At 62.8% G+C, this 56982-nt stretch carries 56 protein-coding genes, 4 tRNA genes and 1 riboswitch (2 of these 61 cut by a window edge); of the genes, 35 read left to right on the top strand and 25 right to left on the bottom strand.

Annotation, left to right across the window (positions count from 1 at the left end; translation table 11 throughout):
• Positions 1–509, bottom strand: the 5' portion of a protein-coding gene (locus tag P0M12_RS06215; protein ID WP_228401286.1) for an MOSC domain-containing protein. Its footprint begins 151 nt before the window's first position; the window shows 509 of its 660 coding nt (coding positions 1–509); it begins with the start codon at positions 507–509; its stop codon lies off the left edge, out of view.
• Positions 510–514: 5 nt separating this feature from the next.
• Entirely contained in the window at positions 515–1636 is a 1122-nt protein-coding gene (locus tag P0M12_RS06210) for a folate-binding protein YgfZ (protein ID WP_277377526.1), read from the bottom strand.
• A gap of 79 nt (positions 1637–1715) precedes the next feature.
• Here P0M12_RS06210 and P0M12_RS06205 point away from each other — a divergent pair, with 79 nt between their 5' ends.
• From P0M12_RS06205 to cydC, 5 genes are all read left to right on the top strand, one after another.
• Complete coding sequence (locus P0M12_RS06205; protein WP_007733829.1) at positions 1716–2579, top strand: aminodeoxychorismate lyase; 864 nt, start codon at positions 1716–1718, stop codon at positions 2577–2579.
• Between the two features lie 154 nt (positions 2580–2733).
• Complete coding sequence (locus tag P0M12_RS06200) at positions 2734–4233, top strand: cytochrome ubiquinol oxidase subunit I (RefSeq protein WP_007733830.1); 1500 nt, start codon at positions 2734–2736, stop codon at positions 4231–4233.
• 9 nt (positions 4234–4242) lie between these two features.
• Complete coding sequence (gene cydB / locus P0M12_RS06195) at positions 4243–5286, top strand: cytochrome d ubiquinol oxidase subunit II (RefSeq protein WP_003939727.1); 1044 nt, start codon at positions 4243–4245, stop codon at positions 5284–5286.
• 58 nt (positions 5287–5344) lie between these two features.
• On the top strand, positions 5345–7033 hold the full coding sequence (gene cydD, locus P0M12_RS06190) for a thiol reductant ABC exporter subunit CydD (RefSeq protein ID WP_073512758.1): 1689 nt from the start codon (positions 5345–5347) through the stop codon (positions 7031–7033).
• Positions 7023–8711, top strand: a complete 1689-nt coding sequence (gene cydC / locus P0M12_RS06185; RefSeq protein WP_277377525.1) for a thiol reductant ABC exporter subunit CydC — start codon at positions 7023–7025, stop codon at positions 8709–8711. The genes cydD and cydC overlap by 11 nt, the downstream gene beginning before the upstream one ends.
• 233 nt (positions 8712–8944) lie before the next feature.
• Here the strand turns inward: cydC and P0M12_RS06180 are convergent, their stop codons facing one another.
• The 7 genes from P0M12_RS06180 to P0M12_RS06150 form a co-directional block, all read right to left on the bottom strand.
• The gene (locus P0M12_RS06180; protein ID WP_064443782.1) at positions 8945–9985 is read right to left on the bottom strand and encodes a type IV toxin-antitoxin system AbiEi family antitoxin domain-containing protein; all 1041 of its coding nucleotides are present in this window, start codon (positions 9983–9985) and stop codon (positions 8945–8947) included.
• A 144-nt stretch (positions 9986–10129) separates the two neighbouring features.
• Positions 10130–10735: an FABP family protein gene (locus P0M12_RS06175; protein WP_172827035.1), complete on the bottom strand. Its 606-nt coding sequence runs from the start codon at positions 10733–10735 to the stop codon at positions 10130–10132.
• 291 nt (positions 10736–11026) lie between these two features.
• Positions 11027–11332, bottom strand: a complete 306-nt coding sequence (locus P0M12_RS06170; protein ID WP_003939797.1) for a DUF1416 domain-containing protein — start codon at positions 11330–11332, stop codon at positions 11027–11029.
• Between the two features lie 2 nt (positions 11333–11334).
• A complete protein-coding gene (locus tag P0M12_RS06165; RefSeq protein WP_003939859.1) occupies positions 11335–12168 on the bottom strand; it encodes a sulfurtransferase in 834 nt (277 codons plus the stop codon).
• A gap of 74 nt (positions 12169–12242) precedes the next feature.
• Complete coding sequence (locus tag P0M12_RS06160) at positions 12243–12713, bottom strand: DUF4395 domain-containing protein (protein WP_003940408.1); 471 nt, start codon at positions 12711–12713, stop codon at positions 12243–12245.
• 228 nt (positions 12714–12941) lie between these two features.
• A complete protein-coding gene (locus P0M12_RS06155) occupies positions 12942–13418 on the bottom strand; it encodes a thioredoxin family protein (RefSeq protein ID WP_003939684.1) in 477 nt (158 codons plus the stop codon).
• Positions 13415–14194, bottom strand: a complete 780-nt coding sequence (locus P0M12_RS06150; protein WP_003939847.1) for an LmeA family phospholipid-binding protein — start codon at positions 14192–14194, stop codon at positions 13415–13417. Before P0M12_RS06150 ends, P0M12_RS06155 begins: the two co-directional genes overlap by 4 nt.
• A gap of 141 nt (positions 14195–14335) precedes the next feature.
• Here P0M12_RS06150 and P0M12_RS06145 point away from each other — a divergent pair, with 141 nt between their 5' ends.
• The 13 genes from P0M12_RS06145 to P0M12_RS06085 all read left to right on the top strand — a co-directional run bounded on the left by P0M12_RS06145 (position 14336) and on the right by P0M12_RS06085 (position 25962).
• Positions 14336–15088, top strand: coding sequence for a response regulator transcription factor (locus P0M12_RS06145; protein ID WP_003939728.1), 753 nt, complete (start codon positions 14336–14338; stop codon positions 15086–15088).
• Between the two features lies 1 nt (position 15089).
• Entirely contained in the window at positions 15090–15989 is a 900-nt protein-coding gene (gene mshD / locus P0M12_RS06140) for a mycothiol synthase (RefSeq protein WP_277377524.1), read from the top strand.
• Between the two features lie 193 nt (positions 15990–16182).
• Complete coding sequence (pstS, locus tag P0M12_RS06135; RefSeq protein ID WP_099697845.1) at positions 16183–17301, top strand: phosphate ABC transporter substrate-binding protein PstS; 1119 nt, start codon at positions 16183–16185, stop codon at positions 17299–17301.
• A gap of 62 nt (positions 17302–17363) precedes the next feature.
• Complete coding sequence (pstC, locus tag P0M12_RS06130) at positions 17364–18455, top strand: phosphate ABC transporter permease subunit PstC (RefSeq protein WP_007733846.1); 1092 nt, start codon at positions 17364–17366, stop codon at positions 18453–18455.
• A gap of 3 nt (positions 18456–18458) precedes the next feature.
• Positions 18459–19367, top strand: coding sequence for a phosphate ABC transporter permease PstA (gene pstA, locus P0M12_RS06125; protein WP_003940100.1), 909 nt, complete (start codon positions 18459–18461; stop codon positions 19365–19367).
• Positions 19368–19425: 58 nt separating this feature from the next.
• Complete coding sequence (gene pstB / locus P0M12_RS06120; protein WP_003939968.1) at positions 19426–20202, top strand: phosphate ABC transporter ATP-binding protein PstB; 777 nt, start codon at positions 19426–19428, stop codon at positions 20200–20202.
• Between the two features lie 280 nt (positions 20203–20482).
• On the top strand, positions 20483–20785 hold the full coding sequence (gene ureA / locus P0M12_RS06115) for an urease subunit gamma (protein WP_003939800.1): 303 nt from the start codon (positions 20483–20485) through the stop codon (positions 20783–20785).
• Positions 20782–21252 (top strand): urease subunit beta, encoded by a 471-nt coding sequence (gene ureB, locus P0M12_RS30415; protein ID WP_007733849.1) that lies wholly within the window; start codon positions 20782–20784, stop codon positions 21250–21252. The genes ureA and ureB overlap by 4 nt, the downstream gene beginning before the upstream one ends.
• Positions 21249–22958, top strand: a complete 1710-nt coding sequence (locus P0M12_RS06105) for an urease subunit alpha (protein WP_064443785.1) — start codon at positions 21249–21251, stop codon at positions 22956–22958. The genes ureB and P0M12_RS06105 overlap by 4 nt, the downstream gene beginning before the upstream one ends.
• A 4-nt stretch (positions 22959–22962) precedes the next feature.
• Entirely contained in the window at positions 22963–23652 is a 690-nt protein-coding gene (locus P0M12_RS06100) for an urease accessory UreF family protein (RefSeq protein ID WP_042451391.1), read from the top strand.
• On the top strand, positions 23645–24388 hold the full coding sequence (gene ureG, locus P0M12_RS06095) for an urease accessory protein UreG (protein ID WP_020908922.1): 744 nt from the start codon (positions 23645–23647) through the stop codon (positions 24386–24388). The genes P0M12_RS06100 and ureG overlap by 8 nt, the downstream gene beginning before the upstream one ends.
• Positions 24388–25125, top strand: coding sequence for an urease accessory protein UreD (locus P0M12_RS06090; RefSeq protein ID WP_064443787.1), 738 nt, complete (start codon positions 24388–24390; stop codon positions 25123–25125). Before ureG ends, P0M12_RS06090 begins: the two co-directional genes overlap by 1 nt.
• Positions 25126–25215: 90 nt before the next feature.
• Complete coding sequence (locus P0M12_RS06085; protein WP_064443788.1) at positions 25216–25962, top strand: SDR family oxidoreductase; 747 nt, start codon at positions 25216–25218, stop codon at positions 25960–25962.
• A 58-nt stretch (positions 25963–26020) separates the two neighbouring features.
• Here the strand turns inward: P0M12_RS06085 and phoU are convergent, their stop codons facing one another.
• The 5 genes from phoU to P0M12_RS06060 all read right to left on the bottom strand — a co-directional run bounded on the left by phoU (position 26021) and on the right by P0M12_RS06060 (position 32160).
• Entirely contained in the window at positions 26021–26716 is a 696-nt protein-coding gene (phoU, locus tag P0M12_RS06080) for a phosphate signaling complex protein PhoU (RefSeq protein WP_003940130.1), read from the bottom strand.
• A 72-nt stretch (positions 26717–26788) separates the two neighbouring features.
• Entirely contained in the window at positions 26789–28819 is a 2031-nt protein-coding gene (locus P0M12_RS06075; RefSeq protein WP_042451384.1) for an LCP family protein, read from the bottom strand.
• Positions 28820–28969: 150 nt separating this feature from the next.
• A complete protein-coding gene (dusB, locus tag P0M12_RS06070; RefSeq protein ID WP_003939756.1) occupies positions 28970–30112 on the bottom strand; it encodes a tRNA dihydrouridine synthase DusB in 1143 nt (380 codons plus the stop codon).
• Positions 30113–30193: 81 nt separating this feature from the next.
• A complete protein-coding gene (locus P0M12_RS06065; RefSeq protein ID WP_003940492.1) occupies positions 30194–31153 on the bottom strand; it encodes an acyl-ACP desaturase in 960 nt (319 codons plus the stop codon).
• A gap of 131 nt (positions 31154–31284) precedes the next feature.
• Positions 31285–32160 carry a LysR family transcriptional regulator gene (locus P0M12_RS06060; RefSeq protein WP_081377546.1) on the bottom strand — a complete coding sequence of 292 codons (876 nt, stop codon included), beginning with the start codon at positions 32158–32160 and terminating at the stop codon, positions 31285–31287.
• Positions 32161–32307: 147 nt separating this feature from the next.
• Between P0M12_RS06060 and P0M12_RS06055 the strand changes: the two genes are divergently transcribed.
• Positions 32308–33492, top strand: coding sequence for an MFS transporter (locus P0M12_RS06055; RefSeq protein ID WP_167349871.1), 1185 nt, complete (start codon positions 32308–32310; stop codon positions 33490–33492).
• 56 nt (positions 33493–33548) lie between these two features.
• Here the strand turns inward: P0M12_RS06055 and P0M12_RS06050 are convergent, their stop codons facing one another.
• Together P0M12_RS06050 and P0M12_RS06045 are read right to left on the bottom strand one after the other, a co-directional pair.
• Positions 33549–34139: a DUF937 domain-containing protein gene (locus P0M12_RS06050; protein ID WP_003940105.1), complete on the bottom strand. Its 591-nt coding sequence runs from the start codon at positions 34137–34139 to the stop codon at positions 33549–33551.
• Between the two features lie 99 nt (positions 34140–34238).
• Positions 34239–34685: a hypothetical protein gene (locus P0M12_RS06045; protein WP_003939955.1), complete on the bottom strand. Its 447-nt coding sequence runs from the start codon at positions 34683–34685 to the stop codon at positions 34239–34241.
• Positions 34686–34784: 99 nt separating this feature from the next.
• Here P0M12_RS06045 and P0M12_RS06040 point away from each other — a divergent pair, with 99 nt between their 5' ends.
• Positions 34785–35162 (top strand): MmcQ/YjbR family DNA-binding protein, encoded by a 378-nt coding sequence (locus P0M12_RS06040; RefSeq protein ID WP_020908916.1) that lies wholly within the window; start codon positions 34785–34787, stop codon positions 35160–35162.
• A 45-nt stretch (positions 35163–35207) separates the two neighbouring features.
• A complete protein-coding gene (locus P0M12_RS06035; RefSeq protein WP_003940111.1) occupies positions 35208–35792 on the top strand; it encodes a hypothetical protein in 585 nt (194 codons plus the stop codon).
• Between the two features lies 1 nt (position 35793).
• Here the strand turns inward: P0M12_RS06035 and P0M12_RS06030 are convergent, their stop codons facing one another.
• The 3 genes from P0M12_RS06030 to P0M12_RS06020 all read right to left on the bottom strand — a co-directional run bounded on the left by P0M12_RS06030 (position 35794) and on the right by P0M12_RS06020 (position 38669).
• Positions 35794–36993 carry a low temperature requirement protein A gene (locus P0M12_RS06030; protein WP_007733865.1) on the bottom strand — a complete coding sequence of 400 codons (1200 nt, stop codon included), beginning with the start codon at positions 36991–36993 and terminating at the stop codon, positions 35794–35796.
• 84 nt (positions 36994–37077) lie between these two features.
• Positions 37078–38166 carry an NAD(P)-dependent alcohol dehydrogenase gene (locus P0M12_RS06025; protein ID WP_277377911.1) on the bottom strand — a complete coding sequence of 363 codons (1089 nt, stop codon included), beginning with the start codon at positions 38164–38166 and terminating at the stop codon, positions 37078–37080.
• A 29-nt stretch (positions 38167–38195) separates the two neighbouring features.
• Positions 38196–38669: a DUF4334 domain-containing protein gene (locus P0M12_RS06020; protein WP_007733878.1), complete on the bottom strand. Its 474-nt coding sequence runs from the start codon at positions 38667–38669 to the stop codon at positions 38196–38198.
• A 121-nt stretch (positions 38670–38790) separates the two neighbouring features.
• Here P0M12_RS06020 and P0M12_RS06015 point away from each other — a divergent pair, with 121 nt between their 5' ends.
• The 3 genes from P0M12_RS06015 to P0M12_RS06005 all read left to right on the top strand — a co-directional run bounded on the left by P0M12_RS06015 (position 38791) and on the right by P0M12_RS06005 (position 40775).
• Complete coding sequence (locus tag P0M12_RS06015) at positions 38791–39333, top strand: TetR family transcriptional regulator (protein WP_030535258.1); 543 nt, start codon at positions 38791–38793, stop codon at positions 39331–39333.
• 219 nt (positions 39334–39552) lie between these two features.
• Complete coding sequence (locus P0M12_RS06010) at positions 39553–39861, top strand: hypothetical protein (RefSeq protein WP_136470805.1); 309 nt, start codon at positions 39553–39555, stop codon at positions 39859–39861.
• A gap of 62 nt (positions 39862–39923) precedes the next feature.
• Positions 39924–40775, top strand: coding sequence for an alpha/beta fold hydrolase (locus tag P0M12_RS06005; RefSeq protein WP_030535259.1), 852 nt, complete (start codon positions 39924–39926; stop codon positions 40773–40775).
• A gap of 88 nt (positions 40776–40863) precedes the next feature.
• Here P0M12_RS06005 and P0M12_RS06000 read toward each other — a convergent pair.
• From P0M12_RS06000 to P0M12_RS05990, 3 genes are all read right to left on the bottom strand, one after another.
• Positions 40864–40936: transfer RNA gene (locus tag P0M12_RS06000), tRNA-Lys, on the bottom strand.
• A gap of 12 nt (positions 40937–40948) precedes the next feature.
• Entirely contained in the window at positions 40949–42340 is a 1392-nt protein-coding gene (locus P0M12_RS05995; RefSeq protein WP_030535260.1) for an MFS transporter, read from the bottom strand.
• On the bottom strand, positions 42337–42828 hold the full coding sequence (locus P0M12_RS05990) for a MarR family transcriptional regulator (RefSeq protein ID WP_007733882.1): 492 nt from the start codon (positions 42826–42828) through the stop codon (positions 42337–42339). Before P0M12_RS05990 ends, P0M12_RS05995 begins: the two co-directional genes overlap by 4 nt.
• Positions 42829–43233: 405 nt before the next feature.
• On the opposite strand from P0M12_RS05990, the gene P0M12_RS05985 reads away from it, so the two are divergent.
• The 10 genes from P0M12_RS05985 (at position 43234) to P0M12_RS05940 (ending at position 52860) form a co-directional block, all read left to right on the top strand.
• Complete coding sequence (locus tag P0M12_RS05985) at positions 43234–43887, top strand: TetR/AcrR family transcriptional regulator (RefSeq protein ID WP_003940323.1); 654 nt, start codon at positions 43234–43236, stop codon at positions 43885–43887.
• 112 nt (positions 43888–43999) lie between these two features.
• A tRNA-Glu gene (locus P0M12_RS05980) sits at positions 44000–44072 on the top strand.
• Positions 44073–44207: 135 nt separating this feature from the next.
• Positions 44208–44281 (top strand) — tRNA-Asp (locus P0M12_RS05975).
• 70 nt (positions 44282–44351) lie between these two features.
• Positions 44352–44428, top strand: a tRNA-Phe gene (locus P0M12_RS05970).
• Between the two features lie 241 nt (positions 44429–44669).
• The gene (locus P0M12_RS05965; protein WP_277377523.1) at positions 44670–46298 is read left to right on the top strand and encodes an ABC transporter substrate-binding protein; all 1629 of its coding nucleotides are present in this window, start codon (positions 44670–44672) and stop codon (positions 46296–46298) included.
• Positions 46299–46477: 179 nt separating this feature from the next.
• Positions 46478–46573: riboswitch (SAM riboswitch) on the top strand.
• Positions 46574–46577: 4 nt separating this feature from the next.
• A complete protein-coding gene (locus P0M12_RS05960; RefSeq protein ID WP_277377522.1) occupies positions 46578–47657 on the top strand; it encodes an LLM class flavin-dependent oxidoreductase in 1080 nt (359 codons plus the stop codon).
• Positions 47658–47686: 29 nt separating this feature from the next.
• Positions 47687–49081, top strand: a complete 1395-nt coding sequence (locus P0M12_RS05955) for an NtaA/DmoA family FMN-dependent monooxygenase (protein ID WP_003939710.1) — start codon at positions 47687–47689, stop codon at positions 49079–49081.
• Positions 49082–49150: 69 nt separating this feature from the next.
• Positions 49151–50512, top strand: coding sequence for an MFS transporter (locus P0M12_RS05950; protein WP_277377910.1), 1362 nt, complete (start codon positions 49151–49153; stop codon positions 50510–50512).
• Positions 50513–50736: 224 nt separating this feature from the next.
• A complete protein-coding gene (ftsW, locus tag P0M12_RS05945) occupies positions 50737–52113 on the top strand; it encodes a putative lipid II flippase FtsW (RefSeq protein WP_007733895.1) in 1377 nt (458 codons plus the stop codon).
• A gap of 114 nt (positions 52114–52227) precedes the next feature.
• Entirely contained in the window at positions 52228–52860 is a 633-nt protein-coding gene (locus tag P0M12_RS05940) for a TetR family transcriptional regulator (protein WP_007733896.1), read from the top strand.
• A gap of 3 nt (positions 52861–52863) precedes the next feature.
• On the opposite strand, the gene P0M12_RS05935 is transcribed toward P0M12_RS05940, so the two are convergent.
• Positions 52864–53622 carry an SDR family oxidoreductase gene (locus P0M12_RS05935; RefSeq protein WP_042922254.1) on the bottom strand — a complete coding sequence of 253 codons (759 nt, stop codon included), beginning with the start codon at positions 53620–53622 and terminating at the stop codon, positions 52864–52866.
• Between the two features lie 131 nt (positions 53623–53753).
• On the opposite strand from P0M12_RS05935, the gene P0M12_RS05930 reads away from it, so the two are divergent.
• The gene (locus P0M12_RS05930; protein WP_007733901.1) at positions 53754–54494 is read left to right on the top strand and encodes a VIT family protein; all 741 of its coding nucleotides are present in this window, start codon (positions 53754–53756) and stop codon (positions 54492–54494) included.
• A gap of 54 nt (positions 54495–54548) precedes the next feature.
• On the opposite strand, the gene P0M12_RS05925 is transcribed toward P0M12_RS05930, so the two are convergent.
• Together P0M12_RS05925 and P0M12_RS05920 are read right to left on the bottom strand one after the other, a co-directional pair.
• Entirely contained in the window at positions 54549–55439 is an 891-nt protein-coding gene (locus P0M12_RS05925; RefSeq protein WP_047271050.1) for a universal stress protein, read from the bottom strand.
• A 49-nt stretch (positions 55440–55488) separates the two neighbouring features.
• Positions 55489–56982, bottom strand: the 3' portion of a protein-coding gene (locus P0M12_RS05920) for a CYTH and CHAD domain-containing protein (protein ID WP_007733905.1). The gene runs 42 nt beyond the window's last position; 1494 of the gene's 1536 nt are visible here — the last part of the coding sequence; its start codon lies beyond the right edge, outside the window — the gene reads right to left on this strand; the stop codon is at positions 55489–55491.

Below are 56982 nucleotides of genomic sequence, written 5' to 3'. Positions count from 1 at the left end.
GGTACGTGGACTCGGGTGACCGAATCGCCCGCGGCGATCGTGCCGGTCCGGTTGACGCGAAGGTAGGCGCCGACGTCGGTCCGCTCGGTGAATCTTTTGACCCAGCCCTTTTCCGCGGCCCAGATGCCGAAGGTGCCGCACGGGACGCGGGGAGCAGTCACCTCGAGTTCGAGAACGTCCGACGCCTCGGCTCCGGTGATGTGCCAACGCTCGCCGATCACGGCGTCCGTGACGAGCATCCCGCTGATGTGAAGATTCTCGCCGAACCATCCGGGGCCGAGAGGTCGGCCCAATTCGTCCGACCAGCGCTGCGCTTCGTCGCGCTGATACGCGTAGACAGCTTGGAAGGCGCCGCCGTGGAACTCGGTGTCGCAGACGTAGTCGCCACCCAGACCGAGTCGGCCGACCGCGACGCGGCCGTCGACGGGACGCTTGTCGATCGCGGTACGGGGGACTCGCCTGACGCCACTGTCACGTTCGGTGTGGACGACGCAGACCGCGTCGACCATGCCCGTCACTTTCCGCGCAATCGGTTGACAGCCTCACGTCCGGCCTGGGGTGCGTCGTCCGCCACGATCGAATCCGGATCGATGGACGCAGCGCTGGGGCCGGCCATCAGTTCGGTGTCGACCGGGATGTTGCGCTTGATCAGAGCGAGTGCGATGGGGCCGAGCTCGTGATGATTGACGACGGTCCCGACGCGTCCGACGGCCCGTCCGCCCGCCGTGATCGGGTCACCCGGTTCCGGGACGGCTTCGGCGCTGCCGTCGAGGTGCAACATGACGAGATGGCGCGGGGGCTTGCCGAGATTGTGAACTCGGGCGACGGTTTCCTGACCGCGGTAGCACCCCTTGTCGAGGTGGACGGCGCCGTGCTCGGCCGGCCCACCGATCCAGTGGACCTCGTGCGGGATGGTCCGTTCGTCGGTGTCCAGTCCGAGGCGAGGCCTCGTCGCTTCGACGCGCAGTGCCTCGAAGGCCCAACTGCCGGCGGGCTTGGCGCCGGCATCGGTCAGCCTGGTCCACCACGCTGCCAGTTGCTCACGTGGGACGAGAAGGTCGAAAGAGTTCTCGGTAGGCCACGGCATGCGGCGGACAAATCCGCCGTCGGCCAAGGCGTGAGCGTCGTAGGCCTCGGTGGGTGTCTGAACCTCGAGTGCGGCGAGGACAGTTGACGCTTCGGGTCCGATCAGGCTCAGGACCGCGAGTTCGTTGCCGTCTCGAGGTTCGGCCTTGGACCAGAACACCATCTTCTTCAAGAAGGAGAGAAGGTCGGGTCCGCGGTTCGCCTCGGTGTCGATCCAGGTGACACCTGCCAGGTCCGTCTGCACGAAGTGGTGCTCGACGCGTCCGTTGACGTCCAGGCTCAAGTTCTCGGCGCTCCTGCCGTCGGGGAGCGCGGCGATGTGCTGGCTCGAGATCGTGTGCAACCAGGTGAGGCGTTCGTCGCCGGGAATGGCGATCACGAATCTGTGACTGCGGTCGACCACCACTGCTGCGCGCTGCGCGGTTCGCTGTTCACCGAGGGGATCGCCGTAGTGCCACGCGACACCGATGTCGGCCGAACCGTCCGGTGCGGTGACCGCGCCGGGGGAAGTCAGAAGTGGGCTGTTGGGCACAAGAGCGTTGTCGACCACGAGACCAGTCTAGGAGTGTGGGCGGGATCGCGGTTACAGGGCGGCCCCGGCGGCTTGGCGGATCGTTAGGGTTGATGGCATGCCTGATCGCGTATTGGTGACTCTCGACCATGAGGTGCTCGATGCTGACGCACCGTTTCTGCACGCCGACGACCTGGCGGTGGTGCGCGGCGACGGAGTCTTCGAGACGCTGTTGGTACGCGACGGCCGCGCCCGGGTGGTCGAGGGACACCTGAGTCGACTGGTTCTGAGCGCGCGGGCACTCGGTCTGCCCGCTCCCGTTCTCGATGATTGGCGTCTGGCGATCGAGATGGCTGCCGAGGAGTGGGGGACCGAGAAGGAAGGCGCTCTTCGTCTTGTTCTGACCCGCGGCCGTGAGAGCGGTGACAAGCCGACAGCCTTCGTGATGGTCGGTCCGGTGGCCGATCGGGTCAGACAGGTCCGCGAATCGGGGTTGTCGGTGATGACTCTCGAGCGAGGTTTCTCTGTCGATCTCTCTGCCCGGGCACCCTGGCAGCTACTGGGCGCGAAGACGTTGTCGTACGCAACCAACATGGCAGCGCTTCGATATGCGGCGAATTTGGGTGCTGACGATGTGATCTTCGTCAGTTCCGAGGGCAATGTGTTGGAGGGGCCACGCTCGACGGTGGTGATCGTTCGGGACAGGACTTTGATCACACCGCCTCCCGCACAGGGCATTTTGATGGGCACTACGCAGCGCGCCCTGTTCGACGTTGCCGGCAGTGCTCGCTTCGATTGCCGATACGAAACCCTCCGACCTGCGGATTTGATTGCGGCCGACGGAGTGTGGATGGTTTCGAGCGTCACGCTGGCCGCACGCGTCCATACACTCGACGGGCTCACATTGCCAGAGCCGAAGGTCTCCGGGGAATTCGCGGAATTGGTTGAACGTGCAATTGATTCGGATTCAGCAGGGCGATAGGCGAATAGGAATCGCGACAGGTCTCTACTACATTTGGTAGTAGCAAAGTCCTGCGGTCCAAACCGGACAGCAGTACCGTGTCCGCAGGGGCCGAGCGACTGCCCGCGTCTCGAACCCCGAAGCCTGTCCCAGGGCCCTACTCTCGGAGTAGCCAATGGATACTTTGGACGTCTCCAGGTGGCAGTTCGGTATCACTACCGTCTACCACTTCATCCTTGTTCCGCTGACCATCGGACTTGCGCCGATGATCGCGATCATGCAGACGATGTGGGTGGTCACCAAAAAGGACCACTGGTATCGGCTCACCAAGTTCTTCGGCAAGCTTTTCCTCATCAACTTCGCACTCGGTGTAGCCACCGGCATCGTGCAGGAGTTCCAGTTCGGCATGAACTGGAGCGAGTACTCGCGATTCGTCGGTGACGTCTTCGGAGCTCCGCTCGCATTGGAAGGCCTCGTCGCCTTCTTCATGGAGTCCGTCTTCATCGGACTCTGGATCTTCGGTTGGGGCAGGCTGCCCAAACTTGTACACCTGGCGTGCATTTGGCTCGTGGCGATCGGCGTCAACGCGTCGGCATTCTTCATCATCGCGGCCAACTCGTTCATGCAGCATCCGGTCGGTGCGACGTACAACCCTGAAACGGGTCGTGCCGAGCTCACCAGTATCTGGGAGCTGCTGACCAACAACACCGCTCTCGCTGCCTTCCCGCACGCGGTTGCCGGCGCCTTCCTGACAGCGGCGACGTTCGTCGCCGGCATCAGTGGTTGGTGGATGGTGCGGAACATGCGCCGCGCCAAGCAGGCTGAGGCCGCCGAAGCCGAGCGCCTCGAAGCCGACGCACGGACGATGTACCGCCCGGCAACACGATTCGCGTTGCTCGTCATGATCGTGGCCGGAATCGGCATCATCTATACCGGTGACGTCCAAGGCAAGCTCATGTTCCAGCAGCAACCCATGAAGATGGCGTCGGCGGAATCGCTGTGCGACACCGAGATGGATCCGGACTTCTCGATCCTCACTATCGGCACTCACAACAACTGTGACAGCGTGACGCACGTTCTGAAGGTGCCGTTCGTTCTTCCATGGTTGGCCGAGGGCAAGTTCACCGGCGTCGAACTGCAAGGCGTGAACCAACTGCAGGAGCAGGCGGAGCAGGACTTCGGACCGGGTAACTACCGACCGAATCTCTTTGTCACGTACTGGTCTTTCCGCGCCATGATCGGCCTCGCCGCCGGTTCGGCAGCACTGGCTCTCGCGGGACTGTGGGTCACTCGTAAGGGGCGGGTCCCGGACCAGAAGTGGTTCGGAATACTCAGCCTGGTCGCGATCCCCACTCCGTTCATGGCGAACAGCGCCGGTTGGATCTTCACCGAGATGGGCCGTCAGCCCTGGGTGGTGCATCCCAACCCGACCGGCGTCGACATGATCAGACTTACTGTCGACCAAGGTGTTTCGGACCACGCGTCGGCTACCGTCTGGGCTTCGCTGATCACCTTCACCCTGCTGTACGGAGCGCTGGGAGTCGTCTGGTTCAAGCTGATCGTGCGGTACGCGAAGGAAGGCCCGTTGGAGCACGACATGCATCCGCCGGGCGATACAGATCATGACGAGCCGGAAGATCCGGACAAGCCCAAACAACTGTCGTTCGCGTACTAGGAGGCGATCATGGGACTTCAAGAAGTATGGTTCGTGCTCGTCGCAGTACTGTTCATCGGTTACTTCGTCCTCGAAGGGTTCGACTTCGGTGTCGGAATGCTCATGCCGATCGTCGGCAGAGGCAGTGACCTCCCGGCCGATACGCGTCGACGGGTAGCGCTCAACACGATCGGCCCGGTGTGGGACGGCAACGAAGTGTGGCTGATCACCGCCGGTGGCGCGATGTTCGCGGCATTCCCGGAGTGGTACGCGACGTTGTTCTCCGGGTTCTATCTACCGCTGCTGATCATCCTGGTGGCCTTGATCGTTCGTATCTGTGCCATCGAATGGCGAAGCAAGATCGACGACGACAAATGGCGTCAGCGTTGCGACTGGGGCATCATCTTCGGCTCCTGGGTCCCGGCAGTTCTCTGGGGCGTGGCTTTCGCGAACATCGTTCGGGGCGTGGCGATCAACGCCGACAAGCAGGTCGAGTCGGGATTCTTCGATCTGCTCAATCCGTACGCGCTGCTCGGCGGTCTGACCACCGCGCTGGTGTTCGCTCTCCACGGTGCAGTGTTCCTGGCACTCAAGAGTGCCGACGAGGTTCGTGAAGATGCCGTGAAAATTGCTGCACGACTGGCAATTCCAGCTATTCCTGTTGCCGGCGGATTCGTTCTGTGGACGCAACTCGCCTACGGCAAGGGATGGACGTGGATTCTGGTAGCTGCCGCTGCTGCGGCACTGATCGGCGTCGTCTTCCTGACGCGGGCCGAGCGCGAAGGCTGGGCCTTCGTTCTCACCTGTGTGGCCGTCATCGCCACCGTCGTGCTGCTGTTCGCCTCGCTGTTCCCGAACGTCATGCCGTCGACGCTGGATCCGGCGTACAGCCTGACCATCGAGAACGCGTCGTCGAGTCCGTACACGCTCAAGGTGATGACGTGGGCCGCGGCATTCATGACGCCGGTGGTGATCATCTACCAGGGTTGGACGTACTGGGTGTTCCGACAGCGCATCTCCTCCAAGCAGATTCCGGCGTCGATCGGTCTGCGATTCAAGGAGAAGACGTGGTAGTCACCAACCTTGAATCACGACACATTCGAATCACGAAAGAACTGACGGTCGAATTCACGTGACTATCGAAGTAGGCGACGCTCCCACCACTCGGGAGCGTCGCCGGGGGCCGATCGACCCGCGGCTGTGGCGACATTCCGCTTCTGCGCGCGGCTATCTGATCCTGACTGTTGCTCTGTCGATGGTGAACGTCGTGATGGTCATCGTCGCGGCGCTCATGATCGGCCGGGTGCTGGCCGGAGTGATCACCACTCGAACTGTGGATGTTTCCTCGTGGACAACCGAATTGGTTGTTCTCGCCGCAGCTGTGGCGGTCCGAGTTCTGGGGACCTGGCTGCAGACCAGGTATGCGCACCGGGCGTCGACTCGCGTCGTTGCCGAGATCAAGAACGGCGTGCTGACGTCGGCGACGGCGATGAGTCCTCGCGATCTGGATCCGCGGCGTGACGAGATCGCGACCGTGGTCACCCGAGGTGTCGACGGCCTTGGTCCGTACCTGACGGGATACCTTCCGGCCCTGGTCTTGTCGGTGACGCTGACACCCATCACCCTGATAGTCATTGCGGTGCAGGACATGACGTCTGCGGTCATCATCTTCGTGACGCTGCCGCTGATCCCCATCTTCATGATTCTGATCGGCCTGCTGACAAAGGGTAAGTCGGAGAAGACGCTGGCAGCGATGACCACGTTGTCTTCGCAACTGCTCGATCTCCTTGCCGGTTTGCCGACGCTGCGGGCGCTCGGTCGTCAGCAAGGTCCTGCCGAGCGCGTCCGTGAACTCGGTGACGCTCATCGGCGAACGACGATGTCAGCTCTCCGCGTCGCGTTCCTGTCCTCGATGGTGCTGGAACTGCTCGCAACGCTCTGCGTCGCGTTGGTGGCCGTGAGTATCGGCTTGCGACTGGTGTACGGCGACATGTCACTCGAGCCGGGGATAGTCGCGTTGATCCTCGCCCCCGAGGTGTACCTGCCACTTCGGATGGTGGGAACCCAGTTCCACGCCGCCGAGGACGGAATGGCGGCAGCCGACAAGGCATTCGAGGTTATCGAGGCGGATTCTGCCGCACCGGAGGGTGGTAGCACGACGGTGGTCGCTCGCGGTGCCGACATCGTCTTCGATGGACTCGGCGTGACCTCTCGTGGGGGAGTCGCACCGTCTCGACTTTCCGCCGTGGCATCGCCAGGGGCGATCACCGTGCTCACCGGTCCCAACGGCTGCGGCAAGTCGACGGCAGTGCACGCGCTGCTCGGGTTGATCGAACCGAGCAGTGGGCGCGTGACGGTCGCCGGCGTCGATGTCCGAGACCTGGACGAGCACGCGTGGTGGAGTCAGTTGGCCTGGCTACCGCAACATCCGGTCCTCCTGCCCGGCACCGTTCGTGAAAATCTCGATCTCACCGGGGTCGTCGATGCGCAAGCATTGGCTCGCGCCGCTGCTGCGACGGGATTCGACGCGGTACTGGCCGAGCTGCCTGCGGGCGTCGAGACCGTGATCGGCGTCGGCGGTACAGGTCTGTCTTTGGGGCAGCGGCAACGGCTGGCACTGACACGCGTGCTTGCCTCGGACCGCGCAGTTCTTGTCCTGGACGAACCCACCGCTCACCTCGACTCGGATTCGGAAGGGACAGTGTTGGCTTCTCTGAGAGCACGGGCGGAGCGTGGCGACACCGTTGTCGTGATCGGCCACCGTCCGAGTGTGCTTGCCGCAGCTGACCGGATCGTCGAGGTGCGCGCTCATGAGAAGTGACGCTCACGATCCGCTTCTGCGTGCTCTGCGGCTACTGGAACTTCGGCCACGACGCGTACTGACGGCGGTAGCGGCGGGTGTGGCAACACTCGGTAGCGCACTCGCCTTGGCCGCGCTGTCCGCATGGTTGATCACGCGTGCTTGGGAGATGCCCCCCGTTCTCGATCTCAGTGTTGCGGTAGTTGCCGTACGCGCATTGGGAATCTCACGTGGTGTCTTCCGCTATCTCGAACGATTGACGACGCACGACGTCGCGTTGCGCGGAACCACCGCGGCGCGATCGAGGATCTACCAGCAGTTGGCCGCAGGAGATCCCGCGGCAGCAGCCGGACTACGACGCGGTGACCTGCTCTCACGTACGGGCGCCGACGTGGATGCACTGGGCGACGTCGTCGTCAAAGCACTGATCCCGATTGCGGTCTCGATTGTCCTCGCGTTTGCTGCGGTGGGAATCCTGTTGTTCATCTCGGTTCCGGCCGCGCTCATTCTGGCCGTTGCGCTGGCGGTGTCCGGGATCGCGGCACCCTGGCTGTCGGCTCGTGCTGCTCGACTCGCCGAGGCCGACAGTTCTGCTGCCGCAGCGCGATTCAGTGAGTCCGCGGTGACCGCCCTCGACCATTCCGCCGAGCTCCGGGTATCGGGTCGCTTGGATCAGGCGGTGAGCGAGGCTGTGTCCGCCGAGAACGATGTGGTCGACGCAACCGATCGCGCGGCGGTCCCGAGTGCCTTTGCCACCGCTGCCACGCCCCTGGCAATCGGAGTGAGCGTCCTCGGTGCCCTGCTGATCGGAATTACGCTGTACGGAACCACCGAGATGTCACCGATGTCCATGGGAATCCTTGTACTGCTTCCGCTGTCGGCTTTCGAGGGAACCGCGATACTGCCCAGCGCGGCGGTGGCATTGACCAAGGCGCGGCTGGCGTCGGCACGCATCATGGCGGTACTCGATCGAGCCGACGCCGAACACGTTGAAGGAAATCGTGCGTGGCCGGAGGACGGGGTCCTGAGTGTGCACGCGTTGCGGGCGGGTTGGCCCGGGGGAAAGGTGACCGAACCGCTGTCGGTGGATCTTCCTCGCGGTGCTCGTGTTGCCGTCGTCGGCGAGAGTGGATCGGGAAAGACCACTGCGCTGATGACGATGGCGGGACTGCTGCCGCCCGTCGCGGGAACAGTTCGTGTTGACTCGGTGGACGTTTCGGATATCGATCCGGCCGAGCTGCGTCGGCACGTGGGGTACTTCGCCGAGGACGCACACCTCTTCGAGACGTCGGTACTCGAGAACCTGCGCGTCGCACGCGGTGACCTCACCGCCGAGGACGCGGAGAAGGCACTTGCCGCAGTTGGTCTCGGCGACTGGCTGTCGGAACTGCCGGAAGGGCTCGACACCTACCTGGTCGGCGGCATGCGAGCGGTTTCGGGCGGTGAGCGTCGTCGGTTGCTGTTGGCGCGCGCGATCGTCTCGCCCGCGGAGGTACTGCTGCTCGACGAGCCGACCGAGCACATGGACGCGGAGGCCGGCGCTCAGTTGCTGCGCGAGTTGCTCAGTCGCGACGCAACGCTGGTCGATTCTTCGCGAACCGTTGTTGTCGTCACCCACCAACTTCCGGACGGCACACCAGCTGACCAGGTGATATGCGTCGGAAAAGTTTCTGTGGAAAATACGTTGCCGTCATCGTGAAGTGGGCGTACTTTCTCCTGTACACAAGGAAGGAGGTGGTCTGAAATTGAAGTACAGACGGACGCGTGAGGTGGCTGCCAGCTAGCCGCAATCGCTGATGGAATTCACTTACCGCGTGAGCGGCCGGCGAATCCCAGGCAGCCACCCGACCCCCGAGCCCCCGATCAGTCCGACCGGGATCCGCGCGAAAGCGTGGGTGTGGCTCGGGGGTCGCTTCGTGCCGTGCGCCTTTATCAACCCCCGGCGGTTAATAAAGGCGCACAGCGTGGACAAGGATTAGGCCCCCACCATCCACCGCGCTCGAGGATGGCTCTGACCTCGGCTGCAGTTCGGCACGAGGCCCCCTCCACCTCCTCCCAACCGAAGACCAGTGTGGCGTTGCCTGACAGTTCGGATGCGTTTCCTCGCCGACGATCACGCAGTGCAGTCGCTCGAGAAGAGTGGAAGGCAAATCCGTCGAGTCGAACGATCAGTGCGACACCGCAATTGCGGTAGTCGACGTCCTCGTAGAGAGTTCTCCCATCGACGAGGACCGGCGATTGCCGTCGTGCTTCCGGCAAACCGTGTGCTCGCTCGACCTCGATTGCGTAGCGATGCTCGAGTACCGACTGGACACCGCGATCCAACAGGTCCAATGTCGAGGACAGCGCTTTGACATATCGCCTCGGCCGTCGGCATTCCATTCGGGTGCGCAATTCCATCCGTGACACTTTGCACGCCGTGGCCGAGCGAACCAGAGAACGAGCGGCGTCGCGAGCCGACGGCTCTGCAACCGCCAGGTCAATTGCGGTGTCGGCCAGCGAAGTACGAACAGGCTGAGTGGCAACGCCGATGTGGGCCTGAGCGCGTGAACGATGAACGATCACTCCGGGATGGGCAGTGGACCACCCCAACGGAACGGGGCGCGCCGGGGAGCGTTCGGGTCTGACCGTCGGACTCTGACAGCGGGAGGATCTGCCGTATCGGACCGTGATGTGGATCGGCAGTTCGGACTCGATGTGCGTGAGTCCCCACTCTTCAGCTGCCGTCCGGTGACTCAGGTAGGTCTCTCCGCCGCCGAACAGAAGGGCGGCCTCGAGAATCATTGCTCGGTTGAGCGGGCCGTTGGTGCTGGATTGAACGCCGTGGAGGACGGTTGTCCATTGACCCGATTCGACCAGATGTTGGATGCGCCGCGGTGAATAGCCGAAAGGGCGTAGTTGTTTGTTGGTCGCGAGTCCGTGCTGGAAGTCGAAGAGTCTTCGGAGATCAGGATCGATGTAGTCGCAGCTCATGCGAATACCGTGAGATCGCGGACCGACAAGAATCGGTCGAAGATGCCGCTCCGAAGCCCGCCTGTGGGATTTGTCGGTGCCTGTGGATAAATCTGCTGTGCGCCTTTATTAACCGCCGGGGGATAATAAAGGCGCACAGCAGAGCTAGCCGATGTAGCGCGTCAGGCGGGCCGAGAGACGCGGTTCCAGGCCACCGTCAGACATGATCCGCTCTTCGACGTACGCGAGGTCGCCGCCTTCGACGATGCCGTACAGACGCTTCGCGCCGCCGTACAGTGCACCGGACTGGCTGCGGATCACCACGTCGGTGGCAAGTTCCCACGATGCCTGGGTGAGTGCGCGCCCGTAGTACATTTCGACGACACCGGAGCTGTGGCTGAGCAGGAGTTCGACCACTTCCTGGTTGACGCTGCCCGGGATGCCGTCGCCGCCCATGCGCCAGTAACCGCTCTCGCGCAGATCGGGGCTCACGTACTTGCCCTCGGCGTCGAGGCGCCAGGACCGGGACTCCCAATTGAGGTACGGGCCGCCGTCGTGCGAGATGACGATCTGCTGACCGAAGGCGTAGTCGCCGTTCTCGTCGTGTCCTTCACCTTCGCCGCGCCAGACACCGACGAGGGGGAGAAGCGCGAGGAGTTCGGGATTGATGTCCGGGCCGAGGCGCAGGTTTGCGGTGTCCTCCGGCAACGGAAGGTCCGGCAGGGTCGGAATGTTGAGCGACGCCGTCGACTTGGAGCGCTCGACGGCGATGGCGACAGCTTCGTCCCCGCTGCCGCGCCTTACGGCACCTGCAGCGGCGGAATCGTCAGAGGTCGCGTCGGACCCTGAATCCGGAGCCTGACTCACGACTCGTCGGTGACCAAGCGGTACACGACGTACACGGAGAACCAAGCGATCATGACGGATGCGAGTGCGAGGAGTACCTCGAAGAAAATGACCACGGGTACATCTTAGACCGCGGCGACCGACCGGAAAAATCGGGAGCCGGAATGCAGAAGGCCCCGCACCGGAGGGGTGCGGGGCCGCCTGACAAAGCAGGAATTACTTGCTGACGGTCACGTCCACGTTGTGCACGCCCGAGCCCTCGGGAGCGACGGTGGAGGTGCCGTTGCCCGAGCTGGACAGTGCACGCACGGTCCACTCGCCCGGAGCGGCGAAGAAGCGGAAATCGCCGGTTCCCGATGCCACGACCTCGGCCGTGAACTCTCCGGAGCCGTCGAGCAGACGCACGAATGCGCCGCCGATGGGCTGGCCGTCAGCTGCGAGAACGCGGCCGGTGATGACCGTTTCCTTCTCGACGTCGACGCCGGCAGGCAGGGTCTGGCCCTGGGTAGGTGCTCCACACATGATCAGGCTCCCAATTCGATCGGTGCGCCGACGAGTGAGCCGTATTCGACCCAGCTGCCGTCGTAGTTCTTGACGTTGTTCTTGCCGAGGATCTCCTGCAGGACGAACCAGGTGTGGCTCGAACGCTCGCCGATGCGGCAGTAGGCGATCGTTTCCTTGGTGTCGTCGAAGCCCTTTTCCGCGTACAGCTTGGCGAGGTCGTCGTCCGACTTGAAGGTGCCGTCCTCGTTGGCGGTGGTGCTCCACGGGATGTTGATGGCTCCGGGGACGTGGCCACGCTGCTGCGCCTGCTCCTGCGGAAGGTGGGCGGGAGCGAGGATCTTGCCCGAGAACTCGTCAGGGCTACGAACGTCGACGAGGTTCTTGCTGCCGATGGCGTCGATGACCTCGTCGCGGAAAGCGCGGATCGAGAAGTCGGGGGTCTCGGCCTTGTACTGCGTGGCTTCGCGGTTGACTGCGTCCTTGGAGAGCGGGCGTCCGTCGAGTTCCCACTTCTTGCGGCCGCCGTCGATCAGCTTGATGTCCTGGTGGCCGTACAGCTTGAAGTACCAGTAAGCGTAAGCGGCGAACCAGTTGTTGTTGCCACCGTAGAGAACGACGGTGTCGTCGTTCGCAATGCCTTTGGCGGAGAGCAGATCCGAGAACTGCTCCTGGTTCAGGAAGTCGCGTCGGACGCCGTCCTGGAGGTCCTTGCGCCAGTCGAGCTTGACTGCACCCTCGATGTGGCCGCCGTCGTATGCGCTGGTGTCCTCGTCCACCTCGACAAAAACGGTCTTGGGGGTGTTGAGGTTCTGCTCAGCCCAGTCAGCGGAGACTAGGACGTCGGAGCGAGCCATGGTGTTCCTTTCGATATGGTCTTGCATCGGTCGTTATCTAGCAGGGGTTCAGCAGGGTTGTGGGGCAAGCGTTTTCACGCGGTGGTAGCGCGGCCGGTATTTCGCAGCCTTGCGACGAGTGGATAGATCTGGCAGCCGAGGCAGATACCGAACGCGGCGTTGAGCAGGGCCGCGAACAAGGCGAAGCCGGTGGCAACGGTGCCGACGATCGTCGACCCGGCCAGGAAACCGACCGTGCCTGCCAATGCGAAGACGAAGCCGACGAACTGCGCGAAGCGCAGCGGTGCCACGGGTTCGCGTTCGCTGACCGGCGAGAGTCGCGGGGCGACGAGCTTGCCGAAGATCTGGCCGTACGGGCTGCGCTTGGGGCCGAGTACCGCTCCGACCGCGAAGACTATGGCCTGCAGTGCGAGAACGACGGTGGCGGCGGGCAGTGAGAAGGTCGAGAGGATGAGCGTGAGTACGAGAACGCCGGTGGTGACCCACGCGGCGAATCGAGGTCCGCGGACGTCGACCTGCTCGAGCTGGGGTGTGGTTGTGGACATCGGGAGTGCTCCTGCGCTGGATTGCATGATGCTGTGCCTGGACCGAGAAAACGGGACGTCAAAGTCCCACTCGGTGGATTGATCACGTGAGCGAAAGCTCGAAGGTCAGAGAGATCTGACGGATGTGGTGATCAGCAACAGGTACAGCAACAGCCCCCGAGGCGGCACAGGTCTACTGCGCGGCGTCGGGTGAGCATCAGCTCGTGGCGGGTTTGCACGTCGGCGAGTTTACCCCGAATTCTCGGATTTTGGCTCGTGGGGTCCGGATAGTGGTACGAGTGCAGCTTTCAGATCCGCTGCGGATGGCACTCCGGACACCCGGAACTGTTCCTCCAGGCCACCGTCGAGGATGAAGGTGGTGGGCAGCGAGAGGACACTCATCTCGCGTGCCAGAGCCGGTTCCTTGTCGATGTCGAGCTCGATCTCCACCGGCGGACGGGGAGCGTCGGCCATCGAGATCACGACCTGACCGACGACGCGGCGTACTGCCGCGCACGGTCCGCACCAGTCGGCAGAGAAATGCAGTACGACGGGTCCGCCGTTCGGCGAAGAGACTCCAGCGGCGCGGAGCAGTTCGAGGCGACTGTCCGCCGCGCCGGTCGCGGCCGGCGTGGTGACTCGGACCTTTCCGTTGCGCGACTTGAGAAAGAGCCCGACCGCGACGACGGCGACCAGCGCGACCAGCAGGATTGTGATCCCGGTCATCGGTTCTGCAGCTCTGCGAGATCGATCGTCGTGTTTTCGGCGCTGCCTTCGATCACGATTCTTCCGCCTTCCGCGTAGACCAGGCTCGGCTGAATTCCGTAGGGGAGTGCCTGCGGATCGATCGTGTAGCTGAACAGTCCGAGGACGACGGGTTCGAGTGCTGCGGGGATCGAGAAATCGGCTTTGCCCTCCGGACCGAAGTACAGATTGCTGGCGACGATCTTGACCTGCCCACCTTCCAGAACGAGGTTGGCCTGCACGCTCACTGCAGTCTCGACCGGACCGACGGCAACCGTTCCCGTCAGCACGACGGCGCCCGCGGTGCTCGCTCCGGTTCCGCCGCTGCCCCCGGTGCCATCCGACTTGTTGGCCGGCGGCGAAGATACCTGCAGGTCAGGGATATTGAGCAGCTTTCCGAGGTCGGTGGCGTTGATTCCCATCCGGCCGTCGAGTTTGTCGACGGGGAGTTGGGTGACATTGCCGTTCACGATGTCGGAGAAGGGAACGGTGACCCCGCGCAGATCGGCCTCGACGGTCACTTCGCCCACCACGTCGCTCTGGACGCCGGTAGCTCTGACGTAGACGTCCTTGTATTTCCCGCCGAGTGCCTGGGTGAGGAAGGGGAACCCGTTGAAGGTGACCTCCGGATCCGACTCGAGTGATGCGCCGGTTCGGAGCTCGCGGGAAACCCGGTACTCGGCGTACGCGGCCGCGCCGAAATCGGCCACCAGTCCGAGGCCGAGGAGAAAGACGATGCCGATGATCAGTTTGCGCACCGCACCATTGTGACGGACTCCGGTCGGGGTTCGATGCGACGGCCCCGGTACCAGGCACGCTAATGTAGGGACCGACCAAAAGCGTCGAACTACTCGAGCGTTGCCCTCACGGGTTGCGCGGGCTACTAGATAGGAGGCCGTGTGGAACTGCTCCTCCTCACCTCCGACCCCAACCCGGAAGCTGTACTACCGGCGTTGGCGTTGCTGGCGCACTCGGTTCGGCCTGCCCCCACAGAGGTTTCCTCGCTACTCGAGGCAAGTTCCGCGGACGTGGCATTGGTGGATGCGCGCACCGATCTGGCTGCCGCACGCGGGTTGTGTCGATTGCTCGGAAGCACAGGATCCGCAGTACCTGTGGTCGCCGTCCTCACCGAAGGCGGACTCGTTGCCGTCAACGCCGACTGGGGGTTGGACGACATCCTGCTTCCCGGTACCGGTCCGGCTGAGGTGGACGCCCGATTGCGGTTGTTGGTCGCCCGCAGCGGCGGTGTGGCCAGTCCGGAAGCGTCGGGAAAGATCACGCTGGGCGAACTGGTTATCGACGAGGGGACGTACACGGCACGACTGCGTGGACGGCCCCTTGATTTGACTTACAAGGAATTCGAGCTGCTCAAGTACCTCGCGCAGCACGCCGGACGGGTATTCACCCGGGCGCAGCTGCTGCAGGAAGTGTGGGGCTACGACTTCTTCGGCGGCACCAGGACGGTCGACGTCCACGTGCGTCGTCTGCGGGCGAAACTCGGCACCGAATACGAGTCCTTGATCGGTACAGTCCGAAATGTCGGATATAAGGCAGTGCGTCCGACCAGGGCCAAGGGTGGCGCAGCTGCTCCCGTTCAGTTCGAGGACGACGAGGACGTCGACTACGACGCGGCCGACGGATCGGTGGTCTGACGTGGGTTGGACAGATTCACTGCCGGCTGGATTCGCCGAGCAGGTTTCCGCGCTTCTCGATCGCGCAACCGAGTTCGACGGCAAGGCGCCCGTGTCGGAACAGGGGCGCCATGCCGTTGCCGGGCGCGGCGCCGCGCGACACTTCCTCGAACTCGACGGCGATGCAGTCGTCGGTTATGCGCAGCTGCAAGCCGGTTCGGACGAGCATCCCGACATGGCCGAGTTGGTGGTCGACCCGCAGGCGCGGCGCCGCGGCATCGGAACCAGGCTTGCCGCAGCGGTATTCGACGAGGGCCGGCCGGGCACGTGTGTCTGGGCGCACGGAAACGTCGACGCCGCAGTCGAATTCGCCAAGAGCCTCGATCTGGTCAGCGTTCGTGAACTCCTGCAGCTGCGTCGACCACTCGATGCTCCGCAGCTTCCGGAAATCGTTGTGCCCGAAGGTGTGACGATTCGGACGTATGGTGGACCCGAAGACGATTCCGAGATCCTTCGCGTCAACAATGCGGCCTTCTCCTGGCATCCCGAGCAGGGTGGCTGGACCCAGGCGGAGATCGACGAGAGAACGGCCGAAGGTTGGTTCGACCCTGCTGGTCTGTTCATGGCGTTCGCGGACACCGATCCCGATACTCTTCTCGGCTTTCACTGGACCAAGGTGCACGCACCCGAAGGTGACGATCCGGAGCTGGGGGAGGTGTACGTCGTGGGGATCGATCCCGCGGCGCAGGGACGAGGTCTCGGCCGAGTGCTGACTCTCGCGGGCATGCATTACCTGCGTGATCGCGGCCTCGGAACCGTCCTTCTGTACGTCGAAGGCGACAACACGGCTGCCCTCCACACGTACGAACGACTCGGCTTCGATCGGTTCCACGTGGACATGGCTTACGCCCGCGCGCTCTGACGTCACAGTCGGACACGCAGAAATGTCCAGTCTGTTCATTCTCCGTTAACCATGTGTGGTCCAGCCGGACACCGCGCCCGCCTACTTTTCTCTGTGGGCAGCGCCGTGTTGCCTGATGCAGATTTCAATCATTCTGCGTCTCATGTCGCCGCCCGATCGTGGGCGTGGCGGTAGCGATTTCCGGAGGATCTTGGTGAATCTCAAGCGCAGTGGTGCCCTGCTCGGTGTAGTGGCCGTGGGCGCCATGACCTTGGCCGCATGTGGCAGCGACAACAACTCGTCGTCGACGGGTGTGGACGGGTCCGCATCGAACGCAACGTGCGAAGGCAAGAGCAACCTCTCTGCCGCTGGTTCCTCGGCACAGAAGAACGCCATGGACCAGTTCGTCGCCACTTACATCTCCGTGTGCCAGGAAAAGGGCAAGACGGTCAACGTCGCGTACAACCCCAGCGGTTCGGGCGACGGTCGTACACAGTTCATCGCCGGCCAGATCGACTTCGCCGGCTCCGACTCGGCCATCAAGGACGAGCAGGCCGACAAGGCCAAGGAGCGTTGCGTCGGCGGCGAAGCCTGGAACCTTCCCCTCGTCTTCGGCCCGATCGCAGTTGCATACAACCTCGACGGCGTCGACAAGCTCGTTCTCAACGCAGAGGTTCTCGCGAAGATCTTCAACGGCGGCATCACCAAGTGGAACGATCCGGCAATCGCCGCGCTCAACTCCGGTGCTTCGCTTCCCGACGAGAAGATCACCACCGTGATCCGCTCCGATTCCTCGGGTACCACCGACAACTTCCAGAAGTACCTCGACGCGGCATCGAACGGTGCTTGGACGTCGGGCGCAGGGTCCGACTTCACCGGTGGCGTCGGTGAGGGCGCCAAGGGTTCGGCGGGCGTTGCACAGGCAGTTGCCACGGCACCGGGTTCGATCACCTACGTCGAGAAGTCGTTCGCCGATCAGAACAAGCTCTCGGTTGCCGAAATCAACACCGGCTCCGAGGCAGTCGCACTGACCAACGACACGGCCGCGAAGTCGATCGCAGGCGCGAAGTTCAAGTCCGACGCAACCGGCGACCTGACGCTCGACCTCGCGTCGATCTTCAAGACCAACGAAGCCGGCGCCTACCCGCTGGTTCTCGCCACGTACTCGATCGTCTGCTCCAAGGGCTACGACGCGGACACCTCCGCAGCAGTGAAGTCGTTCCTGACGAGCGCGGCCAACGAGGGTCAGGCCAACCTGGCCGAGCAGGGTTACGTCCCGCTGCCGTCCAACGTCCAGGATCGCCTCAACGCGTCCATCACGGCAATCAGCTGACCTAGAGACTCGTGCGGACAAGCTCATGGATTTACATTCAGACGTGAAGGAAGTGAGCGCGCATGAGTGACGCGCCCATCACCTCGACATCTCGTTCTCCCGGCCCCGCAACCAGCGGGGCCGGGGTGGGCGGTCCGAACGGCACCACGGAGGACACGATTACTTCCACCAAGGCTCCAGAAACCGAGCATCCTCCGAAGGGTGACGGTCCGGGTAGCGGCAACAGCAAGACGGTGACCCGTCCGGGTGACCGCATCTTCAGCTCGCTCGCCTCCGGTTCGGCAATCTTCATCACGGTTGTCATCGCGGCGATCGGCGCGTTCCTGATCTGGCGTGCTGTTCCTGCTTTGAGCCGGAACCAGGTCAACTTCCTGACCAGCCGTGAATGGGTCACGCAGAACATCAACGCGATGGCGTTCGGTGTCCTCGATCTTTTCCAGGTCACGGTGTTGGTCTCGCTGTTCGCACTGGTGCTCGCGATGCCGATCGCACTGGGCATCGCGATCTTCCTGACTTCGTACTCACCCAAGTGGCTCACGCGGCCACTGTCGTACACGATCGACCTTCTGGCAGCTGTGCCGTCCATCGTCTACGGCCTGTGGGGACTTCTCGTCTTTGCTCCGGCGATCACCCCGGTCGCGGTGTGGCTCAACGACACTCTCGGCTGGTTCCCGCTCTTCGCCGACGGCAGCGGATCGATCACCGGCGGCGGCACCATCTTCACCGCAGGCATCGTCCTCGCCGTGATGATCCTTCCGGTCATCACCGCAGTGACCCGCGAGGTGTTCATCCAGACCCCGCGATCACAGATCGAAGCCGCACTCGCCCTCGGCGCCACGCGCTGGGAAGTTGTGCGCACCACGGTCATCCCGTTCGGTAAGTCCGGCTACATCAGCGGCTCGATGCTCGGTCTCGGACGCGCACTCGGTGAGACGATGGCGCTCTACCTGATCCTGCGCACCACCTCTCAGGCCTTCGGCTGGTCGCTGTTCGACGGCGGCTCGACCATCGCCTCCAAGATCGCCCTCGGCTACGCGGAGTTCAACAACGACATCCAGGCAGGCGCGTACATCGCGGCCGGACTGGTGCTGTTCGTACTGACCTTCGTCGTCAACGCGGCTGCCCGCGCAGTGATCGCCGGAAAGAAGGACTGACCCATGACCTCCACTCTGGACCGGCCGGTCAAGGCCCCCACTTTCCAAGGCGTCGGCGCTCGTCGTCGTGCCAAGGACGTCATCGCGACCATCCTGGTGAGCCTGGCAGTCGTCATCGCGCTCATCCCGTTGGTCTGGGTGCTCTTCACGGTCATCGCCAAGGGCCTGCCCGCTCTGACGTCGCCTACCTGGTTCACCAACTCGCTGAGCGGATTGACGGCGTCGGCCGACGGCGGCGGTATCTATCACGCCTTGATCGGCACCCTGCTGCAAGGCATCGTGTGCGCGGTCTTCTCCATCCCGCTCGGTATCTTCGTCGCGATCTACCTGGTGGAGTACGCCGACCGGAAGTCGAAGCTGGGCAAGCTGACCACGTTCATGGTCGACATCCTCAGCGGTGTTCCGTCGATCGTGGCCGCGCTGTTCATCTACGCCCTGTGGATCGCGACCTTCGGCTTCCCCAAGTCCGCGTTTGCGGTGTCACTGGCTCTGGTCCTTCTGATGGTCCCGGTCGTCATCCGCTCCACCGAGGAAATGCTGCGCATCGTCCCGATGGATCTGCGAGAGGCGTCGTACGCGCTCGGTGTGCCGAAGTGGAAGACCATCTCGAAAATCGTTCTGCCGACGGCACTTCCCGGCATCATCACCGGCGTCATGCTGGCCCTGGCCCGCGTGCTCGGTGAGACCGCACCGCTGCTGATCCTCGTCGGCTACGCACCGTTCATCAACTTCGACCTGTTCAACGGCGAAATGGGCACACTGCCTTCCGTCATGGTCGCCGAGATGAACAACCCCACCGACGCCGGCACCAACCGCATCTGGGGCGCAGCACTGACCCTGATCCTGCTGATCGCGATCCTCAACATCGTCGCGAAGCTGATCGGTCACTTCTCACAGGTCAGAAGTAAGTGATGCGGCCTCGGAACATGTTCGTACTCAACAGCGTCAACAACTCAGTAGGGAGCCGGTAATGGCCAAGCGTCTGGATCTCAAGGACGTCAACATCTACTACGGCAAGTTCCACGCCGTCGCCGATGTGGGCCTGTCCGTCCCGCCCCGGAGCGTCACCGCCTTCATCGGCCCGTCCGGTTGCGGCAAGTCCACCGTTCTCCGTTCACTCAACCGCATGCACGAAGTGATTCCCGGTGCGCGCGTCGAGGGTTCGGTGCTGCTCGACGGCGAGGACATCTACGGCTCGAACGTCGATCCGGTCGGTGTTCGCAAGACCATCGGCATGGTGTTCCAGCGACCCAACCCCTTCCCGACCATGTCCATCAAGGACAACGTCGTCGCGGGCTTGAAGTTGCAGGGCGAGCGCAGCAAGAAGAAGCTCGACGAGGTGGCCGAGCGTTCGCTGCGCGGTGCCAACCTGTGGAACGAGGTCAAGGATCGCCTCGACAAGCCCGGTGGCGGCCTCTCAGGCGGTCAGCAGCAGCGTCTGTGCATCGCGCGTGCCATCGCGGTCTCGCCCGACGTCCTGCTCATGGACGAGCCGTGCTCCGCGCTCGACCCGATCTCGACTCTCGCGATCGAAGACCTGATCACCGAGCTGAAGAAGGACTTCACGATCGTCATCGTCACGCACAACATGCAGCAGGCTGCGCGTGTGAGTGACCAGACGGCATTCTTCAACCTCGAGGCAACCGGCAAGCCCGGTCAGCTCGTCGAGATCGACGACACCGAGAAGATCTTCTCGAACCCGACGCAGAAGGCCACCGAGGACTACATCTCCGGCCGCTTCGGATAGGTCCCGGGATCAACCCTGCACGATCATGTTTCACCCCCGTTTCCAACAGGAGACGGGGGTGAAACTTTTTGGTTGTGGTGATAGTTCCCACTCCGGTGCGCAGAGCTGAGCGTCGTTGGGCGCCCGAATAATTCGATGAGCAGCGCAAGTGCGCCGAGTGGGCGCTGAAGTAGCCGACGACGTGAATCTCGTGGATACTGACGACGCTTCGGACAATGCTAATCTCGGCCCGACAGCACGCTGTCGATCGATGTCGTTTCACAACCGGAAGGGCTTGTCAGTGCACCTCACCCCTTCAGATACCGAAAAGCTGCTCCTGAGCGTCGCGGGCATGGTCGCCCGTGACCGCCGCGAGCGCGGGGTACTGCTGAACTACCCCGAAGCGATGGCACTGATCTCGTGCTGGATTCTCGAGCGCGCGCGTGACGGAATGACGGTTGCGGAACTGATGAACGCCGGTCGGCAAGTGCTCACCCGCGACGACGTGATGGAAGGGGTACCCGAGATGATTGCAAACGTCCAGGTGGAGGCCACTTTCCCGGACGGTCGCAAACTGGTCACCGTGACGGAGCCCATTCGATGATTCCCGGCGAGGTACGTGTGTCCACCGAACCGCTCGAGTTCGGCACGGACGCGGAGAAGATCACGATGGTCGTCGTCAACGATGGCGATCGCCCCATTCAGATCGGTTCACATCTCCACCTTCCCGCGGCCAACCCGGCGTTGACCTTCGATCGCGAAGCGGCAGACGGCTTCCGGCTCGACATCCCCTCGGGAACGTCGGTTCGGTTCGAACCCGGGGTCAGCAGAACGGTGACACTGATCGCGCTCGGCGGACTCAAAAGGGTTCCGGGCCTGCAGATCGTGCCGGACGAAGACCTACCGACACATGCGCGCGAGCCCAAGACCGTCATGCCGTTCGGCACGCCCGGCGTCGAGGTCGAAGAACCTTTGCGAGCGTCCTCGGTGAACGTGCGTGTGAGTGATGTTCCAGTCGAGGCGGATTCACCGGACGACGCCGCGACGACAGTTGAGAGGACAGCCGAATGAGCAGGATCGATCGACGCGGCTACGCCTCCCTGTACGGCCCGACCGCAGGCGACCAGATCCGTTTGGCCGACACAGATCTGTGGATCGAGATCGAGCACGACTACACCGCGACCGGCGACGAGATGGTCTTCGGCGGCGGTAAGAGCATCCGCGAGTCGATGGGCCAGGGCCTGACCACTCGCGACCAGGGCGCTCTCGACGTCGTCATCACCAACACGGTGATTCTCGATCACTGGGGAATCGTCCGGGCAGACGTCGGAATTCGCGACGGACGCATCGTTGCGATCGGCAAGTCCGGTAACTCCGACATCATGGATGGCGTGCACCCCAAGTTGCTCATCGGGCCGAGCACCGACGTGATCGCCGGCGAAGGGAAGATCCTCACCGCGGGTGCGATCGACACTCACGTGCACTTCCTCAGTGAAATCGAGATGATGGAGGCGCTCGCGACCGGTACGACGACGGTGGCGGGCGGCGGAACGGGTCCCACCGAGGGAAGCAAGGCAACCACCGTCACGCCCGGCGCCTGGTCGTTGACGATGATGCACCGCGCCCTCGACCACATCCCGCTCAACGTTCTTCTTCTCGGCAAGGGCAGCACCGTCAGCCATGAGGCCATGCGTCAGGAAGCTCTCGCGGGCGCAGGCGGATTCAAGGTTCACGAGGACTGGGGTTCCACTCCGGCTGCGATCGACGCCGCTCTGCGAGCAGCCGACGAGTTCGGCCTCCAGGTAGCGCTGCACGCGGACAGTCTCAACGAAACCGGTTACGTACAGCACACTTTGGATGCGATCGCCGGACGTGGGATCCACGTGTTCCATGCGGAAGGCGCCGGCGGCGGGCACGCACCGGACATCATCGTGACGGCAGGTGAGCCGAACGTTCTTCCGGCATCGACCAATCCGACGTTGCCGCATACCGTCAACACGGTTGCCGAGCACCTCGACATGCTCATCGTGTGTCATGCGCTCAATCCCCGGGTTCCGGAGGATCTTGCCTTTGCCGAGTCCCGGATCCGGCCGACAACGATTGCAGCAGAAGACTTTCTGCACGACATCGGAGCCATCTCGATCACCTCGTCCGACGCCCAGGCGATGGGCCGTATCGGTGAGGTGACCCTGCGGACATGGCAGGTGGCTCACGTCATGAAGGCACAGTACGGCAAGCTGGGCACCAGCATGCCGGCCGACAACGAGCGTGCGCGGCGTTACGTCGCCAAGTACACGATCTGCCCCGCGGTGGCGCACGGTATCGATCACGAGATCGGCTCGGTCGAGGCCGGGAAGATGGCGGACCTGGTGCTGTGGGATCCCGCGTTCTTCGGAGTCCGTCCTTCTGCCGTGATCAAGGGCGGGGCGATAGTTGCTGCGCCGCTTGGTGATCCGAATGCTGCTATCCCGACCCCGCAGCCGGTGTTCGTTCGCCCGGCCATCGCGGCGACTCCGGGATCGGCCCCGCACCTGTCCACGACGTTCGTCTCTCCGATGGCCATCGAGGACGGTCTGGCCGACCGTCTCGGTCTCACGCGCACCCTTACCGGTGTTCGTCCGACGAGGCACCTCACCAAGGCGGATATGCCGAACAACACGGCGCTGCCGTCCATCGACGTCGATCCGGAGACGTTTGCCATCAAGGTCAACGGCGACCTGATCGCGCCCAACCCCGTTGACGTGGTGCCGATGGCTCAGCGCTACATGCTGTTCTGAAACCATGTCGATCGAGACGGCGTCTGCCGAGATAGCATCGATGCTCTTGGCAGACGGGCGTCTGCCTACCGGCGGTCACGCGCACTCGTCGGGGTTGGAACCGGCACTGGCGGGCGGACTCCTGCAGAGTCAGGTCCCTGACTTCATTCGCGGTCGACTCGAAACAGTCGGACTTGTCGAGGCCGCTGCAACGGTGGTCACGCGCCGCTGGGCCGTAAGTGAGGGTAGTGCAGGCGAACTCGAGGACATCTCGAGGGAACTGCTCGCTCGGACTCCCAGTGCACCGCTGCGTGAGGCGTCGATTCAGCTCGGCCGTGGGCTGGCGAGACTGGCGTCGCGATTGTGGCCGCAGCACCCCGCGGTGCAGATGCTCATGGCGCTGCCTGGGCATCCGATGCGTCCGCTCGCGTTGGGCGTCTTCACGGCGGTCTCCGGGATGGACGACCTGCAGGCAGCCAGATCTTGTTTGTACGACGACGCCCAAACGGTGGCGTCGGCGGCATTGAAGCTACTGCCGGTGGATCCGGCAGAACCGGTCGAATGGTTGCTCCGAGCAGCCCCGACCATCGAAACCGTCGCCGCGGCTGCCGTAGCCGTCGAGGGCGTCGCAGATATACCCGCAACAACAGGGCCGTTGGTCGAACAATGGTCACTCGAACACCACGCTCGATCCAGGAGGATTTTCCGTGCTTGACAACCTGAACAACACCACCACTGCTGCAAGAGGTTTGAGGCTCGGCGTTGCCGGCCCCGTCGGCACCGGCAAAAGCACCCTCATCGCCACCATCTGCCGCGAACTCGCGTCGGAGTACGAGATCGCGGTGGTCACCAACGACATCTACACCGACGAGGACGCGCGACTGTTGCGCGCGGCCAACGTTCTGCCGATCGAGCGCATCGTCGCAGTCGAGACCGGTGCGTGCCCGCACACGGCTATTCGTGACGACGTGACGCCGAATCTCATTGCGGTCGAAGACCTCGAGCGTCAGTTCCATCCCCTCGACATGGTGATCGTGGAAAGCGGCGGTGACAATCTGACCGCCACGTTCAGCCCGGCACTGGTCGACGCCCAGATCTTCTGCATCGACGTCGCGGGCGGCGGAGACGTCGCACGTAAGGGTGGTCCCGGCATCGAGCGGGCAGATCTGTTGGTGGTCAACAAGATCGACCTGGCCCCGTACGTCGACGTCGACGCGGTCCAGATGGTGGCCGATGCCACGGCCGCGCGTGACGGACTTCCCGTTCTCGCGCTCAGCCAGAAGGATCACGCGACGATCGACCAACTCAGTGCGTGGCTTCGCCAGGTCATCGCAGCTCACCGTGCGGGTAGTCACACCCCGCAGGATCCGGGGCCGATGGCGCCGCACTTCCATGCCGATGAAGAAGACCACGGTCACGGTCACGGGCACAGCCACTCTCACGCTCACTGATGCGCACTGGAGCTACGCGGGTCGTCGTCGAGAGAGTGGGTGACACCGCTGTTGCGCGAGAGCTGATCTCGGGCGACTTCCTGGCCCCGCGGTTCGTCGACGCTCGCGGGCTCACCGTGCGAATTGCCTTGGTAGGGCACAGTGCAACGCTGTTGGCCGGCGACGACCTGCGTATCGAATTCGTAGTCGCTCCGGGTACGTGTCTCGAGGTGATCGAGCCGTCGGGGACCGTCGCGTACAACGCGCGTGGCGGCCGGGCGTCGTGGTCGGCTTCGGCGAGCGTCGGTGCCGGTGCGGCGCTGATCTGGCGTGCGGCACCGTTTGTCGTCGCGGGCGGCGCGGATGTGACCAGGCGCGTGGATATTTCACTGGAATCCGATGCGGTTGCGCTGCTCGACGAGATGATCGTGTTCGGCCGGACCGGCGAAACCGGCGGTGCGCTTCGCTCGGATCAGCGCATTACCGTCGGCGGGGAAGCGCTGCTCGTGGAAACTCTCGACCTGCGTAGCGTGCCGGGCCGTTCGCTGCCGGGAATTCTCGGTGGTCATCGTGTGCTCGGTACGACCATGCTGTTGGGGATGAAGACTTCCGACGACGTCGAGGGGCACGTGACGCCGCTGGCGGGAGCAGGGATGCTGGCACGGGCCGTGGCCGATCACGCACACGAGGCGAGCGCAGCGTTGGATCCGATCTGGTCGCGGTGGCGTGGGCGGGTTTCGCAGAAGTACAGCGACTGATTCGCCCTACCGTCACACTTCGGGAGGCTGCGTCGTCCAGTATGTGACCAGGCCGAAGAGAGCCGGGCGCACAGGTTTGACGGAGGCATCATGCGAATTGTTGTTCTGGGCGGAACCGGCCAGATGGGAAAGCTGGTCGTCGAGCAGGCGAAAATCGGGGGCCATGACGTCGTCGCCGCCGCTCGATCGACGGGAGTAGACATCTCCACGGGTGCGGGGTTGGACGAAGCATTTGTCGGTGCCGACGTGGTCGTCGACGTGAGTGATCACGTCACCAACAGTGCCAGGAAGGCAATCGAGTTCTTCGAGACGGCAGCGAAGAACATCGCCGCGGCCGAAGCCAGGGCCGGCGTGAAGCATCACGTGCTGCTCTCGATCGTGAACTGCGACGATCCGCGATTGAAGTCCTTCGGTTACTACCAGGGGAAGGCTGCGCAGGAACGCGCGGTGGAAGCGTCGAGTATTCCTTTCACGATCCTGCGATCCACTCAGTGGTTCGAGTTCGGCGAGAAGACGATCGCGCTGTTCGGACTGGGGCCGATCGCTATGGTTCCTCGGATGCGGTCACAACCGGTGGCAGCGAAGACCGTCGCCGAGGCGCTCGTGACCTGCGCTCAGAACGGTCCGACCGGGAGGGCTCCGGACCTGGCCGGGCCCGAGGTCCTCGAGATCCCGGCCATGACGCGCGAGATCTTGAAATACCGTTCCCGACGTAAGTGGCTGATCCCGATCTCGATGCCGGGAGCGGGTAAGGCGATGAAGGGTGGGGCGCTGCTGCCCGCGCCGGGATCCACAACTGCAGGACCCACGTTGGAAACCTGGTTGCACGAGAACTGAATAGGAAAGGCGGCCGCGCAAGTGCGCGGCCGCCTTTTACTCACGTGGACGGTTGGGTTCAGAGATCCGGGTACGAGGTGAGGTTGTCGACCTTCTCGGTGGTTTCGGGCTCTTCGGGCAGCTTGCCGGTCACCAGGAAGATGACACGTCGGCCGACCTCGACGGCGTGGTCGGCGAATCGCTCGTAGAAGCGGCCGAGCAGCGTGACGTCGACTGCGGCGGCAACGCCGTGCTTCCACTCACGGTCCATGAGGACGGTGAAGAGGTGGCGGTGGAGGTCGTCCATCGCTTCGTCTTCTTCGCGCAGACGGGCAGCGCGCTCGGGGTCGCGGGTCTCGAGGACGACCTTGGCGGCCGCACCGATGGAGACAGCGATGCGTCCCATCTCGGCGAAGTAGCCGTTGACCTCTTCAGGAAGCACGTGGTTGGGATGTCGGCGGCGCGCGATCTTGGCGACGTGCAGGGCGAGTGCGCCCATGCGGTCGATGTCGGCGACGATCTGGATTCCGCTGACCACCGAGCGCAGATCTCCGGCAACTGGAGCCTGCAGGGCGAGCAACGCAAACGCGCGCTCCTCGCAGATGGTGCTGAGTTCGGTGATCTTGTCGTGTTCGCCGATTACTTGTTCTGCCAGGGACAGGTCTGCCTGGAGCAGGGACTGGGTGGCGCGCTCCATAGCGGCACCTGCCAGTCCTGCCATCTCGCCGAGCGTGTCTGCAAGCTCGGTCATCTGTTCGTTGTAAGCCACGCGCATGAGGTCAGAGCCTACGTGCCGTGAAAGACCAAGTCACAAGCACCAGGTGAACGCAAGGTGAATGAACGCGTGTCAGTCGCAGGTGGTGTCGCCGGCGTTGACGCTGGCGATGTCGGCGGGCAGAGCCGTCGAGGTGCTGGTGTCGACCGACGTCGGATTTGCCGCCAGGATGGTTCCCGGGTCCGCGGGGGCGACGACGGTGCCGGCGAAATTGCTTCCGACGACGACCTCGATCATGTCTCCCATGCTCGGAGCGAGAACCAGAACCGCGCCGGGAATCGACGACGCGACCGTCACCGCTTCAGCCTCGTAACCTGCGGCGTAGCGCACGACGGTGGTCGACGCTTGAGCATTCGCCAGGCCGGTGGCTGCGCTGAAGTTACCGACCGTGGAGATCTGGAAACCGTAAGCCGCGAGGCTGTCGGCGATCGTCGCGGCCTGCCCGGCGATTCCCGAGGCGTTGGAGACGTCGACCGAGATGTTGTAGGCGCTCATTGCCTCGACGGAAGTGGCGGCCGGCGGCGTGCTGGACGTAGGAGCGGTTGTCGTGGAACTGGTCGACGACGGTGTGGTGTCCTCGCGCTCTTCGCCCGGAAGCGGATCGTCGTCGATGATCGCCTGGAAGAGGGACTTGATCTCGTCCGTGCGAGGAATCTCGTTGCCCCAGTCGTTGGTGCCGTCCGTGGGGACCGTCAAGAACGTGACCGCGCCTGCGTCGACGTTCTGGAGCGAGCGACCGAGGGTGACCAGTGACTTGGTGTCGATGTTTTCGACGAACGTGTCGCTGGTGAAGGCGTTGATGAATCCGTTGAGCTTGCTCGGATTCAGGAGGACCTGGTTGGACAGGGCCGAGCGGAGCAGCGCCGACAGGAACTTCTGCTGACGGGTGATGCGCCCGTAGTCGCCGTTGCCCTCGGCTTCGACGTGGCGAGCACGCACGTAGTTGAGGGCGGTACGGCCGTCGAGCATCTGCGTGCCGCCGGAGGCGAGGACGGTTCCGAGGATGCCGTCTTCGATCGGTCCGGGGGAGCAGACGTTCACACCGCCGACGGTGTCGACCATGCGCTCGAAACCGGCGAAGTCCATTCCGACGAAGTGCCCGATTTTCAGGCCGGACATCTTCTGGATGACCTTGACCAGGCATTTGGGGCCACCGAGTGCGTATGTCGCATTGAGTTTGTCGCCGCTCGCTGCCGGGAAGGTTTCGCTGGTGTACTTGCCGGCGTCGTTGTCCCATCCCTGACAGATCGGACGTTCGACGTCGAGGTCACGCGGGAAGGAGACGGCGACGACGCGGCTTCGGTCGGCGGGAATGTTCACCAGCATGACCGTGTCGGCTCGGGCGCCTTCGGCGTCTTCGACGGTTCCGGCGCCGATCTCACCGCTCGCACCGGCGCGGGTATCGGTGCCGATGATCAGGTACGTCTCGTCGCCGAGTTGACCACCGGCGTCGATGATGTCGTCGGACTCGGTGTCGAGTGCCGCAATCTGATCGAATCCGCCTTCGACCGAGCGCAGATAGCCCCACACGACGCCGGTCAATGCGAGAGACATGACGGCCAGGAACGCTACTGCCGATCGGCCGATCACTTTTGCGCGATGGCGGCGGCGAATCTTGCTTTGCGCCAGACGAGTGGCGCCGGTGTCACCGACTACCCGCGGCACTGCGGAGGTGACGGGATGTTCTTCGGTGATCCAGTCCGCAGCGGCGGGCGGAACGGTCGGACGGGCGGGAATCGGCCGGGCGGGGGGCGGCGACGACGCTGCTGAAGATTGAGTCTTGGGTGGTACGGATTTGTTCGGCGCCGGCTTGGGCGGCGTAGCCGGGGCTGGTGGCGGCTTCTTGTCGCCTACCCGACGGACCAACTCGGCGACCGAAACAGAGTCGTCGGTCGGAGGCGAGTCCCGTCGCCCGGTACGTCCACTGCTGCGACGCTCCGGGGGACTGGGTGGTTGCGGTGTTGGTCGCTGGGGTGTGGCAGGGCGCTGGGGCGTTGCCGGTTGGTCCGGTCGGGCGTTGCGGAAGCGCTTGTCTGCGAGCGGACGTTCCCAGGGGGCGCGGCTCTCGGGCGGAGGTGGGCCCGAATCGTGATCATCACCCACCGATGCAACCTGTCCCGTCGTCGACTGTCAGTAACTCGTCATTCAGATGCCGGCGTCAACCGGTTGTCGACGAAGCTGGAGCCATATTACTGGTGAATCCTGAGTGCTTCACTCAGAAAGTGATGTGAGTAATCCGACGGCGTGTTTTCGCTAGCCGCCAGAGTGCATCATGTCAGCTCCTACCGGCACAAGGTCGTCTTCGGGATCGTCGAGCCAACCTTCCGGGAGTGCTACCTGACCGGGTGAGCCTTGGCGTCCGCGCGGGCCTTCGGCGTCCTTGGGGAACGGGACGTCGTGGTCGAGCTGTCCGAGCAGATCGTCCAGTTCGGACAACGTGCTGACCAGAGCCATCGAGACCCGCAGATCCGATCCGACCGGGAACCCACGCATGTACCAGGAGACGTGCTTGCGGAGCTCGCGCAGACCCTTCATTTCACCGTGATGTGCGGCGAGCAGTTGGGCGTGACGGGCGATGATCTTGGTGACTTCGCCGAGCGTCGGCGGCGTGGCGATCTGTTGTCCGTTGAGAGCTGCGCTGAGTTCCGCGAACAGCCATGGCCGTCCGAGGCAGCCGCGTCCGACGACGACGCCGTCGCAGCCGGTCTCGTTCATCATGCGGGCAGCATCCGAGGCGTCGAAGATGTCGCCGTTGCCGAGGATCGGCACGTCGGTGACGTGTTCCTTGAGGCGCGTGATCTCGTTCCAGTCAGCAGTGCCGGAGTAGCGCTGCGACGCGGTACGTGCGTGAAGTGCGACGGCAGCGGCGCCTTCAGCTGCCGCGATCCGGCCGGCGTCGAGGTGCGTGTGATGTTCGGGGTCGATGCCGACGCGCATCTTGACGGTGACCGGAATGTCGGTGCCTTCGGTGGCGCGCACGGCTGCCGCGACGATCTGACCGAACAGTCGACGCTTGTACGGTAGCGCCGATCCGCCGCCCTTGCGGGTCACCTTGGGTACCGGGCAGCCGAAGTTCATGTCGATGTGATCGGCCATGTTCTCGTCGACGATCATCTTGGCCGCGGCGTAAGTCGTATCCGGGTCGACGGTGTACAGCTGCAGCGACCTGGGCGTTTCGGTCGGACCGAACGTGGTCATGTGCATCGTGGCGGGTTGGCGTTCGACGAGCGCGCGGGCGGTGACCATCTCGCAGACGTAGAGCCCGGACGTGCTGCCTGCACGTTCGAGTTCGAGTTCACGGCACAGCGTGCGGAAGGCGACGTTGGTGACGCCCGCCATGGGTGCGAGGACCACGGGGCTGTGCAGCTCGAGTGAACCGATACGAAGGGATGACATGTCTACCTCTGAACAAATACTTGTGACAATTGGAAGTGCCCGGTACCGAATCCGGTACCGGGCACAGAATAGCTGGTGAAACTAAGAAGCCTGCTGTTCGCGCTTGGCGGCTTCGCGTGCGAGCATGCGATCGCGCTGTTCCTCGAACTTCGTCGCGTTGGCGGCGAGTGTCTCGAGGAAGGCCGCCAACTCTTCGCGCGTGTTCTCGCCTTCGGCGCTGAAATCGTTGCGCTCGAAGATGTTCCACTTGCGCAGGACAGGCCAGACGACCTCGTCGAGGTGCTGGCGAAGGTCGTAGATGCCGTGCTTGGCCATGAGGGCGCCGTTGCGGCGGAAGTTCGGCATGCCGGCACCGGGCATCTGGAAGTTCTGGACGATGTTCGCCACAGCCTTGAGTGCCTGATCGGGAGCAAGATCGAGCGCGGCGGCGCAGATGTTGCGGTAGAAAATCATGTGCAGGTTCTCGTCGGCGGCGATGCGCTGAAGCATCTTGTCGGCAATCGGCTCGTCGCAGGCCTTGCCGGTGTTGCGGTGGCTGACGCGCGTCGCGAGTTCCTGGAAGGTCACGTAGGCGACCGAGTGCAGCAGGCCGGCGTCGCCCTCGTCGATGGGTGCGCTGTAACCGTTTGTCATGTGTTCCATGCGGAAGCGCTCGAGCTCGACGGGGTCGACTGCGCGCGTGACGACGAGGTAGTCACGCATCACGATGCCGTGGCGGTTCTCCTCGGCGGTCCACCGGCCGACCCACGTTCCCCAGGCACCGTCCTGCGAAAAGTTCTCGGCGATCTCACGGTGGTACGACGGCAGGTTGTCCTCGGTGAGCAGGTTGGTGATCATCGCGGCGCGAGCTACCTCGCCGAGTTGTGACTGTTCGAGACTCCAGTCTTCGCCGCCCATGGCTGCGAAATTACGGCCCTCGTCCCACGGAACGTAGTCGTGTGGATGCCATTCCTTGGCCATGGAGATGTGGCGGTTGACGTTCTCCTCGGCAACCGGCTGCAGCTCTTGTAGCAGCTCCAGCTGCGTCAGAATCCTCGTCATTTCTTGCCTCCATGTTGAGTGAATGCGCGACTTCGCCCCAGCCTACGGCACCGTAGGTTTGAAAAGAATGGCATGAAAATTGCTCCCCTCGAGGGATGTTACCGATCCGTAGTTATCCGGGGGCACTTTCACTACCAAGTCGTTCTTTCGACGTAGTCGCGGAACGTCCGGGCGGGATCGGACAGCTCGCGGCTCTTCGACCAGATCAGCCCTATTTTTCGCTGTGCTCCTTCGATCGGTACGTAGACGACTCCTTCGGCCCAGATCGGTGGATCCTGAACCGGCATGACCGAGACACCGAAGGACGCGGAGACCAGTCCGCCGACCGTTGCCAGCTCGCTGCTCTCGAAGACGAAATTCGGAGTGAATCCTGCGGCCGCGCACAGTTCATCGAGAATTCTTCGCATCCCGAAGTTCGGATGCATACCGATGAACGGTTCGTCGGCCGCGTCCGCAAGCTCGACCGAATGCAACTTCGCAAAGCGATGATCAGCCGGAACAGCCAATGCCAGTGACTGCTGGGCGATCTGCATCCACGCCACCTGCGGATCGCGCGGCTGAGGCGAGACGACGGCCAGGTCGGACGTGCCGGCGGCGATTCTGTCGACCAGGAACTGCGCGCTGTCCTGATGCAGTTCGAATCGCACTCCGGGATGCTCGACGCGGTATCCGCGCAGCATGTGCGGCACCAACCAGGTGCCGAACGAGTGGAGGAAGTCGAGCCGGACCGTGCCGCTCTCGGGGCTCGCCAGCGACTGGATTTCGGTCTGCGCGGCGTCGAGGGCGCGCAGTGCGATGCGAGCATGTCGATAGAGGATCTCGCCGTACCGGTTCAGTTCGAGTCGGCGTCCCTGACGGTCGAAGAGTGTCACGCCGATCTGTCGTTCGAGGCGTGCGAGTTTGCGCGAAAGGGTCGGTTGCGACAGGTGAGTCAGATCCGCGGTAGCGGTCACCTGTTGGGTTTCGGCGAGCACGACAAACCATTCGAGGTCTTCGGTCAGCATCACGAACCCAATCTATATACCTCTGGAGCATATAGAACACCAAGTTTATGCATTTTCTTTTGCCGAGTCTGGGCGGGAGGATTCTTACCGGAGGTAAGTGATGCCTGGAGGTACGTGGTGACTGTCGAGAATGTGATCGAATCCGAAGTGATGCCGCTTCGCCGCGGAACATCGGGATATCGAACCGTGACCGTTGCGTTGTTCGCGGCCGGGCTGTCGACGTTCATCTCGATGTACGCGGCACAGGCGTTGCTGCCTGCGTTCGCCGAAGACTTCCACGTCTCGCCTGCGGTGTCTGCGCTGTCCGTCTCGGCGACGACGGGCATGTTGGCGTTGGCAATCATTCCGGCCAGTGCGCTCTCCGAGCGGTTCGGTCGCACACGGGTGATGATCGCGTCGGCGTCGGCGTCCTGTGTGATCGGTTTACTTCTACCGCTGAGTCCGACGATCGAGGTTCTGCTGGTCGGACGCGCAGCACAAGGATTGGCTCTGGCCGGTGTCCCGGCGGTGGCGATGGCCTATCTGGCCGAGGAGGTCGATCGGAAGGACCTCGGTGCAGCGATGGGAAGGTACGTCGCCGGCACGACGATCGGTGGGCTGATCGGACGGCTCGTTCCGTCGGCCGTCGTCGATTTCAGTACGTGGCGTTGGGCGCTGTTGACTGCGTCCGCGCTGTCGGCATTGTTCGCGCTCAACATGATCCGGCGGCTTCCCGCGTCGAAGTTCTTTCGCCCGCAACCGATATCGGCGCGCACGATCGCGTCGAATCTACGACGCCACCTTGCGAACCCGTCGCTGCGAACACTCTTCGCTTTGGGATTCATCCTGATGGGCGGCTTCGTGTCGATCTACAACTTCCTCGGGTTTCGGCTCACGGCAGCACCTTTCGGCCTTCCTGAAGCGCTTGTGGGCCTGGTGTTCCTTTTCTACCTTGCCGGAACTTTCACCTCGGCGGTAGCCGGCGGGGCCTCTGACCGACTGGGTAGGCGCAGCGTGCTGCTCGGGTCGGTTGTCGTCATCGGTATCGGCCTGGCACTGACCGTTCCGGACAATCTGGCGTTGACGCTCGTGGGGATGCTGCTCTTCACCGGAGGATTCTTCGCCGCACATTCGGTGGCCAGCGGTTGGGTGGGGCTGATCGCTACCGATCACCGGGCCGAGGCGTCGGCGTTGTATCTGTTTGCCTACTACGCGGGTTCGTCCGTGGCGGGCGCCCTCGCGGGTCTTGCATACGCGGGTGGCGGTTGGGTCGGGGTCAGTACTTTTGTGGGCGCGCTGCTGTTGGTTGCGTTTGCCTTGTCACTGAGGATGTTTCGATCTTCGACGATTGACTGAACAGAGCACTGCGGCGACCCCGAACGGGATCGCCGCAGTGCGTTCTGTCGAGCGTCTTACTTCTTGCCGCCGCCGAGGAGGCCGCCGAGCAGGTCTCCGAGGCCGCCGCCACCGGATCCACCCAGGATGCCGCCGAGTGCGCCGCCGATGCCGCCGCCGGAATTGCCGCCGCCGCCGAGAATTCCGCCGAGGAGATCCCCGAGCCCGCCGCCACCGGAGGCCTGGGTCTGCGCGCCGGCACCGCCACCGGTGAACTGCTTGGCGAGGTAGGCCAGGACGATGGGAGCGAGGATCGGCAGCAACTGCTTCACCAGATCGTTTCCACCGCCGCCACCGACACCGCCCAGTGCGCTGGCGACCTGATCGGTGTTGCCGCCGAAGATGTTCGAGACGATCTTCTGACCGTCAGCGGTGTCGACTTTGCTGATGTCGACGCCGTCGTCGAGAAGGCTGGTGTCGGCGTGCGACTGCAGTGCACTTTCGAGTGAGGCTGCGCCGGCGGGATCCTGAGCGTTGGCGCCGAGGCCACCGACGAGGGTCGGAAGTGCAGTCTTGACCGCCGATTCGGCAGTTGCCTGGTCGACGCCGAGTTGCTGCGCGATCTGGTCGATGGGGATCTGGGATAGAAGGTCGTCAAGCGATGCCATTGATGCCCTACCTCTTCTGGGGTACTACTCGTCAGTACCCGGCTGTTGCAGACACTAGTGAATGTCGGCGTCGACGGTAACCCTCCGGTTGCCGAGCGGTCAGGCTCGGGTCTTCTCGCGGGGGACCAGGCACGCTAGGAGAGCGAGAATCAGTCCGCCGGCCGTCAGAATGAATCCTGTCTGATTTGTCAGGATCGTGGAGTAGTTTTCCCTGATGACATTGTCGAACTGATCGTTCACGCGGTAGTAGAACGTGCCAAGAGTCCCCAATCCCACGATAATTCCGATCCATGCTGCGATGCGAGAACCGAACAATGCGGCGATCAGAATCAATACGGCGGCGGCGAGCAGAAGTATCGCCATCGACCGGTAGAAGGTCACGGACTGATCGCCGAGTTGCTCGATTGCCCACCCGGCCGGAAAGCCGTCCCGCAGGTCCTCGAGGCGAACGTTGTCGGGTTTGACCCCGGCCAGTACGTACATGAACGAGCCGACGGCAACGGCGATTCCACAAATGAGCAGAACGAGATGAACTAACGTGCGCATGCCAGTCTCCCTGTGTTCGGAGTTCGGTGACGCGGTCGTCGCCGAGCCTAGCTGTGTCGCGGGTGTCAAGCTCGGTATCGGGCGTGCAGAATCGTCTCCATGCCCGACAACATGCGTCGACTCGAAGAGATCTCGCTGTCGCTGCCGGAAGCGGAGCGCGTCGACATCGAAGCGTGGGACGGCCACCCGACGTTCCGGGTCCGCGGCAAGAACTTCGTGTTCTGCAACCTCGAAGCCACCTCCTTGACCGTCAAGCTGAGCAAGGAGGAAGCCGAAGCGGTGGTGGCCACCGAACCAGGCGCAAGTGCTGCGGGCTACGGACTCGGTCGACACGGGTGGGTTGCACTCGACATCGGCACCGACGTTTCCGAGGAGAAATGGTCGCAACTCGAGGAGTGGATCTACACCTCGTTCACCCTCGTTGCGCCGAAGCGGCTTGCCCGGATCGTTCTCGATGCGGATGAGGAACGCCCGTAACGGATAGATTCGTCAGTACAGACGCCGACTAGACGAGGAATTGTCATGACGACACCGGAAACTTCACCGGCCACCGCAAAACCGGGCATGCCGCCGTGGGCGAAGAAGGCCATCGGGATCGCAGTGATGGCGGTGGTCCTGGTCATCGCTTACTTCATCCTTGCCGCCTTCCTTCCGCGTTGGTGGGCGCAGCGCATTGCGTCGTTGGCGAACGGCAGTTTCAGCGCCGGAATCGCGTGGGGGCTGCTGTTCGGTCTCGTGTGCACCCTGGTCCCGCTCATCTTCTTCCGGGCGGTCTGGCAGGTGCGCAAGCGCAAGCATGCTCGAATCATGCAGATCACGGCTCTCGCGTTGGGTGTGATCTTCGCGCTGCCGAATCTGCTCTCTCTGACAGTTGTTCTCGGCAACAACAACGCTGCGCATGCGGGCGAGCGGATCCTCGACGTCGACGGCCCCGGATTCCGCGGAGCATCCGTTGTCGGTGCCGTCCTGGGCGTTGCGTTGTTCCTTGGACTTGTCGCGCTCGGCTACATGTACAAAAAGCGTGGAAAGGATCTCGACAAGATGCGCGGTGAGCTCAAGCAGCACGAGCCGCAGAGCAAGGGCGAGGCTCCGGCTCCGGAAATCTGAGTCAGCTCTTCGACCGAGTACTCAGGCCGACACCGACTCCGACGGTTCCCGCCGCCACCAGTCCGGCGAGCGGGACCGCCCAGTGTCCGGCAAATGTGCAGGCGAGAACCAGGATTGCGCTCACCGGTAGAACGGCCTGCTCGATCCTGTCGCGCTTGAAGTGGCGTGAATGCATGAGCCACACGAAGATCAGGAACATCGCGGCCGGAATCGTGACCGCGGCAGATGCTGCGAACGTCGAAATGTGCGCTTCGCCAACTGCTTCCTCGACGGCTACTTCGATGCCGGCGCCGATGGCCGCAGCGGATCCGAATACGAAGTAGTGCCCGTATCCCCACAACAGGACGGCGCGATTGCCCTGGTCTGCGAGGTACTCGTGGATCGGGACGGCGAAGTAGATCCACAACGCGGAGAACACGATCAGAACTCCGCCGACGGCAATCGGAATCAGTAGATCGGCGGCGTCGAAATCCCGGATGCCGGATTGGACCGCGATGGTGGCGGCAGCGATGGTTTCGCCGAGCATGATGATGGTGAAGAGGCCGTAGCGTTCGGCGATGTGATGCGGGTGCCACGGCGTCTGGTGGTTGCGTTCGGCGATCGCAGGCACCGCGAGTTCGGCGATCATGAGAACGAAGAAGCCCGGAATCCACGCCGACGCCGGCATCAGGAGCAGCACGATCCAGCCGGCCTGAACGATCACGAGCCCGGCGGCATATTGCAGAGCAGTGGTTCGCGCTGCACCGGATTCACCGCTGGCGGCTCGAAGCCATTGGCAGGTGAGCGCAATTCGCATGATGAGGTAGCCGACGATGGCCGTCGTACGGTCGGTTCCGTCGAATGCGTCGGGGATTCCGGCGGCGAAGACGAGGACGCCACAAATCTGTACGAAGGTCGCGACCCGGTAGGGGACGTCGTCCGTGTCGTAGGCAGACGCGAACCAGGTGAAGTTCACCCACGCCCACCACAGCGCGAAGAAGACGAACATATAGCCGGCGATGCCGTCGGCGTAGTGGCCCTCGGCGACAGCATGCACCAGTTGAACTCCGGCCTGTGCGGCTGCAACCACGAAACACAGGTCGAAGAACAGTTCGAGTGGCGTCGATGCGCGATGGTTCTCGTCGCGGCTGCGTGCGCGCATCCGGATGATCGGCATAACGGCCCGGCCGTGGCCCGCGCCCGTACTGGTGTGTTCTGTCATCGTCCCCACCTTGCTCCGACGTCTAGTGCAGGAGCGCAGTCTAGGGCGAATTCCGTCGGGTCGACGAATGAGACATTTCGCCCCTCACCACACGAGAACGGGTTTGACGACTCGCCCCGACGCTTGATCTTCGACGGCTTTGTTGATGTCGGAGAAGGCGTAGCGCGTCACCAAGCGGTCGATCGGAAACCGGCCACCAGTGAAGAGCTCGACGAGTTCGGGGATGAACGTCGAGACTTCCGACTCTCCTTCGATGCATCCTCGAATTGTCTTTCCGCTCAGCATGATGTCGGCCATGTTCATCTCGACCGTGGACGCTCCGAGTCCGACTACCGCCAGTGTTCCCCGTGCTCGAAGTGATGTGACGGCTTGATTGATCACGGAGCCGATTCCGGAGGTGTCGAGGGAATGTGTCGAACCTCCGTCGGTGGCGGCGCGTACTGCTTCGACCGCGTCCTCGGTGGTCGGATCGACAGTGACGGCGCCGAATTCCTCGGCGAGTTCGCGCCGCTGCGCAACGGGGTCCACGGCGACCAGGGTGGAAACGCCGGCAGCCCTCGCCGCCAGCAGCGCTGCGAGTCCGACGCTGCCTGCCCCGAAAACGGCAAACGTCGAGTCGGGCTCGGGGCGAAGTAGATTCAGCACTGCACCCGCGCCGGTTTGAAATCCGCAGCCGAGGGGAGCCGCGACGGTCAGGTCCACCGCAGGATCGACGACGACGGTGTTGTCGGCAGAGGCGATGACGTATTCCGCGAAGCTGGACTGGCCGAAGAAGGCGGACCGTAGCGGGGTTCCGTCTCGCCGGATCGGCGTCGAGCCGTCGGTGCGTGCGCCAGAGCTGTTGAGCGCGTGTGAGCTTTCGCAGTACGCCCGATGACCGCTGAGACATTGCCTGCACGCACCGCAACTGCGATAGCTCAACAACACGTGATCGCCGGGCACGACCTTGTCGATCGCCGAGCCGACGGCCTCGACCACCCCCGCCCCTTCGTGCCCGAACACGCAGGGGCCGAGTCGTTCCGGTAGCACCGACTTCGTGAACAGATCTGTGTGGCACAGGCCGGTCGCGACGATGCGAACCAGGATCTCGTCTGCGCGGGGTTCGTCGATCTCGACGGTGTCGAGTGTGAAGGGGGAGTGCGGGCCGTGTGAGAGCGCCGCTGTCATCTGCATGGCGGACGTCGAATTCTGTTCGGCGCGAATCACGCTCGCTCGAGCAGGAAGTAGTAGTGCTGTCCGCCGTCGAGAACCAACGCCGATTTTCCGTTCATGATGCCCATGAGCGTCGAATCGTCGACTTTCTTGAAATGGTCGAAGATCGGCGCGCCGTCGTAGACCATCGTCGCCGTGACTTCGCCACGAAACTCGATGTTCCACAGACTTGCCTCGCCATTGCCGCTCTTGACGTCGGAGTAGAGGTTGCCGTCTTCGTCTCGGCAGATCAACGGCTTGGCGTCCTCGACCGAGTTGAAGGTCTTGCCGTACCAACGGCTCGCGAACAGCTTTTCGTGAAGACGGTGACCGGTGGCGAAGTCGTCACCCTTCCACTCGCCGAGGATTTCTTCGGCGGCGACGGTTTCCAGTGCGGCCCACACCTCGTCGAGTTCTGCTGGTGATACACCACTTTCCGCAGCACGGAGCCGGGCGAAAGCAGTTCGGGCTTCGTCGAGATTCATGTCTCTCCTCGAGTTGACGGTAAGTGGCACGACTTGTTCGCGAACCAAATTGTTCGTCAACTCTGCACGCTACGCCGAACCGGATGGTTCGGCAACGGTCGATTCGTTCTAGGCTGTGAACATGCGCTCAGCAGGGGAAGCTACGAGGGACCGCATTCTGGCGGCCGCAAAGGACGAATTTGCCACGTACGGGCTGGCCGGCGCGCGGATCAATCGGATCGCCGCGCAAGCGCGTGCCAGCAAAGACCGTCTCTATGCGTACTTCGCAAGCAAGGAAGAGTTGTTCGCTGCCGTGACCGAACAGTGGACGTCCGAAACAACAGCGGAGACAGCACTTCGAGGTGACGACTTGCCGGGCTATGCAGGTCGCCTCTTCGACAACTACGTTGCCCATCCCGAGAACGCCCGATTGCAGCAATGGGCGGATCTCGAAGCGCCGGACGTCATGAGCGAGGACGACATACGAAGCAAGACCTTCCGGCCTAAAGTTGCGGAAATCCGCAAGGGGCAGCTCGAGGGGCACATCGACCCCGCGTGGAATCCCACGGAGTTGATCCTGCTGATCACGGATATCGCCCGGATGCTCGCGCTCAAGTCGTCTCGTTCCATCCCTCGACGTCGGGAGGCGGCAGTCGAGGCGGTTCGGCGTTTGATTGTGGCTTAGCGAGTCCAAACGCGAACGTCCACGCCCGTCGCTGTGTGGTTGCCCGGATTTACGGATTTCTCAGTAACGGTGCGTACGTTGGGCGTCGGCTCGTTGACGCCCTCGGGATGTTGACGTGCCGCCAAAACTTTTGTCGTCGACTGTTCAGATGCTGGTGAGCAAAAGGATCGCGGCCGGCCACCCTGACTGAATATCGTCGACGCCGAGCGTGTTCCTTCGGTGCGCGCACCTGTTCAGCATCTGGAGTGGACCCGTGTCGAAGTGGCCGTGCATATGAAGATCTCGAAGAAGGTAGCGCTGGTCGTTGTGGCTGCTTGCGCCCTGACGTTGGGATCGGCGCAAGTCGGAACCGCCCGCGCGGATGCGCCGGTCAAGGTCAGCGTGGCCGGTCATGTGGTGAGCGCCGGGCACTTCGAGCAGGTGCGGCGCCCCAACCGGTGTGTGAAGGCCGGGACGGGGAAGTCGAAACCGAGCGAGCAGAAGTCCACGAATCGCAGTGGGCGTCGAGGCAGCGGGGGATGCTTCTGACAGTGATTGCGAAGTTCCGCAATCAGCCGTCGCAAATCTGTAACACGTTCTAATCTTGCGGTATGGACGTGACTTACGAAGGGACCAAACGCGAAGTCGCTACCGACAGGGGGACTTTGCGCTATCACGAGGCGGGCGATGGTCCGCCGTTGATCCTGTTGCACGGCTCCGGGATCGGCGTGAGTGGATGGCGGAATTACCGGGGGAACCTCGAGGTGTTCGCAAAGCACTTCCACTGCTACCTCCTGGAGTTCCCGGGTTTCGGCGTGAGCGATGCCGTCGACGGTCATCCAGTTCTCACGGCAACCTCGGCGGTGGTTCGATTCATGGATGCGCTGGGAATCGAATCCGCTGCGATGATCGGCAATTCGATGGGCGGAGTTGTCGGGGTCAACGTCGCGATGAGGTTCCCTGACCGCGTCCGCAGATTGGTCACCATCGGAGGCGTGGGCCCGAACATCTTCAGTCAGAACCCGAGCGAAGGTACGCGTCTCCTCCAGGAATTCGCCGACGCTCCCAGCCGTGAGAAGTTGGTTCGCTGGCTCGAGTGCATGGTTTACGACAGATCCGTGATCACCGAGGAGCGGATCGAGGAACGATGGCAAACGGCCAACGATCCGGCCTCGCACCAGGCATTGACCGCGATGTACGGATCCAAAGCCTTTGCCGCTCAGCAGCAGATGATGTCCAACTCGGATGTGCCGCCGTACTGGTCGATGATGCACAAGGTGCAATGCCCGACCTTGCTGACATGGGGACTCGATGATCGGCAGTGTCCACCGGACATGCCGATGATTCCGATGCGACTGATTCCGAACGCCGAACTGCATGTATTTCCGAACTGCGGGCACTGGGTGATGATCGAAGCCAAGGAGGCATTCGAGCGCGTGACCCTCGAGTTCCTGCTTCGATGACCTGCTGATGCATTCATGTGGCCCGAATCGATGTGGCACGAATGCACAAGACCCGGCGCCTCCGAATGAGGCGCCGGGTCTGCATTTGTGCCCCCAGTAGGACTCGAACCTACGACCTGCGGATTAAAAGTCCGTAGCTCTACCAACTGAGCTATAGGGGCGCGGCGCAGAGTCTAACGGGACCGCAGAGTCCGTGAAAACACCACCCCCACCAGAAGGGCAATTCCGATGACGGCGATGGTCCCGCCAGTGCGATGCAGACCCGCGTCGTCGATGGTTCCGCGCATGGTCAACTCGATGACGACGGCAGCAAGGTTGGCGCCGATGTACTGGATTGTTCGGTACAGACCGATCGCAGTTCCGACGTCGGCGGAGGTGGTCACCGAGTTGATCAGGTTCTGGTTTCCCATGTTGTTGAAGCCGTTGGGAATGCCCAGGATCGCCGCAATCAGCAGGAGTGCCACAAGGGGAGTCGAACTCGATTCGACAAAGGCAATCAGAATCCCGCCGACAGCCAACGCGGCGGTGCCGATCAGGAGGGTGATTCGTGCGCCGAATTTCCCGTACACCCTGGACGCGGACATGGTCGCGAAGATCCCGACCGCAGCGACGGGCAGCATGAAGAGCCCGGCGCTGATCGGTGACATTCCGCGGGCTACCTGTAGCCACTGGGGGAGTCCGAAGAAGATGCAGTAGAACGCTGTGTAAGTCAGCAGGGTCCGGCCGAGAGTCATGCTCAGTGCGCGGTTTCGGACGACGGCGCGGACGTCGATGAACGCCGAGGCCGTTCGACGTTCCCACCAGACGAACAGGAACGCGAAGAGGGCCGTCGACGGGACGAGGTACCACTTCGCGTGCTCGGCGAGAGAGAGGAGAAAGAGCATCGTCGATGTCGTCAGAGCCAGAAACAGGGTGATACCGAGTGGGTCGAGAGACTTGAACAACGCAGCGGCGCCGGCCCGGTCGGGCAGGGCGGAGTCGCTCGGGGCGGCGAAGAAGACCCATACGGCAGTGACGACGACAAGTGGGAGGTTCACCCACATGATCGATTGCCAACCGAGTGTGCCGACCAACAACCCGCCGAGAGTGGGCCCCAGCGCGACGACCGATTGAGCGCAAATGGTGAGTGTTGCTATAGCTGAACGGGTTTGAGTCCGGTGGCGGTCAGCGTATTCGCGGATGACGGTCATTGCGTTCGGATACTGTGTCGCCGTGCCGATTCCGAGCAGGATTCGTGCGGCGATCAGCCAGCCCAGCGACGGGGCGAGCGAGCCGAGGATCGATCCGGCAGCGATCAGGCCCAATCCGGCGAGGTAGACGCGTTTGGCGCCGAGGATCGATCCGAGTCGACCAGCCGCCGGCGCCGTGACCGCAGTCGCGATGTAGAGGGCCGAGATGACCCACGCTGTGCCTGAACTGGAACCGAAGTATGTGGCGATCGGGACGATTGCCACGGCAATCATCGACGAGTTCAGCGCTTGAAGAACGGTTCCGGAGCCGAGAGCAAGACTCAGTTTCAGTGGAACGGGAGTTTGGGGGGTCGGCGTTTCGACGACGGTGGTCACGAGTTCATCAGTGACTCCTCTGATATCGATGTCGATGCTGGGGACTCGCCCTGGCCTAGTCTGCGCAGGATTCGGCCGGCGATCAGAAGCAAGTCACGCTCGGCTTCGGTGCACTCGGCGTCGATGACCTCAGCCAGCCACTCTGTTCGTTTCGTTCGGTCTTCGTGAAGGGTCGATGTGCCGAGTTCGGTCATCGTGACCAAGACCGCGCGGCCGTCCGATGGATCCGCCCTTCGCGTCACCATGCCCTGTTCTTCGAGCGCGGCCACGGTCTTTGCGATTGATTGCGGTGTGACGCGCTCGAATTTTGCCAACTCTTTGGCGGTCGACGGACCTTGTCGGTCGAGGTGGCCGAGGGCCTGGATCTGGCTCGGCGTGAGCTTGTGGTCGTTGCGTTTGGTGCGTAGACGTCGGACGAAGGCACCCAGATCGTCCCAAAGTACGTCGATCTCGTCTCGAGCCTTGCTGCGACCCTCTCCAACGTTCATTTAGACAGTCTAACTGTGTTGTTTCGATGCTGCCAGCACGGTTTCGACGGAAAAGGGGGAATAAACAATTGCACTAGTTGTTTAAAACCTTGGGACTGCTGTCCATCGGTCGGCGAAGCAGTTCCGTCTGCGAGGTCGAATTATCAGAATCTCGGGCACGAAAAAGCTCGGATGCGCACCCCCTGCGGCGCACCCGAGCGGCCAAAACCATACCACTTGGTGTCTTTTGGGCATAAAGTCGGTTCTTGTCCCCTGAACAGCCGATTGCGTCTAGTACTTTTGGCGGGTATGGCTCTAGTCCTTACGTAGGGTGTGTTGGAGGGGATATTGTGAAGTTTCGGGGGATGACAGGCGCCGATCACGGCGGCTCTGCGTACCAACTCTGCGAGAGGCACAACACCGTAAATGGCACGTCAACAAGAGCGTGCGCGGCGTACCCGCGCCGCCCTGGTCGAAGCGGCTGCAGTCGAATTCGCCAAGCGCGGCTATGCAGCTGCGTCGGTGAACACGATCCTCGAGGGCTCCCGCGCCACCAAAGGCGCCATGTATTTCCATTTCCAGTCCAAGGAAGAGTTGGCGCGAGCGGTTCTGACCTCGGCTATCGAAACCTTCACTGGAATTACTGATCGTTGGGCCAAGAGAACAGACCTCGATCCATTCGTCGCTTTGCACGGTCTCGTGCTCGACATTGCCGAGGTCTTCCGTGCCGAGGTAATCGTGCAGGCGGAATTCCGGCTGATCATCGAGCCCGAGTTCTACAAGGATGTGCAGTCCGGTGGTGGGCAGGTCTGGGGAAAGACCGCCTATGAGTTGGCATTGCGTGCCAAGGACGACGGTTTGCTCCGAGAGGACGCCGACCCGGACAAATTCACGCGTGTACTGGCAGCGAGCCTTGCCGGTCAGCGGTACATGGCAGACCTGATTGCCTCCAGTGGAGATCTGGGCGAGTGGTTCGAGGAGTCTCTCGAAGTAGTCCTCGAAGCCATGGCTACGCCGCAGTGGTTGGAGACGTTCCATCGTGACGGGTGGCCCCAAGTCGAGTTCCCTGACACTGAATAGTGCACTTTTCTGCCCGTGAACAGGCGATTTGTGATTTCCGAATGCCGTGCCATAAGCTATCCAAGCTCCCAACGGAACGCCGTTGGGGTACTAGTTCGGAGAGATCCGGCGGGCCCCCTTCGTCTAGCGGCCTAGGACGCCGCCCTTTCAAGGCGGTAGCGCGGGTTCGAATCCCGTAGGGGGTACGTTTTGCGAAAGCGAAACGATGCAGTATGGTTTGACCCGCACGACACGCTTTGAGATGCACAAATGCCAGGCCAGGACAGTGGTTTGGGAGCGGCTCGAAGATGTAGTACGGTTTCACAGCAAGGAAAAAGCAAGGCCCTGTGGCGCAGTTGGTTAGCGCGCCGCCCTGTCACGGCGGAGGTCGCGGGTTCGAGTCCCGTCAGGGTCGCAAAGCTTTGTTCTCAATCAATCGGTTGAGAACAAAGCAATGCGATAGGCATTCGGTTCGGGTGCCGTCCGGCCAGGTAGCTCAGTTGGTACGAGCGTCCGCCTGAAAAGCGGAAGGTCGCCGGTTCGATCCCGGCCCTGGCCACCATAATTCTTTTCGACAAGCTCCAATCTCATGTTCTTCGAACATAAGGTTGGAGCTTTTTCGTATTCGGATGTCAGTCGCCGTCAACCACTCGGCCCGATCATCTCAGTTATGCGCATCCTTTGTCTCCGTGAATGTTTCCGGTCACCGGGAACGTGCTGGGCGTCACTCCACAGAGGACATCACTATTAGCCGATTGCGGCCGATCCGTGGCTGCGTCTACTGAAAGTGAGGTGGAATCTCCGTGTCGCACTCGAGATCTTGGCGCATCGGGAAAGTCAGCCGGGTCGCCGTCGCATTGTTCGGCACCGGGGTTCTGTTGGTGGGCTGCGCGAGCAACGGTGACGACAGCGGGACCGATACGACGACCGCGTCGGCGGACGTCGTGACCGGCATGGTCAACGAGCAGCCCGATCCGGGAACTGCGGTGGCCGGCGGGACCATGACGTACGGCGTACAGGTGCTCGTTCCCTCACTCGACCCGACGAAGACGGCCGCGCGCGGCGGTTCCGGCGGTGAGGCCTTCGCTGCTGTGTACGACGTCCTGATGAGTTACGACACTGCGAGCGGCGAGTTCGAGCCCAAGTTGGCTGAATCGCTCGAGACAGCTGACGACGGAGCCACCTGGACGCTGAAACTTCGCGACGGTGTGAAGTTCAGTGACGGCACCACCCTCGACGCCAACGCCGTGATCGCGAGCATCGATCGGTACAACGCGGGCAAGGGCAATGGCGCCGAACTGTGGCTGGCTTCGGTGGAATCGGCGCAGGCAAGCGGTCCGACGACGGTGGAATTCAAGCTGAAGACGCCGTGGATGCGTTTTCCGTCGATGCTCGCTCTCGGGCACGGGATGATCGTCGCCCCGAGTTCGCAACAGGGCGACAAGTTCACCGCCGTCGGAGCCGGACCCTTCACCGAAGATGTCTTCACACCGAGCGTCGAGCGAATCTTCAAGGCCAACCCGTCCTACTACGGCGGCGCCCCCAAGCTGGACAAGTTGCGGATGGTTGCGCTCAACGGTCCGCAGGCCAATCTCGAATCATTGAACAGCGGTCAGCTCGATGTCGCCTACATTCGCGGCCTCACGTCGGCGATCAATTCCGCCAAGTCCGCTGGCTACCCCGGCTACATCGACGTGCTCAATGCCGGCAGTGCCGAGATCGTCAACAACCGTGAAGGCCGACCGGGCTCGGATGTTCGCGTTCGCCAGGCCATCGGCTACGCGCTGGACACCACGTTGATCGATCAGCGAGTGGAAAACGGTGAGGGACTGCCGGGCTCGGAGTTGTTCGGTCCGACGTCGCAATGGCATGTAGACACACCGGGTATTGCCTACGACCCCGAAAAGTCGAAGGAAATTCTGAATCAGGCAAAGGCAGACGGGTATGACGGCAGCCTCGACTACGTCGTTCTCAGTGAGCCGAAGGACCACGCGATCGGCCTCGCCGTGCAGTCACTGTTGCAGGCCGTCGGGTTCGAGGTGAACTTGATCTTGGCCAACAACGCCGGCGACATCGTGCAGAACGTCTACGTCAAGCACGATTTCGACCTCGCGCACGCGGGCATCGGAATGTACGAGTCGATTCTCGATCTCGGATTGTTCTCCACGACCAACAGCACCTCGATGGCGAATACTGCTGGATATGCGAACCCGGCGATGGATCAGCTGATCGCAGATCTACAACAGGCCAAGGACAATTCGTCGACCCTGGCGATCATCGGCAAAATTCAGACGCTGTGGAACGAGACGGTTCCATCGGCGCCGATCGGCGGGCTGACGTCGTTCTGGGCTTGGCAGAAGAATGTTCACGGTGTCGTTCCCACTGCCACGGGAATCATGCTGTTCGATCAGGCATGGATGGGCGCGAAGTAGCGTTCCAGCGCACACCGAGAGCCCCGTCCGACGCGAGTCGGGCGGGGCTCTTTCGTGTCTACGTCGGCTAGCGTTGCGCAACCCTTTCGATCAGGATGATTGTATTGAAATATGTTGTTGGTCAATATGATTCGACAAGCGCGATTTGACTTGCCCAGCGTGGCCCGCATAGATTGCATCCACCATCCAGAGTGGCTGAGAGACCTGGCTCGATGATGCCGCAGCAACCCGCTACCTAACCGCAGTGTGGGTGCTACCGCCAGGACCGATGGAGGACACATGACTGTATTTGCCGTGGGTATCGAACTGGACGGCGAGGGCACTCACCCCGCTGCCTGGCGCCGAAGCTCACACCGCCCGGACCAGCTGCTCACGGGCAAAGCCGTGCGCGATCGCGTCGCGGCTGCCGAGAATGCCGGCTTCACGTTCGCGACGTTCGACGATTCCATCCTCCCCCCGAGTGGTGACGTCGTCGGCCGCATCGATGCCGTCTCGAGGGCGTCGTACGTGGCGGCGACAACCAGCACGATCGGGCTGGTCCCCGTCGTCGGGACCACGTACGCCGAACCGTTTCATACGTCCTCGCAATTGGCGACGTTGGACTACTCCTCGCGTGGGCGTGGCGGCTGGCTTGCTGTTCCGGTCGAAGACGATGCCGCGGCGAGGGCGTGGGGGAGGGCTCCAGTAACAACGGAGTCGGCGCGTCAGCAAGAGCAGCGGGATTCGGTCACCGTTGTGACCGATCTCTGGGACTCGTGGGAGGACGACGCCGTCGTTCGTGACTATCTCAGTGGGCGTTTCCTCGAGCGTGATCGTCTGCATTACGTCAATTTCGAGGGCGACACGTTCTCGGTGAAGGGGCCCGCAATCGTTCCGCGGCCGCCTCAAGGCCAGTTGGTGGTGTTCGGCCGCTACGGCGAAATCGATCCACGCCAGCCGGATGTTGTTCTCGTTTCCGGTGATTCGGTGGAGACCATTGCACAGTCGGCTGCCAAGGCGCGCGATGAGGGCGCGTCATTGGTGGTCGCCGAGCTCGATGTGGCATTCGATACGCCGAATCTGTCTGCGGCGCAGCGGAGGACCGAGCTGAACTCGTACGGGAATGCCGTCGTCACCGGCCGACTGCTCCTGGCTGCAGATCCGGGGGAAGCGGCCGTGGTTCTGAAGGAATTGGCCGGACACCTCGACGGTGTTCATTTCCATGCTCTCGTGATCGACGAGGACCTTCCGGTGCTGGCCAAATTCGTGCTTCCGACGCTGTCCAAGGCCGGGTTGACGCGACGCCCGGTTCCGGGATCGACCCTGAGGGGCAACCTCGGTCTGCAGCGGCCCGCAAATCGATTCGCCCACTCCTCCTGACTTGACTTCGCGCTAAGGATATTTCGGCCATGACTGCATCACGCTCCGCCGTACCTCGACCCGACGCTCACGTTCACTTCGGCGTCTTCTTCCAGGGGGTCAACCACACCACCATCTGGTCCGATTCCGCGAGCGGATCCCAGATCGACTTCGAGACGTTTCGGCGGTTGGTACTCACCGCCGAGCGAGGTCTGTTCGACGCCTTCTTCCTCGGTGAAGGCCTGCGGCTTCGGGAACAGAACGGCAAGATTCTCGATCTGGATATCGCCGGCCGACCCGACGCCATTGCGCAGTTGGCCGCCCTCGCCGGTATCACCGACAAGATCGGGTTGGTCGCGACACAGAACACCACGTACAACGAACCGGCCGACCTTGCGCGTCGACTCTCCGGCCTCGACCTACTTTCCGACGGACGGGCCGGCTGGAATGCGGTGACCACCGACAACGCGTGGACGGGAGAGAACTTCCGTCGCGGTGGTTTCCTCGACCACTCCCTGCGCTACGAGCGTGCCGGGCAGTTCATCGAAACCGCGCGGGCACTGTGGGATTCGTGGGCCGACGACGCGATCTCGGATTCTCGCACGTCCGAGAACTGGTCTACTCCGGGTGCCGTCGGCGACGTGCGCAGGCAGACTTCACAGTTCGACATCTCCGTGACGCCGACGCTTCCCCGAAGCCGCCAGGGGCATCCGGTCATCTTCCAAGCGGGTGATTCCCCGAGTGGACGCGATTTCGCGGCGACCCATGCCGACGTCATCTTCTCGCGACACGGGACTCATTTCGACGGCGCGCTCGACTTCGCCGACGACATTCGGGCTCGGTTGCGTAAAGCCGGGCGACCGGAGGACGACGTCAAGATCTTGCCCAGCACGCAGATCGTGTTGGCGGAGAACGAGTCCGAAGTCGAGGAGAAGGCACGGTGGGTCCTCGAAGGCCAGTTCACCGGTCAGACTGCCCTCTCTCTCGTCGGACTGGTGTGGGGTAAGGACCTTTCCGATCGAGACCCCGACGGTCCACTCCCCGAGGAAGATCCGGTTGCCCGCCCGGTTTCGGAGACGCGCGGTTCCGCGCGGGACGGCAACGACCCCATTGCGATCGCACGTGAATGGCGTGCTCTTGCCGAGGCAAAGAATCTGTCCCTACGTCAGGTCGCTATCGAGACCTCGCAGCGTTCGGGTTTTGCGGGCACTCCGGGGCAGGTCGCAGATCAGTTGGTCCATTGGGTGCGCAACGGAGCTTCGGACGGCTTCAACATCTCGCCGTACCTGGTGCCGACCGGGCTCGACGAGATCGTCGACTGGTTGATCCCGGAACTGCAGGAGCGTGGGGCGTACCGCACCGAGTACTCCACGTCGACGCTGCGAGAGCACTTGGGGTTGCGACCGCCGCTCACGCGTCGGGCCACGTCTGAAGCTGCGGGGTAACGGGTCCTGTCCCACACGGTCACAGCGACGGCCGAATCCACCAAGCTCGGTTCGGCCGTCCGCTGGGAAATCGTCGTCTGCGTAGCTGCGGGTTTCACCACCCTTCTCGATTCGGCGGTGCTCGGAATCGGGGTTCCGTCGATCCGGGCGTCGCTGGACGCGTCGACCTCGGAGGTGCAGTGGATCCTTGCGAGCTATTCGCTGACTTTCGGCTTGGCCCTGGTGCCGGCGGGCCGACTCGGTGACGTCGTCGGGCGTCGACGCTTGTTCTTGGCGGGCCTGAGCATCTTCGCGGTGATGGGAATCCTCGGAGCGTGTGCGTCGGATCCGTCGATGATCGTGTTGGCCCGGCTGGGGCAAGGGATCGGCGCAGGCACCATCAGTTCGCAGGTGCTCGGAATCATCACCGACCGGGTGTCCGGAAAGGCTCGGGCGAAGGCGTTGGGCGCGTACAGCACCGCGGGTGGTCTGGCCGGCGTTTCCGGACCGATCCTCGGTGGCGTACTGCTGAAGTATTCCGACGCCGACTTCGGATGGCGGTTGCTTCTCGTTCTCAACGTGCCGTTTGCTCTGATCACACTGATTCTGGCGTTTCGCTTTCTGCGCCGTGATCGAACCACCCGATCGGGCGCGTCGATCGATCCGGTTGGGCTGTGTCTGCTGGCGACTACGACCGGGCTCCTGTTGTGGCCCATCGTGACCCGGACCAGTGTTACTGTCGCCGCGGCTTTCCTGATCGGTGCGTTCGGCGCTGCCGTTGCCTTCTGGTTCTGGGAACGTCGGTACGCCGAGCGCGGCGGGACGCCGGTACTGCTTCCGTCGTTGATCGCCTCACGGGGCTTCCGACTGGGTACGACGGTTGCACTCTTCTGGTTCGGATCCATCCTCGCCGTCAACGCGGTGCTCAGCCTCTATCTGATCGAAGGTTTGGGCTTCGCCCCGCTGAGTGCGGCGTTGATCATGACCGGTAGCTCACTCGCGATGGCATTGACGTCGGCTTTCGGATGGCGGCTGGTTGCCAGGTTCGGCCGAAGTGCAGTGGTTTTTGCCATAGTCGGCGAGATCCTTGTCATCCTCGGGTACATCGCAGCGGTCAATCTGATTCCGCGGGAACATCTGATCCCGGTGCTGGTGGTCCTGGCGGTGTTGTCGGGAGTTGCCAGCGGTTTGGTCGACGCGCCCAATCGGGTGCTGACTCTCGAATATGCACCGGCGGGTGCGAACGGAGTTGCGGCGGGTTTCCTTCAGCTGTCGCAGCGACTGTCCGCGACCATCTCACTGGCCGCGGTATCGGGGTTGTATCTCGGTGTGCTCGGATGCTCGCCCGACGGATATGGACGTGCGTTCGGGATCGCGCTTGCCGTCTGCGTGGTCATGTTGACGCTCTCGCTGGCGGGAGCGGTGGCAGACCTCCGTCGGCGAAGGACGTGACCTGGCGTTTCGTAGGCCTAGAGGGCCCTCGGGAGACCGAGCCCGTGTGACTCGTGGGACTTGTGTTACCCATGAGTTAGGAGTCGTGGGACGATACTTGTGTGGTGACCGGTCGCAGTGAAGACAAGCCCAACGGTCGCGGGAGTGGAGAGCCAGTTAACTCACCCCGTGGATCGTCGGACAAACGTGACCGCACATCGACACCCTTCCGCGCTCGAACGGCGATGTGGACGAATCGGCCACTGTTCGATTTCCATATGATCGTCGGTCTGGTCGTGCTGATCGTCGCGTTCGGACTGCTGATGGTGCTGTCGTCTTCGGGCGTCGAATCCTATGTTCTGTCCGGGACGTCCTACGCCCGCTTCTGGCCGCAGTGCATGTTCGCAGCGATCGGTTTGGTGATGTTCGTGGCGGTCGTGCGGTTGCCGACCGAAACGATGCGTAGAGCCTCACCATGGCTGCTGATCCTGTGTCTTGTTCTGCTTGTCCTGGTGCTGATTCCAGGTATCGGCTCGGAACAGATGGGTGCTCGCAGCTGGTTCGTGATCGCGGGCATTTCCTTCCAGCCGTCGGAGCTGGCCAAACTTGCTCTGGCGATCTGGTCCGCAGCGACGGTTGCGTCGTTCATGAAGGCGCGGATGGACGTCAACCGCGCGCTGCCGGTGATCGGCGGTACGACGTTGCTGGTTCTGGTTCTGGTGGTGTTGGAGAAGGACCTCGGAACCACCATCACCATCGGCATCATCTTCATGTCGGTGCTGTGGTTCGGGCTGTTCCGGATGAAGACATTCATCAGCCTCACACTCGGTTCCGCAGTCGCATTTCTCGTGCTCGGGCTTACTGCTGGTTACCGCTCGGATCGCATCAAGGCTTTCCTCAATCCTGATCTCGACCCGCAGGGTTTGAACTTCCAGAGCACTCAGGCCAAGTACGCACTGGCGAACGGAGGCATCTTCGGGCGCGGTCTAGGACAGTCCGACGCCAAATGGAGCTATCTCCCGCAGGCGCACAACGACTTCATTTTTGCCGTGATCGGTGAAGAGTTGGGTCTGGTCGGCGCGCTGATCGTCGTCGCTCTCTTTGCCGCGGTTCTGATCGTCGGGCTGCGGATCGCGAAACGGTCCACTGATCCGTTCCTCAAAGTCATGACAGCGACGGCAACGACGTTGATCGTCGTGCAGGCGTTCATCAACATCGCCTACGTCGTCGGCCTGATTCCGGTGACCGGTCTGCAACTACCGCTCATCTCGGCGGGCGGAACGTCGATGATCACCACCCTGCTGATGTTCGGGCTCATCGCGCACGCAGCCTTCCGTGAGCCCGAGGCTGTCGCCTCGGCCGAGAGCAGCGGTCGCGGCTGGATTCCTCTGGTCTTCGGCAAGCCTCGGTTCGGCATTGCCAAGAAGCCACAGACCGATCGACGGAGGCCGCCCGCTCGCCGCGCCCAGCCTGCTCCAACTGGGCAACGCCGACCGGAACGACGGGCACCACAACCCGACAGACGCCGGGCTCCAGCTCCGGGCCGACGCGCACCCTCTCGCGACTGGTCGGAAGATCCACGTAGACGCGGCCGATCCGATCGGCCGCGGCGCGCTTCCTGATCTGGGCCAGTTCCACTGGCGGGCAGTTCGGAAGCGGGCAGTCATGCACCCGACAATTGCGTTGGGCGGCTACATTGGGAGTCGGCAAAACGACGTCTAATAAGGGTTGTGGACATGGCAGGTGGCGACAAGGCAGACCAGTCGGTGGTCGAACGTAGCTCGGTGACCGGACGTCGTACGACGCCGTCGCAGCGAGCGCGTTTTCGCCGGATTGTCGACGCCGCAATGGAATCCGCCTCCGAAGGCGGCTACGACGCGGTGCAGATGCGATCGGTGGCCGATCGCGCCGGCGTCGCGATCGGCACTGTTTACCGGTATTTCCCGTCCAAGAACCACATGCTTGTCGTCGCATTGTTGTGGATGTTCGAGGGTTTGCGTGACAGATTCCAAGACTTTGTAATCCCGGGCGAGACTCCGTCGGACCGGATTCTGTTTGTGCTGCGCAAGAATACGGAGGTCCTCGAGACCGATCACCTCCGTTACGAAGCGTTGGTTCGGGCGTACATGTTCGCGGACGCGTCGGCGACCCCGGAACTCAACGCGCTCGGTGGGGTCGTGACCGAGATGTTCGCGAAGGCGATCGGTGTCGAGGAAGTCTCGCAGCAGCAGTTGGACGCGGTGAAGGTGATCGACGACGTCTGGATGTCGAGTCTCGTCTCGTGGGTTGCGGGCCGGATGACGACGGACGAGGTGATGGCGCACCTGGAACTTGCCGTGCGACTGGTCTTTCGCAAGTTGGGCGGATAGCGCTCAGACGGTGTAGCCACCGTCGACGTTGAGCTTCTGACCGCTGATGAATCCGGCCGCGTCGCTTGCGAGGAAACATACTGCTTCGGCGATGTCGGCAGCTGATCCGAAGCGCTTCAACGGGATTCGGCTCATCGTCACGTCGAGCGCGTCCTGGTCGAGTTCGGCGGAGCTGATCAGGCGCTCCGCCATTCCGTCCGTCAACATGCCTGGTCCTACAGCGTTGAACCGGACGCCGTAGCGTCCCTCCTCTGCGGCGAATCCGCGAACAAGTTGTTCGACAGCCCCTTTGGTGCCAGCGGAGAGTCCGTCGCGCACGGGAAAGCGATCCGTTGCCGCGGTTGTCACCGCCACCACCGAACCCGAGGATGCACGCAGCGCAGGCAGGGCGGTGTGGACGAGGGTGAAGAACGCCGCGGCCTCCTGGTTCAGTTGTTCGGTGAAGAACGCCGGCGTCACACGTGAGAGGTGCGTCATCGGGACGTGCGGTCCCGCAGCGTGGACCAGCGTCGTCAATGTGCCCAGATCATCGACCGCATCGTTGACGGCGGCGCTGATCGACAACTCGTCGGTCAAGTCGAGAGAGTACGAGTGGGCGCGCACGCCATGCGCTCGAATCTGCTCGCTCAGTTGCTCGGCAGCGCCCTTGTTGTTTCGGTAGGTGAAGGCGACGTCGTGTCCGCGTTCGGCAAGGGTCAGGGCGATCGCCGACCCGATTCCACCGGTTCCGCCGCTGACAAAAGCGGTGCGTACTGCGCTCACAATGCCTCCAGATGTCTGCCGATTCCAAACCCAACAAATGCTTGGTTGGGATGCCAATCGGAATATATCAGTGCGCGAAGGACAGGCTCAGATTGCTATCGCAACCGGACTGATCGTCCTAATCTGTTGCCATGTCCGGAGACAGTGTGCAGTTGACCGACGGGGCGCCCGGTGGGGAATCGGAACCTCACGCACCGAGTTTGAACAATCGCCTGAACTGGCTGCGTGCAGGTGTTCTGGGTGCAAACGACGGAATCGTCTCGACCGCAGGCCTCGTGGTCGGTGTTGCGGCAGCCACAACCGAGCGCTCAGCAATCTTCACAGCCGGTTTTGCTGGACTGGTTGCCGGCGCTGTGTCCATGGCGTTGGGCGAGTACGTCTCGGTCAGCGCTCAGCGGGATACCGAACGCGCACTCCTGCAGAAGGAGAAGAAGGAACTCCTCGAGACCCCGGAGGCTGAACTTCAGGAACTGACCGAGATCTACGAGAACAAGGGATTGAGTCCGGAGACGGCCCGCCGCGTCGCCGAAGAATTAACCGAGCACGACGCCTTCGCGGCGCACGTAGAAGTCGAATTGGGTATCGATCCAGACGATCTCACCAATCCGTGGCATGCAGCGATTTCGTCGGCAATCTCGTTCACGATCGGCGCGGCGATCCCGTTGGTCGCAATTCTGGTGCCGCCGACAGGCATCCGCGTCCCTATCGCATTTTTCGCGGTGCTGATCGCACTTGCGCTGACCGGGACGATCAGCGCGACGCTCGGCGGAGCTCGCAAGACCAGAGCGGTGCTACGCGTGGTGATCGGTGGCGCGCTGGCGATGGCCGTGACGTACGGAGTAGGTCAGTTGGTGGGCACGGGTCTCGCCTGACCCCTGCTGTGCGCCTTTATTAACCGCGGGGGGTTAATAAAGGCGCACAGCAATTCAGGCGCGACAGATCATGACCGGCCCTGGCGCATGGTGCAGCAGATTCTGGCTGGTGGAGCCCATCACGGCGCCGGCCATCGCACTGCGTCCGTGACTTCCGACAACTATCAACTGTGCGTCGTCGGCGTATTTGAGCATGACGGGAGCAGCGGCACCGGGTTCACTGATGCGGGTGACCGGCACGTCCGGGTACTGGTCGGCCATACCGGCTAGATTTTCCGCCAGTAGCGCCGATTCCTCCTGCTCGACAGCCTCCCAGTCGATCAGGATTCCCGCTCCGCCTTCGCGGAAGGTGGACGAGCCCTGCCAGGTGTGGACCGCGATGAGCGGCGCGTCGAACTGATCGGCATAACGAAACGCGTACTCGACGGCCTTCTTGCTCAACGCGCTTCCGTCGACTCCGACGATGACGGGACGCTGATCCGGACCGGGATTCTCCGCCGAACCACGCCACACGGTGACCGGACAGGTTGCATGATTGGCCACCTTCAGTGCGGTCGATCCGAGCAGCCGTGAGCGCAGTGCACCCGATCCGGTCGACCCCATCACGATCAGGCGTGCGGTACCCGAGGATTCGAGGATATGCGTCGACGCCGGCCCTGGCGCGATCTCGGATTCGATGGTCAGTTCGGGGAATTCGGCCGAAATCACCGTGGCGGCGGCATCGACGATCGCTTCGCCGTCTTCGCGGATCTGGCTGAGGAACTGTGACTGCAACATCACTGCAGCGGGACTGTAGATCGGGCCCTCTTGCGGCAGGGCGTGCGCCAAAATCAGTCGTGAGTTGACCGCGTTCGCGACGGAGGCCGCCCACCGGGCCGCCGCCGTCGAGGCCTCGGATCCGTCGATACCGGCGACGACATCCTGGTGTCCTGCAAGTGTGTTCATGTCTACTCCCTCTGAAATGATCGAGATCGGTCGACTGGTTACAGCGACGTCACCAGAGTGACGATGCTGACTTCACGGCTTCCTTCCACGTCTTGCGTAGCAGGGTCGATTGCCCGTCGGCTATTTCCAGTTCTCGTCGGTAGGCCATGCCCAATCCGAAACTGGTGAGCGAGGTATGCTCCTGCTCGGCTGCCATTGCAAGTAGATGATGTTGGGCGACAACGGAATCCTGGTGCTCGCCGAGAACATCCTGGAAGTGGCTGAAATGCTTCAGTGCACGCTTCGCTCGGCTCTTCGACACGGGTTCCATGACCTCGATCGCGTACTTCATCCGCTTGGCTCCCTTGCGGGCGCGGTGCATTCGCTCGTCACGCTCGGTGCGGCTATCGGCATCGAAGACGTGATCGACCCGCTTACCGACCTTGTGTGCCAGGTGCCGCAGGGTATGGGCCAACTCTCGTGCCGATGCCTTCTTTCCGACGCGGTGGGTGGCGGTGTCGAATTCGAGGTCGCCGACGTACTCGTCGAGGCGATCGAGCAGCGTGGTGTATCGCTCGGAATCGAGCGCCTCGAGGGCTGTTTCCTGGGCGGTTTCACCACGTGCAGAGAAGAACTCGTCGATTCGAGCTCGCACAGCTTCTCGCTCGGGCATCTCGTCGATTTCGCCGAGGCGTTCCACAAGACGCTCCCACTGGACCTCGACGTCGCGGGCGTCACCGAACTTTCCACCGATCCACCGCAGATCCGTGATGAGATCGTCGGTCTTGGGGGAGTGGCCGGCGTACGACTGCAGAGCGCTGCGGATGCGACGTGCCGCAACCCGGAAGTCGTGAACGGCTTCGTCGTCGGCCCGACGCGTGCCGAGATCCGCGGCGACCAGTGCGCGCAATTGTTCGATGAGGTAATTACGCAACAAGATCCGCGGATTCGACGCCTTGCCCGAGGTGACCTCGTGACCGGCGTACGGTGTGACCGACGTGCCCAGTGCTCGTTTGAGTTTGGACGGACTCGCAGAGCGCTCCAGCCCGGCGTCCAGTAGAACCGACTCGATTGCATCGGCCAGCTCTTGCCCGCCTGCGCCTTGTTCGACCTCGACTTCCTGCCACGTCGACTCTCCGGAACCGTCTGCCTTGCAGGCGATGACGGTGTCGGAGACCACTTCGGCAAGCAGCACACCGTTTTCGCCGTTGAGCCTGGTGCGCTCCCGATCGGTGATGATCAGGGCGACCGGCACCAGATCGTGACCGCGAATGATCGCCCGGATCAGACTCGACAGCGGCGAGGGCACATCGGTGCTCTCGTCCGGGGGAAGTTGGATTTCGGTTCGAGTGTCCTGGCCTGCGGGAAGTTTCATGTGCCACCCCGCGTCGTCGCCACCCTCACGCTTGCGCAGCGTGATCTTCTCGGCCAGCAACCGGTAGTCCGCGGTGTCGAAGTAGGTGGCAGAGAGCTGTATCGAGTCGTGGACCGGTTCGCCGACAACACCGGGAAGTCCGCCCAAGGCGGGAACTTCCTGCTCGGCCGGCGCCTCGTACTTGCGCTC

Origin of the sequence: Rhodococcus sp. RCBS9, from assembly GCF_029457415.1 — a bacterium.
GTDB lineage: Bacteria > Actinomycetota > Actinomycetes > Mycobacteriales > Mycobacteriaceae > Rhodococcus_F > Rhodococcus_F qingshengii.
The sequence above is the reverse complement of the archived record's forward strand: the minus strand, read 5'-3'. Positions and strand labels throughout refer to the sequence as shown.

What these genes read in the sequence shown, in the direction of transcription:
- P0M12_RS06015 (WP_030535258.1), top strand. Translation starts at nt 38,791, where the DNA reads ATGCGCTCAGCAGGGGAAGCTACGAGGGACCGCATTCTGGCGGCCGCA.
- P0M12_RS06100 (WP_042451391.1), top strand. Translation starts at nt 22,963, where the DNA reads ATGTCGATCGAGACGGCGTCTGCCGAGATAGCATCGATGCTCTTGGCA.
- P0M12_RS06160 (WP_003940408.1), bottom strand. Translation starts at nt 12,713, where the DNA reads ATGTCCACAACCACACCCCAGCTCGAGCAGGTCGACGTCCGCGGACCT.
- P0M12_RS06025 (WP_277377911.1), bottom strand. Translation starts at nt 38,166, where the DNA reads ATGCAGATGACAGCGGCGCTCTCACACGGCCCGCACTCCCCCTTCACA.
- P0M12_RS06040 (WP_020908916.1), top strand. Translation starts at nt 34,785, where the DNA reads ATGCCCGACAACATGCGTCGACTCGAAGAGATCTCGCTGTCGCTGCCG.
- P0M12_RS06050 (WP_003940105.1), bottom strand. Translation starts at nt 34,139, where the DNA reads ATGGCATCGCTTGACGACCTTCTATCCCAGATCCCCATCGACCAGATC.
- cydB (WP_003939727.1), top strand. Translation starts at nt 4,243, where the DNA reads ATGGGACTTCAAGAAGTATGGTTCGTGCTCGTCGCAGTACTGTTCATC.
- P0M12_RS05985 (WP_003940323.1), top strand. Translation starts at nt 43,234, where the DNA reads ATGGCACGTCAACAAGAGCGTGCGCGGCGTACCCGCGCCGCCCTGGTC.
- P0M12_RS06085 (WP_064443788.1), top strand. Translation starts at nt 25,216, where the DNA reads ATGCGAATTGTTGTTCTGGGCGGAACCGGCCAGATGGGAAAGCTGGTC.
- P0M12_RS06035 (WP_003940111.1), top strand. Translation starts at nt 35,208, where the DNA reads ATGACGACACCGGAAACTTCACCGGCCACCGCAAAACCGGGCATGCCG.
- P0M12_RS05960 (WP_277377522.1), top strand. Translation starts at nt 46,578, where the DNA reads ATGACTGTATTTGCCGTGGGTATCGAACTGGACGGCGAGGGCACTCAC.
- P0M12_RS05955 (WP_003939710.1), top strand. Translation starts at nt 47,687, where the DNA reads ATGACTGCATCACGCTCCGCCGTACCTCGACCCGACGCTCACGTTCAC.
- pstC (WP_007733846.1), top strand. Translation starts at nt 17,364, where the DNA reads ATGAGTGACGCGCCCATCACCTCGACATCTCGTTCTCCCGGCCCCGCA.
- pstA (WP_003940100.1), top strand. Translation starts at nt 18,459, where the DNA reads ATGACCTCCACTCTGGACCGGCCGGTCAAGGCCCCCACTTTCCAAGGC.
- P0M12_RS06090 (WP_064443787.1), top strand. Translation starts at nt 24,388, where the DNA reads ATGCGCACTGGAGCTACGCGGGTCGTCGTCGAGAGAGTGGGTGACACC.
- P0M12_RS06105 (WP_064443785.1), top strand. Translation starts at nt 21,249, where the DNA reads ATGAGCAGGATCGATCGACGCGGCTACGCCTCCCTGTACGGCCCGACC.
- P0M12_RS05940 (WP_007733896.1), top strand. Translation starts at nt 52,228, where the DNA reads ATGGCAGGTGGCGACAAGGCAGACCAGTCGGTGGTCGAACGTAGCTCG.
- P0M12_RS06045 (WP_003939955.1), bottom strand. Translation starts at nt 34,685, where the DNA reads ATGCGCACGTTAGTTCATCTCGTTCTGCTCATTTGTGGAATCGCCGTT.
- P0M12_RS06030 (WP_007733865.1), bottom strand. Translation starts at nt 36,993, where the DNA reads ATGACAGAACACACCAGTACGGGCGCGGGCCACGGCCGGGCCGTTATG.
- P0M12_RS06180 (WP_064443782.1), bottom strand. Translation starts at nt 9,985, where the DNA reads ATGAGCTGCGACTACATCGATCCTGATCTCCGAAGACTCTTCGACTTC.
- pstB (WP_003939968.1), top strand. Translation starts at nt 19,426, where the DNA reads ATGGCCAAGCGTCTGGATCTCAAGGACGTCAACATCTACTACGGCAAG.
- dusB (WP_003939756.1), bottom strand. Translation starts at nt 30,112, where the DNA reads ATGTCATCCCTTCGTATCGGTTCACTCGAGCTGCACAGCCCCGTGGTC.
- P0M12_RS06165 (WP_003939859.1), bottom strand. Translation starts at nt 12,168, where the DNA reads ATGGCTCGCTCCGACGTCCTAGTCTCCGCTGACTGGGCTGAGCAGAAC.
- P0M12_RS06205 (WP_007733829.1), top strand. Translation starts at nt 1,716, where the DNA reads ATGCCTGATCGCGTATTGGTGACTCTCGACCATGAGGTGCTCGATGCT.
- P0M12_RS06155 (WP_003939684.1), bottom strand. Translation starts at nt 13,418, where the DNA reads ATGACCGGGATCACAATCCTGCTGGTCGCGCTGGTCGCCGTCGTCGCG.
- ureB (WP_007733849.1), top strand. Translation starts at nt 20,782, where the DNA reads ATGATTCCCGGCGAGGTACGTGTGTCCACCGAACCGCTCGAGTTCGGC.
- P0M12_RS05930 (WP_007733901.1), top strand. Translation starts at nt 53,754, where the DNA reads ATGTCCGGAGACAGTGTGCAGTTGACCGACGGGGCGCCCGGTGGGGAA.
- P0M12_RS06020 (WP_007733878.1), bottom strand. Translation starts at nt 38,669, where the DNA reads ATGAATCTCGACGAAGCCCGAACTGCTTTCGCCCGGCTCCGTGCTGCG.
- cydC (WP_277377525.1), top strand. Translation starts at nt 7,023, where the DNA reads ATGAGAAGTGACGCTCACGATCCGCTTCTGCGTGCTCTGCGGCTACTG.
- ftsW (WP_007733895.1), top strand. Translation starts at nt 50,737, where the DNA reads ATGTGGACGAATCGGCCACTGTTCGATTTCCATATGATCGTCGGTCTG.
- P0M12_RS06065 (WP_003940492.1), bottom strand. Translation starts at nt 31,153, where the DNA reads ATGACGAGGATTCTGACGCAGCTGGAGCTGCTACAAGAGCTGCAGCCG.
- P0M12_RS06055 (WP_167349871.1), top strand. Translation starts at nt 32,308, where the DNA reads ATGCCGCTTCGCCGCGGAACATCGGGATATCGAACCGTGACCGTTGCG.
- P0M12_RS05990 (WP_007733882.1), bottom strand. Translation starts at nt 42,828, where the DNA reads ATGAACGTTGGAGAGGGTCGCAGCAAGGCTCGAGACGAGATCGACGTA.
- P0M12_RS05925 (WP_047271050.1), bottom strand. Translation starts at nt 55,439, where the DNA reads ATGAACACACTTGCAGGACACCAGGATGTCGTCGCCGGTATCGACGGA.
- P0M12_RS06170 (WP_003939797.1), bottom strand. Translation starts at nt 11,332, where the DNA reads ATGTGTGGAGCACCTACCCAGGGCCAGACCCTGCCTGCCGGCGTCGAC.
- P0M12_RS06200 (WP_007733830.1), top strand. Translation starts at nt 2,734, where the DNA reads ATGGATACTTTGGACGTCTCCAGGTGGCAGTTCGGTATCACTACCGTC.
- P0M12_RS06005 (WP_030535259.1), top strand. Translation starts at nt 39,924, where the DNA reads ATGGACGTGACTTACGAAGGGACCAAACGCGAAGTCGCTACCGACAGG.
- phoU (WP_003940130.1), bottom strand. Translation starts at nt 26,716, where the DNA reads ATGCGCGTGGCTTACAACGAACAGATGACCGAGCTTGCAGACACGCTC.